The sequence below is a fragment of the Pseudomonas sp. NY15181 genome (genome assembly GCF_048068055.1).
GTDB lineage: Bacteria > Pseudomonadota > Gammaproteobacteria > Pseudomonadales > Pseudomonadaceae > Pseudomonas.
The window spans coordinates 55,405-110,663 of sequence record NZ_JBLUPT010000007.1 but is presented as its reverse complement, the minus strand read 5'-3'; the positions used below and the strand labels follow the sequence as shown (position 1 = coordinate 110,663).

Here is a 55,259-nt window from a genome sequence, read left to right as displayed (position 1 = left end):
TGGCGCCGCTGCAATCGCTGCTGGCGCAGCACCCGGAATACTGGCGCGACTTCGCCCTGCTGATGAGCCACAAGCTGCGCATCACCTTCGCCGTGCTGGAGGAGCTGTCGCTGCTGCCGGCCGCGCCACGCCTGGCCCGGCGCCTGCTGATGATCGCCGAGGGCTACGGCGAGTCGGCCACCGCCAAGCGTGAACTGCACCTGCCGCAGGAACAGCTGGCGGCCATGCTTTCGCTGTCGCGGCAGACCACCAACCAGATCCTCAAGGACCTGGAGGCCCAGGGCATCCTGCGCCTGAGCTATGGCGGCATCGAGATCCTCGACCGCGAGCGCCTGCGCCACGCCGCACATGCCTAAGCCTGCAACCTGACGAATCCTCCTTTTGGATGGTTGCAGCGGCGGCGTTCGGCGCTAGCCTTGAAGGTGCTGCGACTCTGGCGCCAAAAAAACCGCACCCGGCGCCTGGCGCGGCACACAATAACAACAAGGAAACGCCCGCCATGCTCCGAAAGCTCGATGTGCTTCGCGGTATTCTGCTGTGCTGTTTCGGACTCCTCGCCCTCTCCGCCCAAGCCAACCTGCCCAGTGACGAACTGCAGTTGCAGACCTTGCAGGTCTACACCTGTCGCTCGATCAACAGCCTGCTGTTGCTGCGCGGCGAAGGCTTCCAGGAGGACCACGCCGCCCAACTGGAGAAAGACCTGGCCACCCTGGACCAGGCCATCAGGACCTACCCCAGATCCGATGAGGCGCTGAAGAAGGCCCACGCCGATTTCGTTACGCAAATACGCAACGGCGTGTCCTACGGCCCCAAGGAAGAAAACCTGCCCTGGCGCTACAACCAGGACCTCAGCCGCGCCCTGCGCGACCTGCTGGGCCAGATCGAACGCTTCGTCCCGGCCAGCACCGACGCCAGCCAGATTCCGCTGTGGCAGTTGCCGGTACGGGTCGAGTTCCTCGCCACCCAGTACCTGGGCCGCGCCTACCTCAGCGGGCTGGAACTGGCACGCGAACAACCCCAGGTCTACCTGGGGCAGGACGAAGGCGTGCTGGTGCCGTTACTGTCGCAGCGCATCGCACAACTGCCGGACACTGACGCGACCAAGAAGCTGAACACCCGCTGGGAGTACCTGAGCAAGGCGCTGCAGGACATGAACAGCAAGAGCAGCACCGTGGTCAGCACCTCGGGCCGGCCCTGGGCACCGATCATCGTTGAACGCAACGCCCGGGCGGTGTCCGGCCAGTTGATGCAACTCAGCCAGCAGTAGCGGCTCAGGCCGGAACCGGCTCCGCCTGCGGGGCCGGTACCAGGCGTTCCAGTTCGTCACGGTCCAGCTCGGCGGCCCGGCCGACCAGCAGCTCGTCCGGGGCGCGGGCGATCCTCGGGTCCTTGCCGGGGTAGTCCAGCACGTGCAGGAAGTGCCGCAGGCAGTTCAGCCGCGCGCGCTTCTTGTCGTCGGACTTGATCACCACCCAGGGCGCATCGGCGGTGTCAGTGTGGAAGAACATCGCCTCCTTGGCCTGGGTGTACTCATCCCAGCGGTCCAGCGACTGGATGTCGATGGGCGACAGCTTCCAGTGCTTGAGCGGATCGTCACGGCGCGAGACGAAGCGGCGCAGCTGCTCCTCGCGGCTCACCGAGAACCAGAACTTGAACAACTGGATGCCGTTGCGCACCAGCATGCGTTCCAGCTCCGGCGTCTGCTGCATGAACTCCAGGTACTGGCGTGGCGAGCAGAAGCCCATGACCCGTTCGACGCCGGCGCGGTTGTACCAGGAGCGGTCGAAGAAGACGATCTCGCCGGCGGTGGGCAGGTGCTGGATGTAGCGCTGGAAGTACCACTGCCCGCGCTCGGCGTCGCTGGGCTTCTCCAGTGCCACGACGCGGGCGCCGCGCGGGTTGAGGTGCTCCATGAAGCGCTTGATGGTGCCGCCCTTGCCGGCGGCGTCGCGGCCCTCGAAGAGCACGACGATGCGCTGGCCGGTGTCCTTCACCCAGCTCTGCACCTTCAGCAGCTCGACCTGCAGCTGCGCCTTCTGCTTCTCGTACTCCTTGCGCTGCAGGCGGCCACGGTAGGGATAGCCGGCGGGCAGCCCGGCGGAGGTGGAGTCCTCGTTGCTGCCACGCGGGGCCATGGCGACGGTCAGGGCCACCGGGCCATGGCTCTGCGCGCGAATTTCCTCGCCGCCTGCAGTGGGCGTTGCTGGAGCGCTGACGGGGACGGACTTGTTGGCTTCGGACTGCGGCATGGTCTCCTCCTGTGAGACGTGGGGACGGCCCTCCACTGTGCAACCCGCGCGGCGGGCCTTTGTTGACCCGCATCAACCCCGTCTAGAGCCAGCCTTTGTACTTGAACCAGTAGTAGGGAATGATCGCCGAGATCACCATCGCCACCAGCGCCATCGGGTAGCCAGCCATCCAGGCCAGCTCCGGCATGTGCTGGAAGTTCATGCCGTAAACGGTGCCCACCAGGGTCGGCGGCAGGAACAGCACGGCGGCGATGGAGAACACCTTGATGATGCTGTTCTGCTCGATGTTGATCAGGCCCAGGGTGGCGTCGAGCAGGAAGGTGATCTCTCCGGACATCTTCGACTGGTACTCGCTCAGCGAACGCACGTCGCGCTCCACCGACTTCATGCCCAGCTTGATCTCCTCGCTGATCCAGCCGTTGCTGCCCTGGCGGAAGTAGGCCAGCGGCCGGCTGATGCTCAGCAGGCTCTCGTTGAGTTTGGAAAGCAGCGAGTTGCCCCGCCCCAGTTGCTTGACGATGCCCTGCAGGTCGGCCTTGCCGCCGCTGGCCTGGCCCTCGTGGAAGATGCCGTTGGACAGCGAATCGAGCTGCTGCTGCACCGTCTCCAGCACGTCGGCGATGCGGTCCACCACGCTGTCTATCAGCGTCACGAACAACTGGTCGCTCTTGCCATCGCAGCCACCGCGCTGGGTGCGTGCCTCGAAAGTACGGAAGGCCAGCAGGTCGGTGTAGCGCACCGTCACCAGCCAGTGCGGTGTCAGCACGCAGGTGACTTCCGAGGTGCTCGGCTTGTGCTCGCGGATGCCGCCGACCACCGTGGTGGTCATGTACAGCGCGCCATTGCTCTCGTAGAAGCGCGAAGAGTCCTCGATCTCGGCCATTTCCTCACGGGTCGGCACGTCCACCGCGATGATCGACTCCAGCAACTGCTCCTCCTCCAGCGTGGGCTGGAACAGGTCGATCCACAGGGTGTCCTTGGGCATGCCGTGGCACTCGTTGCCGTTGTGACGCACCAGGCGGTCGCCGACGAGGGTGTAATAGGTGATCATGTCGCCCGACAATCCTTCCAAGCCTGAAGTTGCCCGCAGGTTGGCCAACTTCCCGCCGCTTCACAAGCCCATCGGAGAGCAACGTGATGACCGACCAAGACGATGGCGAAGAGTCCTTCGCCGAAGACACCCTGATCCAGGCCATCGAGAACCAGATCGAGAGCGAAAGCCCGCCGGCCGCCCGCGCGGTGTTCAACAAGCTCACCCTGGTCGGCTACGAGCGCGAGGATGCGCTGCACCTGATGGCCCTGGTGCTCGCCCACGAAATCGAGGCCATGCTGGCCGAAGACCGCGCCTTCGACGGCGAGTGGTACGAGCAGGCCCTGCGCGCGCTGCCGACCCTGCCCGACGGAACTGAGGCGTAACGACGCTTGCCGAACCGGGCGGACTTGAGACTACACTGGGGTCTCATTGACCATTGGGAGTTGCGCGTATGGCTTTCACCAAAGATATGGTTGCGGAACTGGACCTGCTGGCGCTCTACGATCTGGAGAACAGCCAGGCGGGCCTGAAAGTCCACCATGACGCCTCGCGGGACACCGTCGCGGCGGCCGAACGCCTCCATGCCAAGGGGCTGATCGACAAACCCGACGGAGGTTACCTGACCAGCCTGGGTCTCGACGCCGCCGAGCACGCCCAGGTTCTCTTGGGCATCCTGCGCAGCTGACCTCAAGTTTCGCCTCGAGCGGGCGATAACCTGGCAAACTTCCGGGCGCCGCACCCCCTGATGCGGCGCCGTTGGCCAGGCCGCAGTACGCCATGACGCTCACCCCCGAGATTCGCCCGGACATCGACGAAGGCATCGACCGCAAGGTGTTGGCGCAGTTGCGCCAGCGCTTCCTGAAGGTCAATGCTGGCCGCCTGCGACGCGCCAGCGAGGCGCTGTCCACGCGCCAGCAACTGGTGTTGAAGCTGCTGCCGCTGCTGCTGGACGTGAACCATCCGCTGCTGCCCGGCTACGTGTCGGCGGCAACGCCGGCGGGCCTGTCGAACTTCGTCCCGGACGACGAACTGCTCGCCGAAGCCCAGCGCCTGACCCGCTCCTTCAGCTACAAGCCACGTCGCGGCGACCCGCCGCTGCCGATCCACGGCCTGTTCCTGATGGGCAGTCTGGGCACCGTCGCCCAGGCCGAGCAGAGCGACCTGGACCTGTGGGTCTGCCACGCCTCCGATCTTTCCGCGCAGGAACTGGGCGAACTGCGGCGCAAGTGCGACCTGCTGGAGCAGTGGGCCGCGACCCAGGGCGCCGAGGTGCACTGTTTCTTCATCGAGCCGCAACGCTTCACCCAGGGCGCGCGCGACGCCCGCCTGACCTCCGACGACTGCGGCACCAGCCAGCACTACCTGCTGCTCGACGAGTTCTACCGTACCGCCATCTGGCTCGGCGGGCGCACACCGCTGTGGTGGCTGGTGCCGGTCTACGAAGAAGGCCGCTACGCGCAGTACTGCGAGACGCTGCTGAGCAAGCGCTTCATCCGTGCCGACGACGTCCTCGACCTCGGCCACCTGGCGCGCATCCCGCCCGGCGAGTTCATCGGCGCCGGCATGTGGCAACTGTTCAAGGGCATCGAGTCGCCCTACAAGTCGGTGCTCAAGCTGCTACTCACCGAGGTCTACGCCAGCGAGCACCCGAACGTCGCCTGCCTGAGCCTGCGCTACAAGCAAGCGATCTACGCCGGGCGGCTGGACGAGGACGAGCTCGACCCCTACGTGATGCTCTACCGCCGCCTGGAGGAATACCTGGCGGCGCGCGGCGAACGGGAACGCCTGGAGCTGATCCGCCGTTGCCTGTACCTGAAGATCGGCAAGAAACTCAGCCGCCCGCCGCGCCAGGGCCGCAAGAGCTGGCAACGCAAGCTGATGGAGCGCCTGTCCGCCGAGTGGAACTGGGACAGCCGCACCTACGGGCTGCTCGACAGCCGCAGCCAATGGAAGGTCCGCCAGGTGCTGCTGGAGCGCCGCGCGCTGGTCAACGAACTGACCCACAGCTACCGCTTTCTCTCCCAGTTCGCCCGCCTGCAACGGGCCGCCAGCGGCATCGACCCGCGCGACCTGAGCGTGCTCGGCCGGCGCCTGTACGCCGCCTTCGAGCGCAAGGCCGGCAAGGTCGAGTTCATCAACCCGGGCATCGCCCCGGATGTCGCCGAAGACATCCTCACCCTCGCCCAGCTGCCCGCCGAGGCCGGCAAGCCGCCGTCCTGGGCGCTGTTCAGCGGCAGCCTGGCGCTGCAGGAAATGGCCGACTTCGCGCCGCTGCGCCGCGCCCGCGACCTGATGGAGCTGCTGGCCTGGAGCCACCGCAACGGCGTGATCGACGCCACCACGCGCCTGTCCCTGCAGCCGGGCACCAGCGACCTGAGCGAATTCGAACTGCAGAACCTGCTGGGCTCCCTGCAGCAGGCCTTCCCGCTGCCGCTCCCCGACGTGCCGGAAAGCGCCCTGCTGCGCAGCAGCGTACCGGCGCAGACGCTAATCCTGGTGAACGTCGGTCTCGACCCGCTGCGCCAGCACAGCCAGATGAACGTGCACATGACTACCGAGCGCACCGACTCCCTCGGCTACTCCGGCGTGCGCGACAACCTGGTGTTGACCCTCGACCAGATCACCCTGAACAGCTGGAACGAGCTGGTGGTCAACCGCTTCGCCGGGCCCCACGCACTGCTCGACTGCCTGCGCGACTTCCTCAACGGACTGCCCACCGACGCCCCGCCGCCGCGCCTGCTGGTGCGCTGCTTCTGCCGCAACCGCGCCGTCGCCATCGCCCAGCGCGTGGAAGACCTGATCCGCGATGCCCATGGACAGCTCGCCAGCGGGCGCGGCGGGCGCTTCCTGCTGCAGGTGCGGCAACACTTCCACCTGCTGCAACTGACCCCGGGCGATGTCAGCCACCGCGTGGTGGAAGGCTTGCCGGCGCTGATCGAGCACCTGGGCGACACCCAGCAGGACAACGGCTTCCTGCAACTGGACCGGCATGCACTGGAAGGCGAAGACCTGGCGCTGATCCTGCCGCTGGGCCGCGCCAACTGCGTGCAGGTGTTCTATCGACTGGACGAGGGAAACGCCGAGATCAGCGTCCTCGACGAACGCAACGCGCTCTGGCGCCGCCAGCAGGCCTACGACAGCGAAGAAAGCCTACTGCTGCCACTGCAACGCTTCCTGCAATCGGTGCAGTACCGGCGCAATGCGCAGCTACCGCTACTTGAAGACGAGGCCTCGGTGGGCGCGGAAATCCTCTTCTACGAGGTCCTGCCCAACGGCCACCAGCGCGCGCAGCGGATCGAGCGCCGCAACGCGCCGCAGGCGCTGGAAGTGCTGCCGTACTACAACGTGCAGGCGATCATCGAACCGGGCAACCGGCAACGCGCCCGCACCACGCTGTACTGCAACCACCGCGAGTTCTCCGAACTGGAGTACGGGGACGTGCTGTTCCAGGCGGTGGCGCGGCACATCCTCGGCCAGCGCAGCGGCCAGGAGCGCTATCCCTGCTACATCACCGACCTCGACCTGTCGGCGATGCAGGAAGGCGGCGAGCTGCAGACGGTGCATTTCCTGCGTTACAAGCAGAGCCTGGAGCAGGCTCTGAACCGGGCGTTGGCCGAGGCCTGAACGGCCGCGGCGCGAAGCGCCCGGAGGCGGGGTCTTCGCAGACCGCGGATCAGCGATCGAAGTCGCCGGCAGCCTCGGGCTGGTATTCCACTTCCAGCAGGGTCAGCTTCAGCGTCTTGCCGCTGGGCGCCGGCCAATCAATGCTCTGACCGGTGGTCAGGCCCAACAGCGCGGTGCCCACCGGGGCGAGGATCGACACTTTGCCTTCACCGCCGACGTCGGCCGGGTAGACCAGCGTCAGGTGGTATTCCTTGCCGCTGCCTTCCTCGCGGCAGCGCACGGTGGAATTCATCGTGACCACGCCCGGCGGTACCTCATCATGGCCAACGACCGTGGCACGGGCCAGTTCGGCCTCCAGCGCCTCGGCAGCGGGGCCGTACTCATCCAGGCTGTCGAGCATGCGCTCCAGACGTTGCAGATCGAGTCGGGTAACGGTGATGGCCGGTGAAGTGGTCATGATGGTTGGCAGTCTCCTTACAGGAGAGCCCCGGACGCTCGCGCGTTCGGGGCCCTGGGTGTTCTGGCAGTAAAGACGTTCGACAATCGAACGCACAATGAAATCCAAAAAAAGAAAAACCCCGCCCAAGGCGGGGTTTTCCCGGACACTAACACAGCACAGAAAATAAGCAACACCGACCAGTCACCACTTCGGCGCGTGGTTGTTTCGGCGCTTTTCGCAGTCCGCCAGGATCGCCCGGCGCCGCTCGTTGTCCGCTGCGCCCCACTCAAGGATCTCGCTGAGGGTACGAGCGCAGCCGAGGCAGACGTCCGCCTCGTCCAGGCAACAGTGCCGGCGGCAGGGTGAGGCTACCCTCGCCTGCGGCTCAGATTCCGGGGAAGTCGACATCCTCGCCCGCCTGTTCCAGCGTGGCGCGGTTGAGCAGCGCGCCCAGCGGCTCGCGGGTGCTGTCGCAGACCCACAGCGAGCCGGATTCGTCGTAGTCGAAGTGGAAACCGCCGGAGCGCGCTGCCACCCACAACTGGCGCAGGGCCGGCTGGCGGCTGAGGATCAACTGGGTGCCGTTCTCGAAGCGCACGGTCAGTACGCCGCTGGAGTTCTCCAGGTCCACGTCCAGGTCGCTGTCGTCGAAGGCGTCCTCCACCGTTACCTGTACGGCGTCCACCAGGTCATGGAAGCGGGCCTCGCTCAAAGTGCTCATGCATCGTCCTCGGGATCGGTCAAAGGCACCAGTTTACGCCGGTATTGGCCCAGACTCTGCCCCGTCCAGCGCCGGAATGCACGGGCGAGCGAGCCGGCCTCGCTGAAACCCAGCAGGTAGGCGATGTCGGCGCTGTCCAGCGCCGCATCGCGCAAGTAGTGCAGCACCAGCTGCTGGCGGGTTTCGTCCACCAATTGGCTGAAGGACAGGCCGGTGTCGCGCAGGCGGCGCTGCAGGGTGCGCGGGCTCAGGGCGAGGGTCTGCGACAGGCGCTCGAGGTCCGCACCCAGCTCCGGCAACTGGCGCGCCAGCTCCAGGCGGGCGCGGTCGAGCACGCTGTCGCCCTTGTTGATTTCCGCCAGCAGGCGCTCGGCGTAGGCGTCCAGGGTGCGCCGCACCTGGGCGTCGGCCTGGCCCAGCGGCAGCGCCAGCAGGCGCCTGGGAAAGACCAGGGCATTGTCCGGCTGATCGAACAGCACCGGGCAGCGGAAGATGCGTTCGTGTTCGCTGACATCCGCCGGCGCGCTGTGGCTGAAGCGCACCTCGCAGGGCGCCTCGTCCACGCCGCTGACCCAGTGGCCGAAGCTCACCCAGCCGGCCAGGGTCTCTTCGCTCATCTGCCGCTGCTGTTGCGGCAGCAGCGGCACCCAGCTGTGCTTCACCAGCGCCTCGCAACCCTCCCGCGGCGGCTCGTCGGCCAGCTCGACGCGACCGAGGTTGCCCACCAGCGCGGCATAGCGGGCCTGGCGGTGCAGCGCATCGGCGAGGGTCGCGCAGCTCATGATCAGGTAGCCCAGCACCCCGTAGTAGCCGGGGCGCACCGCCTCTCCCAGGTGCAGGCCGAGGTTGTCGTCGCCGCTCAGGCGCACGCCGACGCCCACCAGCTCCAGGTACGCACTGGCGGCGATGCGCTGGTCGCGCTGGGTGAGGATCGACGGTTCCAGTTGCACCGTCGCCAGCAACCGCGACGGATCGACGCCCTGGCGCTGCAGATGCTCCACGAGGCCCTGCAGGTAGGCCACCGACACCGAACTGGGCAGGGGATCGCGATAGTCCATCGGGCTTTCCGTTTTTTTGCCCGCAATCATAGGGCCAGTTGCCCGCCCCGCGCGAGCCGCAAGCCCCGCCGGGCGGGAGTCCGCTCGAATAGGCAAGCCGGCGGGGGGTCGGTATACTCCGGTCCAATTGACGCTTTATTACAAGGATTCCGCCATGAAGCGACTGCTGCTTCCCTTCGTCGCGCTGGCCGTGCTGACCGCCGCGCTGGCCGGCTGTGGCCAGAAAGGCCCGCTGTACCTGCCGGACGACCAGAAGGCCAAGAGCGAACACAGCAAGGACCGCTACGGTCTCTGAGGGCGTTCCCATGGACGCCTTCGACGTCCGCGACGGGCAACTGTTCGCGTCAGACGTGCCGTCACCGGCAATCGCCGGGCGTTTCGGCATGCCGCAAAGCGGTAACGGCGACCTCCTCGCCCGGCTCCGCAACCCCGTCCGCGAAGAAGGTGACCGGCTGGCCGTACGTTCGGTCGGCGCCTATGGTTTCGTCATGAATTCCAACTACAACACCCGGGGCCGCGCCGCCGAGGTGCTGGTGGATAGCTCGGCCGCGCACTGGGTGCGTCGCCACGGAACACGACAAGAGCTGTTCGCCGGCGAAAGCCTGCTGCCGGACTGAGGCCGAGACGACGATGCTTCTGCGCTTTACCAAGATGCATGGGCTGGGCAATGACTTCATGGTCCTGGACCTGGTCAGCCAGCACGCCCATGTGCAACCGCGCCACGTGAAACAGTGGGGCGACCGCAATTTCGGGGTCGGATTCGATCAACTGCTGATCGTCGAGCCGCCGAGCACGCCTGAAGCGGACTTCCGCTACCGCATCTTCAATTGCGACGGCACCGAGGTCGAACAGTGCGGCAACGGCGCGCGCTGCTTCGCCCGCTTCGTGGTCGACAAACGCCTGACCGTGAAAAAGACCATCCGCGTGGAAACCAAGGGCGGGATGATCGAGCTGACCATCGCCAACGATGGCCAGGTCACGGTGGACATGGGCGCGCCGCGCCTGGCGCCCGAGCAGGTGCCGTTCCAGGCCGACGCCGAGGCGTTGAGCTACAGCGTCGAGGTGGACGGCCAGAGCGTCGAGCTCGCCGCCATCTCCATGGGCAACCCGCACGGTGTGCTGCGCGTGGATGACGTGGACAGCGCCCCGGTGCGCACCCTCGGGCCGAAACTGGAAGTGCACCCGCGCTTCCCGCAGAAGGCCAACATCGGCTTCCTGCAGATCGTTAACCCGCACCTGGCGCGCCTGCGCGTCTGGGAACGTGGCGCTGGCGAGACCCTCGCCTGCGGCACCGGCGCCTGCGCGGCAGCGGTCGCCGGCATTCGCCAGGGCTGGCTGCAATCGCCGGTACAGATCGAGCTTCCCGGCGGACGGTTGTCCATCGAGTGGGCAGGACCGGGTCAGCCCGTTATGATGACCGGGCCCGCGGTGCGGGTGTTCGAAGGCCAGGTACGTCTATAAGGCCTGTTTCCAACGCCGCATGAGCAGGCGCAGGCAATAAACCGGGACGCTTATGACCGATACTCCGCAGGACCCCACCGTTACGCTCGAAGCCGAACAGGTCGCCGATTATCTTCGCCGGCACCCTGAATTCTTCGTCGATCATGACGAGCTGATCCCGGAGATGCGCATTCCGCACCAGCCGGGCGATGCCGTGTCGCTGGTGGAGCGCCAGGTACGCCTGCTGCGCGAGCGCAACATCGAGATGCGGCATCGGCTGTCGCAGCTGATGGACGTGGCCCGCGACAACGACCGGCTGTTCGACAAGACCCGCCGCCTGGTGCTCGACCTGCTCGACGCCACCAGCCTGGAGGAGATCGTCAGCACGGTGGAAGACAGCCTGCGCCACGAATTCCTCGTGCCCTATGTCAGCCTGATCCTGTTCAGCGACAACAACCTGCCGGTGGGCCGCTCGGTGAGCAGCGCCGAGGCGCACCAGGCCATCGGCGGCCTGCTGTCGGGCGGCAAGACCGTCTGCGGCGTGCTGCGCCCCCACGAGCTGGCCTTCCTGTTCTGCGAAAGCGAACGCGAGCAGGTCGGCTCCGCCGCCGTGGTGCCGCTGACCTTCCAGGGCCTGCATGGCGTGCTGGCGATCGGCAGCCCCGATCCGCAGCATTACAAGAGCTCGCTGGGCACCCTCTTCCTCGGCTACGTCGCCGAAGTCCTCGCGCGCACCCTGCCGCGCTTTTCCACGCCGCTGCGGTCGGTCCGATAACAGCAGCGGCACGCCTCACGCTGTATGAGCCTGTTCACGATCTCGCGAGCTAGAGCAGAACAAGGCAAAAACAGGCGAGGACGCGGAGTTTACGAGCTGTAAATGAGCAGTCCGAGCCTGTTTTTAACGCAGTTATGCCGACGCGCAGCAGATCGTGAACAGGCTCTAAGCTGCAAGAGCACGCATGCCTGTACTTGGAGCTGACGCTTGAAGCTTGAAGCCGACATCGACGCCTACATGGAACACCTGCGCAGCGAGCGCCAGGTGTCCACCCACACGCTCGACGGCTACCGCCGCGACCTGACGCGCCTGACCTCCCTCTGCGAGAAAGCCTCGATCGGCGACTGGCCGGCGCTGCAGGTGCGCGACCTGCGCCTGTTCGTCGCCCGCCTGCACCAGCAGGGCCTCGCCAGCCGCAGCCTGGCGCGCTTGTTGTCGGCCACCCGCGGGCTGTTCCAGTATCTGATCCGCGAAGGCCGCTGCCGGCACAATCCCGCCGACGGCCTGTCCGCGCCCAAGGGCGCACGCAAGCTGCCGCGCACCCTCGACACCGACCGCACCGCGCAATTGCTCGACGGCGGCGTCGAGGACGACTTCATCGCCCGCCGTGACCAGGCCGTGCTGGAGCTGTTCTATTCCTCCGGCCTGCGCCTCTCCGAACTGGTCGGCCTCGACCTGGAATGGCTCGACCTCAAGGAGGGTCTGGTGCGCGTACACGGCAAAGGCAACAAGGTGCGCGAGCTGCCCGTGGGCCGCGCGGCGCGGCAGGCCATCGAAGCCTGGCTGCCCTTGCGCGCACTGGCCTCGCCGCAGGACAACGCGGTGTTCATCGGCCGCAGCGGCAAACGCCTGACGCCCCGCGCCATCCAGTTGCGGGTGCGCGAAGCCGGCGTGCGCGAGCTGGGCCAGCACCTGCATCCGCACATGCTGCGACACTCCTTCGCCAGCCATATGCTGGAGTCGTCCCAGGACCTGCGTGCCGTCCAGGAGCTGCTCGGCCACGCCGACATCGCCACCACGCAGATCTACACCCACCTGGATTTCCAACACCTCGCCACGGTCTACGACCAGGCGCATCCACGGGCTCGGCGCAAGCACGATGGCGAGCCGGGAGCTGAAGAATGAGTATCCGTCTGGTCACCTTCGACCTCGATGACACGCTGTGGGACGTTGCCCCGGTGATGAACAGCGCGGAAGCCACCCTGCGCGAATGGCTGGCGGTGAACGCCGCGCGGCTCGGCCCGGTGCCCATCGAGCACCTGTGGGCGATCCGCTCGCGCCTGTTGGGTGAAGATCCGATGCTGCGCCACCGCCTGAGCGAACTGCGCCGGCGCATCCTGTTCCACGCGCTGCTCAACGCCGGTTATCCACAGGCTGAGGCCGGCGACCTGGCCGAGGCCGGTTTCCAGGCCTTCCTCCACGCGCGGCACCAGGTGGCGCTGTTCCCCGAAGTGCATCCGACGCTGGAACGCCTGGCCAACCAGTTCATCCTCGGCGTGCTCACCAACGGCAACGCCGACGTGCGTCGCCTGGGCCTGGCCGACTACTTCCAGTTCGCCCTGTGCGCGGAGGAGCTGGGCGTCGGCAAGCCGGACCCGCGTCCCTTCCAGGAAGCGCTCAAGCGCGGTGGCGTGGCGGCGGAGCAGGCGGTACACATCGGCGACCATCCCAGCGACGACATCGCCGGGGCGCGGTGGGCGGGAATGAAGGCGATCTGGTTCAACCCGGGGCACAAGGACTGGGACGGCGAGGAAGCGCCCAGCGCGATCATCCACAACCTGGCGGAACTGCCGGGGGTGCTGGCCCGCCTGTAGGAGCGAGCTTGCTCGCGAACCGCCTGAATCCCGCAGTTGCCGGGAACCCCGTTCGCGAGCAAGCTCGCTCCTACAACCCTGAATCCACGCAACAAGCAGACAATAAAAAAGCCCCGCCACTCCCTCTCGGGAATGGCGGGGCTTTTTCATGTCGCGTCAGATATCAGATAGGGCGGCTGCCGTATTTGCTATCCGGTTTCTTGGGCGGATCGGCAACCACGTTGGGTTCGATCTCCTGCACCTTGCCGCCGCGATTGAGGAAATCCTCCATCGCCTTGGCCAGGGCATCGCGCTCCTTCTGCTTGGCTTCGACCGAGGGCAGTTCCTCTTCCTCTACCGCGGCCTTGGCTTTCTTGCCACCGCCGGAAGAAGAAGGGGCTTCATCCCCATCGCTGCCTTCGGCTTCGCCATCGTCAGCCGCGGCGAGCTCCTCGCCATCGTCCTCGTCGGCGCCGTCCAGCTCGTCCTGTTCCAGTTCTTCGTCGCTCATTATTCAACCTCTGTGGTGCTGCAAAGCACGTTAGTTATAGCCCAGCTGCGCGCTTTGACGAACGCAGCTGGAAAAAATTCATACAAGCTCGCCCTGCCAGGTCGCCAGTATCCGGCGCGGGCCACCATGGTCACGGTGCTCGCCGAGATAGATACCTTGCCAGGTGCCCATTGCCAAGTGGCCATCCTGTATCGGCAGGGTCAGCTGGCAGCCCAGCAGGCTGGCCTTGAAGTGCGCCGGCAGATCGTCCGGGCCTTCGTAATCATGTTCATAGCCGCCCTCGCCCTGCGGCACCAGGCGATTGAAGAATCGCTCGAAGTCGCGGCGCACGGAGGGGTCGGCATTTTCGTTCACCGTCAGCGACGCCGAGGTGTGCTGCAACAGCAGGTGCAGCAGACCGACGCGGCACTGCGCGAGTTCCGGCAACGCGGCCAGGACCTCGTCGGTGACCAGGTGGAAGCCTCGCGAACGCGGGCGCAGGGTGATGGATTTCTGCTGCCACATGGCGGGCTCTCCTCCGTCGGGAACGGTGATGCGCGCGCATTCTAGCGTGATGCTCAAAAAAACAAAGGGCGCCCGTAGGCGCCCTTCGTCGAACTTGCGCGAAGCCTTACAGGTTGTAGCCGCGCTCGTTGTGCAGGGAGAGGTCCAGACCCATGGTTTCCTCTTCCTCGGTGACGCGCAGGCCGATGACCAGATCCAGCACCTTGAGGATCACGAAGCTGACGATCGCGGTGTAGGCGATGGTGAAGGCCACCCCCTTGAACTGGGTGAACAGCTGCGCGCCGATGTCGGTCACGGTGCCGAAGCCGCCCAGGGCAGGGGCTGCGAACACGCCGGTGAGCAGGGCGCCGACGATGCCGCCGACCGCGTGCACGCCGAAGGCGTCCAGGGAGTCGTCGTAGCCGATGGCGCGCTTGAGGCTGGTGGCGGCGAAGAAGCAGATCACGCCGGCGGCCAGGCCGATCACGATGGCGCCCATCGGGCCGCAGGTACCGGCGGCCGGGGTGACGGCGACCAGGCCGGCAACCACGCCCGAAGCGATGCCCAGGGCGCTCGGCTTACCGTGGGTGATCCACTCGGCGAACATCCAGCCCAGAGCGGCGGCTGCGGTGGCGATCTGGGTGACCAGCATGGCCATGCCGGCGGTGCCGTTGGCGGCAGCGGCGGAACCGGCGTTGAAGCCGAACCAGCCCACCCACAGCAGGGCCGCGCCGATCAGGGTGTAGCCCAGGTTGTGCGGCGCCATGGCGGCGTTCGGGTAGCCCTTGCGCTTGCCCATCACCAGAGCGGCGACCAGGCCCGCGACACCGGCGTTGATGTGCACCACGGTGCCGCCGGCGAAGTCCAGCACGCCCCAGTCCCACAGCAGGCCGCCGTCGCCGCTCCACACCATGTGGGCGATCGGTGCGTAGACCAGGGTGAACCACAGCGCAGTGAAGATCAGCAGGGCGGAGAACTTCATGCGCTCGGCGAAGGCACCGACGATCAGCGCCGGGGTGATGATCGCGAAGGTCATCTGGAACATCACGAATACGCTTTCGGGGAACAGCGCGGTGGCGGAGGTCAGGCCGGTGCTGGTCAGTCCGGCGAGGAACGCCTTGTCCAGGCCGCCGACGAAGGAGGCGAAGTTGACCACGCCCTTTTCCATGCCCACGGTGTCGAAGGCCAGGCTGTAGCCGTAGACGACCCAGAGGATGCTCACCAGCGCGGTGATCGCGAAGCACTGCATCATGATCGACAGCACGTTCTTGGCGCGCACCATGCCGCCGTAGAACAGCGCAAGGCCGGGGATGGTCATCAGCAGCACCAGCGCGCTGGAAATCAGCATCCAGGCGGTGTCACCGCTGTTCAGGACGGGGGCCGCGGCTTCGTCAGCCAAGGCCAGACCGGGCATTGCGAGAGGCAATAGGGCGCCTAGCCCTGCGTATCTGCGCAGAGTCATTGTTGTTTCTCCTGGGGCGTGGGGTTCGGTGTGGGCTTGGCTTAGATCGCGTCGGTGCCGGTTTCGCCGGTACGGATACGAATGGCCTGTTCCAGGTTTACGACGAAGATCTTGCCGTCACCGATCTTCCCGGTGTTGGCGGCCTTGGTGATGGCTTCGATAACACGATCCAGTTGGTCATCGGCGATGGCGACGTCGATCTTCACCTTAGGCAGGAAATCGACGACGTATTCCGCGCCACGGTACAGCTCGGTGTGGCCCTTCTGCCGGCCGAAGCCCTTGACTTCGGTCACAGTGATGCCCTGCACGCCGATCTCGGACAGCGACTCACGAACGTCGTCCAGCTTGAACGGCTTGATGATGGCTGTGACTAGCTTCATGTAACTCTCTCCCGTGTTTTGGTGGACCCGCCCCAGGAAGAACGAACCCGGGGACAAGTCTAAGCGCAGTGTCTGGCTTTTGTAATGCGCCGGCCGCCCTACCTCAGCACTCCGACTCTTATCCGGCCGCTTGATGCGTCGCGATCCCCCGCTTCGCCTGCCGCACCGGAACTGCATCGGTGCACGCCATACATGCCCCAAAGCATGAACCTTGCCAGCTCGGCGAAATGCCCGTGCTTTCAGCCACTTGCTGGAAATACTGGCGTTCTGGCCAATCGCCAGTCGCCATCGGGCGCACCGAAAGCGCGCACGCGCAGCGGGCATACTGCTCAAAAAGCGTGCAATCCCCCGCTCCGCTGCCAGCGCCGGCTGCGTGATAGACTGCGCTCTGATTCAATCCGGAACCCATGAACCATGCTGCCGCCCAAAGCCTTCCTCGATGCCATCAGCCAACAAGCCGGACGCCTGTTCGGTGGCGAATCGCCCCTGCCGAAGGCCGAGCTGGAAGCCCAGTTCAAGGTTCTGATGCAGAGCGCCTTCAGCAAGCTCGATCTGGTCAGCCGTGACGAGTTCGACAGCCAGATGGTGGTGCTCGCCCGCACCCGCGCCCGCCTCGAGGCACTGGAAGCCAAGGTCGCGGAAATGGAAGCCAAGCTCTCGCCGCCCGCCGACGCCCCGGCCGAACAAGCCGAATAAGCCCCTCCGGCGGGGCGGCATGTGATCAAGGAGTGATCCATGTCCCTCGCCATCGTCCACAGCCGCGCCCAGGTCGGCGTAGAAGCGCCCGGCGTCACCGTCGAGGCGCACCTGGCCAACGGCCTGCCGTCGCTGACCCTGGTCGGCCTGCCCGAAGGCGCGGTGAAGGAGAGCAAGGACCGCGTGCGCAGCGCCCTGCTCAACGCAGGCTTCGACTTCCCCGCCCGCCGCATCACCCTCAATCTCGCCCCGGCTGATCTGCCGAAGGATGGCGGGCGCTTCGACCTGGCCATCGCCCTGGGCATCCTCGCCGCCAGCGGGCAGCTCGCCGATGCCAGCGGCCTGGATGACCTGGAATGCCTCGGTGAACTGGCGCTCTCCGGCACCCTGCGCCCGGTGCCGGGCGTATTGCCCGCCGCATTGGCCGCTCGCGCCGCCGGTCGGGCGCTGGTGGTGCCGAAGGAGAATGCCGAGGAAGCCAGCCTCGCCAGCGGGCTGACAGTCTATGCGGTCGGCCACCTGCTGGAGCTGGCCGCGCACTTCAGCGGCCAGGAGCGCCTGCGGCCCTATGAGGCGAACGGCCTGTTGCGCAGCACCCCGCCCTATCCCGACCTCGCCGACGTGCAAGGCCAGACCGCTGCCAAGCGCGCCCTGCTGGTGGCCGCCGCCGGGGCGCACAACCTCCTGCTCAGCGGCCCGCCCGGCACCGGCAAGACGCTGCTGGCCAGCCGCCTGCCCGGCCTGATGCCGCCGCTGGATGAAGACGAAGCCTTGCAGGTGGCGGCGATCCATTCCGTCGCCGGGCGCGGGCCGCTGACCCACTGGCCGCAGCGGCCCTTCCGCCAACCGCACCATACGGCGTCCGCGCCAGCGCTGGTCGGTGGTGGCTGTCGGACCTCGAAATAAGTGCGAAAAATTCGAAATAGATGCGACAAAACCGCGTCAGCGGAACATGCTCTCTCTGCAATAACAAGAGTCGCTAAAGCTCGAGAGGGGCTGGCTTGAAGAGCCGCAGTTTAACGAGGGATGTCAAAAGAGCTCCTGCACTGATTTGGGGCCAGAGCACTTTCGTATCACGTAGGAAGAGAAGCGAGCATCGCCACCAGAGCCGGCAGCTGCTCGGCGGCAATGTTTCCGCCAGCGCCTTCCAGGATAGATCTGACTGACTGCAGGCACTCTCGGAGAATACTCGGACGAGGAGATGGAGCAGCTATTTGCGCTTCGATTGTTTGCAGGTCTGAGCTGAACTGGGCTCGCGCCTTGGGATCCGGAATTTGAGTTGTCACGAGGACCAACTGTTCGATCAGAGTCGACAAGGCCTCCAGATCCACGGCAGAGTTGATGACCTGATTGGAATTACTGGTTCCCTGCTGCACCTGCGAACCGTGCATATTTTCGATGTTGACGTTGTATGAGATGTGGCTTGCGGCCTGTTTCTCATCCTTTGAAAAGGTCATACCGTCTCCAATGATGCCTTGCTGTTCTAGGTCCAGAGCGAAATTTAGGATTTTATCTTTTACTGACGACACGATTCGTCGGAGCTGACCGACAGGTACGAGCAAGGAGGGCTCAAAAGGCTCCTCCATTCCGGCCATAATGTCGTGCGCAAGTTGATGAGAAAACGAGAGTCGAACCGAATTTTGTTGATTCTGGGCAATATCCGCTATCTCAGACAGTGGAAATCGAAGGGTCATCCGCGAAAGGTGGTGATCCATCGTCGGATCGTTGCTGCCAAGGGGAATGTAGCCGAGATAAGGATTAAAGCATTCCAGCTTGCCCCTCACTCGTCGGTAGTCGGGCGCCGCATCCGAACTGGGATAACCATCCATTTCGTTCTTCAGCCACTCATTAATCGACCCCATACCTAGCTTTACTGAAACCACCCGCGCCATCCTTAAAAGCTCAACGACCGAAACCGAGTCGGAATAACAGGCAGCTTGCAGTTCCAGTACCAGCCCAGTCATAGACGCCCCCTAGATGATATGCATCGTGCAAGCGTGCCACATAAATGCGGGGCGCCACACCCGCTTTCCAGCCCCTGGTTTGCTTGTCATGAGGAGTGCAGAGCCCAAGCATCCACCACCTTTTTTAAGACGACCAGCCTCCAATGACTTCACCCAGCAACTGGCCCACACTGCACCCGGGTCAACCTAGTGCCCACGATAGACCTCACGCGGGCAGGGCCATGTGCAGGCACACGTTGAAATAGCCTCACTACGGCGCATATAGTGGAACCGCACTACACACTGCCCTACCACAGGTAGACACAACCATGAACCGCCCAGAACCCACTGTGACAGCCATCGAGGAGGACACGACTAGTGTTGCTTCGGCTGAGTCCTGGGGCGAGAAGGAGGTAGCCCGTGAGATTGCGCTTCTCGAAGCGCACGTTCGCCAGGACACAATTACTAAAGCAGTTGATGCACTAGCCGCTCTGGATTTCGTAGCAGGAGACCATAAACAGAGCACAGTTGTAGTACCCAAAAGCATTCTTGATGAGCTGAACCAGAGTTACCTCGATTACGCGATGTCCGTAATCGTTGGTCGCGAGCTGCCCGTAGCCAAGGCTGCCAGAACCCTCCGCAGACTGTCCCAGCGCGCTGGAATGATTCTCGCCGCTCGGACAAACCTTGCATCGCTTCTCAAATTTGAGCTGAAGGCAGCCCTAGCTCTCCATCGCTTTGATGTAGCTTCTCGCGCTCTGTCTGCACAGGTGCTGAAACTCAAAAAGTCAGCTGAATCCGCCTGCTTCAGCAATCCTCTTTTCGCATACGGCCCCGAGCTGAGCGAGTTCCGACACCGATTCCGGTAAACCCCTCCTGCACCAAAAAAGACTTCAAACGCCATCTTTTTTGAGGAAGGGTCAACTATGACTATCCGAATTATTTCGGCTGAACACGAATCTGCCGGCACCATTCGCTGTGCCCACTGCTGGGACCTTCGAGCCACCCATATCGAGGTTTCGCATACGCACGACCATACCCCGGATGAGCATCTCATCGTCTGCGCTGAATGTGCCCGCCTTGCGGGGCTACTGACGTGTAGTGGCTGTGTTGATGAGAAGCTTTGGGTTCACTCCGGAGCCGCCTTCGGCGAGTTGACGCCGGTCTATGCGCCTAGCGAACTCATCGACAACTGCTGCGCCAAACACGCCAGGCTGTGTCTTCAGCCTGCGATGACTAAAGGCGTGTCCTCGCCGGAAATTCGTGCGAGCTGACATCGAAGATGAGGAGGGGCGGCTAGCCGCCCCTTCATTGGTCGGTACCGCGAGTATCCAAGGGCACAGTTGTCGAGCGGTCAGTGGGAGCAACCAGCTTGAGCACAGTCGGTGCAGCCGACTCGTTGGATGAGCTGATGATTGCTGCAGCAACGGAAGCACCACCCAAGCCGACCAGACCCTGCGCGACGAGTTGAATGCCTGAAACACGGTTGGCATTGCTGCGCCCGAAATTTGGCAATCCCCACGCTAATTCCGCTCACTCCCCCTCCCACTTCGCCCTTTTTCTTCACAAAACGCTCTCATTTCCTTCGCTGCCTCCACTCCCGCGCGCCAGGCCGGCGCGCGGGAGTTTTTATTAGCGATTTAAGTGTCGGGAAGAGATTCGGTAAGTGTCGGCCATTAACCAGCTGGTCAAAAAGAATCAGAAGAGGGTGAAGCTTTGCTCCACCAGTTATGCCTCTGCGAGGAGCTTATCCCTTAGTGCTGCCGCTTCGCGTCAGCGAATATGCCCCTTCGGGGGACTCTCTACCTTGAGCGCGCCAGTGAGATCTGAGCGGCAGCCCGTCTAAGCGGCGCGGCTACGCCGCCCTCTCCGGCGCTTCGCGCCTTCGCCCCTTTGGGCGCTAAGAAACCGGATAAATCACCCCCGCCCGACAAGGAGCCATCGGCCGAGTGCTCAACCGGGCGCGTGTGCGCGCTGGGCTGGACGCTACCCAGCGCCGGTTAGACCCCAAAAGCGTGCCGACCAGCTGGTGGAGCATAAGTCGTGCCACCAGTGACGTGACGCAGCTGCCTGCGTTTATTACGATTGCCAGCTTTCAGATCATGGGTTCGCCGCAACGAGTCCAATCGATTATTCACGCGTCAGCTTTGGTACTCAGGGAATGGATGCAGACGAATTACTGGCCTACAAGGTCTCTGCTCGGGACAGCGCTCAATCCGAAATGCTGGAAAGGTTCCCTCATTTCCTCGATCACCCCATTGTGGTGACGGAGATTAATGAGGCCGCCATCGACTCCTACGAGACCTGGCTCAATGATGAGTTCGACTTTGGCTTTGAGCGTGTTATTGGGTGGAAGCGCAGGCCGGCGCATGCCAAAGCGATCGACATTGCTGTCTGGTGTGGCGATCTCCTGGCCGGACTGTGCTGGGCATCTCCCCAAGACAGTCCCAACAAGATTTTGGTCCTGTATCTACAGCGCAACCCCGACGACACCCTTCCGACTCGGGGTTACATAGCCCCAATCTGTCTAACCGCCGTGAGGAACTACGCGCTTCTCCTGGACCTCAAATGGGTAGTGATTCAAGATCCCAACCCTGATGCTCGCGAAGCTTACTTCCGAGAGCAGTTCCACCAGGTGCCAGGCATCGGTCTTGCTTACGATTTGACCAATGATTATGCTGCCTTAGACGAAGAGGTGGACGACCATGAGCGCTAAAGCCGCCAATCAAGACAAATTTTCCGCTGCTAAAGCGAAGTCAGATGCGAAGCTCTCGCGTTTGCGGAAGTCCAGCAGCTACAAGAGCTTCTGTAGTCAAGATGCTGTTGAGGCTTTCGCTGAGGTATCCGGCTCCGGCTATGCGGGGAAATCGCAGCGCAAACCTAAGCCTTCCCGCGACAACTCGCCAAGCTGCTAAGAAAAACCGGGTATAGCCCGGTTTTTTGCGCCTCTGGTCTGTCCCGGGCTGATCCAGCATTTCTTCCGGCCCCCTTTTCCCGGCACCTAAAGAGGCTCGGCTTGCACGTACCACGGTGGATTCGATTACCTAGGTTCAGCATTTCCTGATTCATCCGCACATGCAGACGCTCAAGAAACTGATCGAAGGTGCCGTCGCCTCGCCAATCACGAAAGCGCTGTTTCATCGGTTACTTAGGACCGAAGCGTTCCGGCAGGTCGCGCCAGGCTGCCCCTACATGCGCAATTGCACTGACTTGACCACTCGATTGCATTCCACCTGACCAACTGTTTGCATTCGTGTTGACCACCTATTGCATGCCACTCGACCAGTCGTACCGAGTATCGTCCGGCTGCAATCGACCCAAAGCGGCCTCTTGTTCAATGTGCGCTACTTACCTTTCGCTTGGCACGGCGGTACATGAGCCAGAGAATAGTGGAGAGAGCTGCAAATAGGCCGACGGCGATCCACAGAAGATGAGAACGCGTGTGCTGTATGCGAGCCAATGTCTGGTTTCGGCTGATGACCTCTGTATCGGCATGCTTCAGAATGACCAGCCTGTTAGTTCCGACCAGGGGCGCAAGCCATATCCGAGTCCAGGAAGCAACGACTTTCTGGCCGGCATAGTGCAATGCCTCTTCATTGGTGAGGCATCCTGAGTAGCCGCCAAGATGATCAATGCAGGTCAGGAGCAGGGGCTCGCTGTCGTGAGTGATTACGGTGTAATAGTTCTTTCCGATCCGTTCAACGGAAAGAAGCCCCGTAGTTTCGTTCAAGGCTGTTGGAATCTGGATGGCGTAGGCGAATAGCAGCAAGGTTGCCATGGCCAGAATATAGACCAACTGGGCCCAAGCCATATTCCGGCGCAGTTTCTTAAGGGCGGCAGCATCGGAGTGTTCCGGACGAGGCGGACTTCCAGGTGCGGATGGGATGGGGGCCGGCGAACTCATGGCCACGGCGAATCCTCCATTGACTCGACTGACTCGAGCATAGATCAGTAGTTACCCTGGAGAGCGAATACCTCAGAAGGTGGGGCCTACGGCGCTCTCGTCGACAGTTCTGTCGGCTTAATGTGGCCGATATTCCGTATCAGCGCTCGGTCAGGTCTTGGGAATACGATGACACTGGCTCTGAGCATGTGGACGATATCTGTCCAACGTCCGCTCCTGGCCGTTTTCTGCCGGTCGCCTCTTCGGCGTTACTGGTCAAGTCGGATGCAAACGGTGGTCAGCGGCAATGCAATTGGGCGGTCAAGTGCGATGCAATTACGCACTACACATAGAATCCAGAAGGTGCCATTGAGTACCAGTCGATCATCACAGCGCGGATTCCCCATCTTCTGCTCTGGTGAAACCAGATCCTTGATCTTAATCGCCGTTTACTGTTAGCAAACCTTCCAGAGTTGGTCGATTCGAGTTGTAAAGCTTTGACTCATTAAATCTCGTCTCATGCCCCAATCAGGCTCCGCAGGTACGACTCCTGGTCGAACTGTTCCCCTGCCCCGACGTGCGTTAATCGCATCCATCACGGCCATGGCCTTGGTGGCGCGTTCTGGTTGGATGGGGGCGAATAGGTCGCCGGTGAACTCTCCGGGCTGGCGTAGATCCAGCAGCAACACCTCCGCCTTGCTGAAGGCAAAGCCTTCCCGGTAGACCAGTTCCAGGCCGTCGGTGGCGGCCTTGGTGATCAGGCGGGTGTCGTCGGTGGGGTATGGCAGTTCGACGCTGACGCCCTTGGCGAACTTGGGTTCGTCGGGGTTGAACATGCCGGTGCGGATGCTGACCTGCACGCGCTTGCAGTAAGAACCCTGCGCGCGCAGCTTCTCGCAGGGGCGGGCGGCATAGGTGGCCACCGCCTCGCGGATCGGCGGAAGTTCGTGCAGACGCTTGCCGAACATCCTGGAGCAGCAGATCTCCTGCTTGGGTGGCGCGGCCTCCTCCAGCTCCAGGCAGGCGATGCCACTCAGCTCCCGGGCGGTCTTCTCGATGACCACGTTGAACTGCTTGCGTAGCGTCCAGGCGTCGGCCTGGGCGAGATCCCAGGCGGTGCGGATACCCTGAGTGTTGAGATGCTCAGTCATGCGCCGACCGACGCCCCAGACGTCACTGACGTCGCAGGCTTTCAGTAGGCGATCGCGGCGAGCGGGATCACGCACGTCGAGCACGCCACCGGTCTGTGCCTGCCGCTTCTTGGCGCCGTGGTTGGCGAGCTTCGCCAACGTCTTGGAGGTACCGATACCGACGCCGACGGGGATACCAGTACATCGCAGCACCCGGGCACGCATCTCGCGGCCGACGCGCACCAGGTCGCCGGGAATGCCAGTAAGGTGACCGGCTCGGGATGCAAGCTGAGCCAGTTGAACCGCGATACGCCCCCCTCATCATGGTCATCCCTCTCCGAATCGTCCCTCCAGCATCAGTGCTCACTCTGTGAAATAGGCACACCCACTCAGCTCGTCAGAGCCGTTAGGATGGCAGTGCCGCGCTTGTGCTATAATCTAGCCCACTCAGTATTAAACATTAAATCCTTATTATTCAGTGACTTAGAATGACATCGGACGAAAAAGAAATCGTTGCAACCGATTTAGCCCAGGTTGCTCGCCTCGCATTAGGCGAGAAAACCGATGACGCACGCCTATTCATCGCTCGACTAGTGAGGAAATACCGCAGCACAGAGCCCAAACTCTCCGAGCAGCTCGATGAATACCTGCGAGCAAACGCCCCCAAGTCATCCTCCAACTTGATGCGCAGAGATCAGCCTCCCATCTCGAAGGGGCACGACACATCAGTCCCTGTAGACGATGAATCACGCCTGTCACTGCTGAAAGTGTTCCGGGACGAGCCATCCAGAGCGTCTCCTCTCTTAGCCGAGACGACAAAAGATGGACTTGAGCAGCTTATTCACGAGCGCCGGCAGATCAAAAAGCTGGTCGGACTGGGTCTCCAGCCAACTAAGTCAGCCATATTCGTGGGCCCTCCAGGCGTCGGAAAGACCATCACTGCTCGCTGGATAGCCTCTCAGCTAGGGGTTCCCCTCTACGTCCTTGATTTAACTGCAGTCATGAGCAGTCTGCTGGGGCGCAGCGGGACCAACCTCAGAGCGGCCCTCGACTTCGCGAAGCGGACACCATGCGTGCTGCTGCTGGATGAAATTGACGCTATCGCGAAGCGACGCAGCGACGACAGCGACATTGGCGAATTGAAACGCTTGGTCACCGTAATTCTGCAAGAAGTGGACGAATGGCCCGCAACAGGACTTCTATTAGCTGCCACCAATCACCCAGAACTCATTGACCCAGCCCTCTGGCGTAGATTCGATCTGGTCGTCGAGTTCAAAGCCCCCAATCCAGAAGCAGTGAAGGCCGCTATTCACCGCTTCCTTGATCGGGACGCAGCTGAGTTTAAGGACTGGATAGACATACTTTCGTACGCCTTCCAGGGCCTATCTTTTAGTGATATTGAAAGAGAGATTCATCGATTCAGGCGGGCTCTCGCTCTCGGCAGTGCGACCTCTCAAAGCCTTATCGAAGATGCAGTGCGCACCAGGTCTGCATCTCTAGATCGACAGTCCCAGATAGAGTTTGCGCTGCTGCTGGATAGCCAAACAGACTTATCCCAGCGAAGCATCCACGAAATAACCGGCGTGAGCCGTGACACAATTCGAAAACACAGGACTGCAGACAAACCTGCACCACGAACCTCAAGGAAGAGAAATAGCGTATGAGCCAAACGAACTTTCTCATTGGTCGCGGCGAGCTTTTGACGAGCGACATCAAGGGGCCGAGAAGGAATCCTGATAAGTCAGAGGTCTACACCCTCCACCAAGCACTACATCGCCTTGAGCCTGAAGCCACTGAAACTGCAGCGGCGCTAGACAAGCTTCCAGAAGCGGCTTGCCCACATGACTTCGGGGTAGCTCGGCTCATCATGAATCCGAGCTATATCGCACGCTCCTACTTCCCCGCGAATCTGCTTCGAGCAGCAGGTCTCGAGTCGCTGGGCAGCCGGCAAATCAACATCAAGCCTGAAGGCTGGAAGCGAAAAGGCGAGCCTCGAGAATGCGCAACCACGGAGATTTTCGTGGCGGGTAAACGCCAAGCCTTCCGCTCGCTAGGTGAGTGGATGCTGGAGGTAGAAGACGAATCCGATGAAGCGTTGGACTTGCGCCGCATTGAACACATTTCAGTGTTCGCGCGCGAGCAGCGCATCGCCAATCCCGGCAGCCAGAAAGACACTTTCTTCGAGTTCGGAATCCACCTTCTGCCTGATGAAGGCAGCAGCTTCATCCAACGTGCCTTTGCACAGATGGCTGAATCTTTAGGCCTTACCGTGCATAGCGACTATAGCTTCGAAGCGGGCAGCCTTTGGTTCGTTCCCGTTGAGGGCCCTCAGCAAGCTGCACTCCAGCTAGCCGAATTCGTATTTGTTCGTGTGGTTCGCCCCGTGGCAAAAATGCGCAGTCTGCTGCCAAAGCTTGGCCGGGGAGGCCCCAAAATCGAGTGCATGCTTCCGACTCAAGACCCCCTCTCGTCAGAACCTCGCGTTGCAATCTTGGACGCCGGTCTGCCAGAGCAGCACGCCATCTCAAAATGGCTGAAGAATTATCGAGTCCTGGATCCCGCGGCGGCCAACGCCCCCAATGGACCGGAGCACGGCCTAGCCGCAACGTCTGCCTTTCTGTTTGGTCCGCTACAGCCAGACGACGTCGCCGCTCGCCCCTATGCCTACGTTGATCATTTAAGGGTTCTTGATGACGAGTCCCATAACGAGAATCCGCTCGAGCTCTATCGAACCCTGGGGCATATCGAGGAGGTTCTGCTATCCAGGCAGTACGAGTTCATCAACCTCAGCGTAGGGCCTGAAATTCCGGTCGAGGACACGGAGGTTCATCCTTGGACGGCTGTCATTGATGAGCTACTCAGTGATGGCAGCACGTTCATGACGGTTGCCGTCGGCAACAACGGCGCCATGGATGCCACCCTCCGCAACGACCGCATTCAGGTTCCGTCAGACTGCGTCAATGCAATTGCAATTGGCGCCGCCGGTGGCACTGGAGATACCTGGAGTAGGGCTCCATACAGCGCCACAGGCCCCGGGAGAAGCCCCGGCATCATCAAACCAGATCTCGTAGCCTTTGGTGGCAGTACCAAGGAGTATTTCCATGCACTGCTGCCAGGAAAAGTGCCCCAATTGGCGCCTTACCGGGGTACTAGCTTTGCCTCTCCATACACACTGCGTAGTGCCGTTGGTGTACGCGCGATTCTAGGCCAGGATCTCTCCCCACTAGCCATCAAGGCACTTCTTATCCATGCCGCCGACCAGAACGGCCATGACACGAAAGAAGTGGGCTGGGGAAAAATTCCCGACGACCTCATGGAGATCATTACCTGCCCTTCGGGCGTGGCAAGGATCGTCTATCAAGGAGAGCTCAAGCCCGGCAAGTACATCAAAGCTCCGATTCCGCTCCCCGATGAAGGGCTGTCCGGCATGGTCACCCTGAAGGCAACCTTCACCTTTGCCAGCGCCACGGATCCACAAGACTCCTCTTCCTATACTCGTGCCGGCCTCGAAGTCACCTTCAGACCAAACGGGGACCGGATCAAGGAAGGGAAAAGCACCGCGGACACAACATCCTTCTTCAAGAAGAAGAAATTTGCCACGGAGGCGGAATTACGCGCTGACTCTGGCAAGTGGGAAACCGTGCTGCATGACCAGAAGCGCATGCGAGGCAGCAGCCTCAATAATGCCGCGTTCGACATTCACTACATCGCCCGCGAGGGCGGCGGCACTGCCGACCGAGCCAAGAAGATCAAATACTCATTGATCATCACTGTAGAGGCCCCAAAGCACCCTCAACTCTACGCTGACATCTTGCGGGCCTACGCCACACTGATCCCAATTCAGCCTCAGGTCTCGCTGCCGGTACGCCTATAGGTCAGCACAACTGCATCACAAGGAGGTGGTTATGGATACGTACATCATTCTGCGCAAGCCCGAAGAGCCCCGCCCGCGCACCCGGGAGTTCACAACTCGGACATTTGGCTTGACGAGAGGCATAAGCGCTAGCCCGCAACTTACAGTCGAGCGCGTCCCGTCTCACGCCATCGTTGGCCTGAAGAAGGACCCTCAAGTTTTAGCTGTAACCCGCACCATGCCCACCAAGCTCATTCACCCGTTCGCGAGCACTCAGGCCTCCACCAGTGAGGCCTGGGGCATCCCGGCCGTAAATGCCGACACCTCCCCCTACACAGGCGACGGCGTCACTGTGGCGGTACTCGATACTGGCATTGACGCCACCCACCCTGCGTTTACGGGAGTGACCCTTGAGCAAAAGGACTTCACCGGTGAAGGGCTAAATGACACCGATGGCCACGGCACACACTGCGCAGGAACCATTTTCGGCCGAGATGTGAACGGCACCCGAATAGGAGTGGCACGCGGAGTCCAGAAGGCACTGATTGGGAAAGTCATTGGAGACAGCGGCGGCAGCTCCGAAATGATCTTTAAAGCACTCCAATGGGCAATGAACTCTGGCGCAAACATAATCTCCATGTCGCTCGGCTTCGACTTCCCAGGCCTAGTAAATCGCCTTGTTAAAGCTGGATACCCAGTCGAGCTGGCCACCTCCAATGCACTTGAGTCTTACCGCGGAAACCTGCGTATGCTTGACGCAATCATGCACACGTTCAGCGCCCAGTCCGCCTTCGGAGACAGCCCCGTCGTCATTGCGGCTGCAGGCAATGAGAGCCGGCGCGATGTCAGTGATGATTTCAAAATTGCAGCCTCGCTACCCGCTGCCGCAGATAACGTCATTTCTGTAGCTGCGGCTGGAAAGCAAGGAAGCGGGTACGGCATCGCCGCATTTTCCAACATTTACCCAAGGGTCAGCGCCCCTGGAGTAGATGTCCTTTCCGCATGGCCAGGGGGCACGCTCAAATCCCTAGATGGCACAAGCATGGCCTGCCCACATGTTGCAGGTGTTGCAGCGCTTTGGTGGGACTACGCGCTGAAAACCAATGCAGTCTCAGCATCTGCCCTCACTACAGCGCAACTCACCGCCACGGCAAGTGCACAAGACTTTTCTAACGAGTTCGACAGCACAGACTATGGCTTCGGCCTTGTGACGTCACCGAGGTAGCCTGCCCGATGACCACGACAGAGCTCTTAGAGAAACAGCCCCTCGAGCCACACCTCAGCCAACACAGGGAAATCCATGAGCGCTGAGTATTATCGCCGCCAAGTAGCTCAGCTCAGGGACAAGATTTCCCGGCTATCGGTAGATAAGAGCAAAGCCGCCGCTAAAGCTGCGCAGGCCCGAAAGAAAGCCCTCGAAGCGGCAAGCGCGGCGGCTCGCTCTCAGTCCGCCTCCACTAAAACGTCCAAGACCCGCGAAGCACAGCGCCATCAAGCCGATGAAAGTCGAGCACAGGACACCCTGCGGCAAGTGGAAAACAAGATTCAGACGGAACAAAAGAAGCTACTCGCAGCCGAGAAAAACCTTAGCACTGCCGAAGCTAACGACGCGAGAAAGCAGCAGACAGCTCAGCGCCGCGCAGACCTTGAACACGACCGCGAGATGGGGCGCATCCAGCAAAGCCTCAGCCACCACGCGCATTTACATGAAGAAACAGCCAAGGAGCTTGATCGGCTCAAGGCACTTCCTGAGGAGATCGTGGTTGCGTTCTTCGCCTCGGACCCTGGCAGTACCAATGAGAACAAGCTGGCCCTAGACGAAGAGGCTCGGCTTATTGGCATCCAGATTCGCGCCTCCAAGCACCGGGACGCAGTAAAGCTTGAATCCCGCTGGGCAGTCAGACCGATGGATCTTCTACAGGCAGTAAATGAGCTGCAGCCCACCGTTGTGCACTTCAGCGGCCACGGCTCGGCACTTGAGGAACTGATCCTCCAAGACGATTTCGGCCAGCCCAAGCTCATTGCCAAGCAAATCATTGTGCAGACGCTTTCTCTGACGTCCGACAGCGTTCATTTGGTCTTTTTCAACACCTGCTTCTCCCGAAATCAGGCTCAGGAGTGCGTGCAGCACATCAATGCTGCGATTGGCATGAACCGAGCGATCCAGGATGTCGCAGCAAGGGTCTTCGCAGCCCAGTTCTATTCGTCCATCGGTTTTGGACTTTCCATCCCCAAGGCCTTCGAGCAAGCGCGCGCACTGCTGCTTATGGAGCACCCTAGCCAGGCAGACATACCGGCTCTATACCTCAAAGAGGGAGTAGCCGAGGAGGATCTGGTCCTAGTCACTCCGCAGCCTAGCAAAATCTAGTTTTACACTGGATCCACAACCCCTACAGATCAGTAGGCTTTTGGCCACCTAAGTAGTTTCAGGCCTAAGAAAATGCTACCCAGCAAATGGTTAGCCCGCCCCTGAGGAGTCATCTGTTTGCCACCGCCCTGATAGCTTTCCTCGCAGAAAACTCATCCTCAGCTCCACTCTCGAACTTTACGACGAAACCTTGCGACGTCCCCCCGCTAGATCCGGCACCCCGGGCGATGTCGCGAGCATAAAAGGCGACCGGGACGGAAGGCAGAGGCCAATCGGTGTACTCGCAGTATTTGATATAGAGCTCGCGGAGCAGGTCGAAATCGATGCCCTCAGCGATATCCTCCCCTCCACTAGCTAAATTCTCGTCTCGGAGACCGTAGAAAAACGCTTCGGCCTCCTTTTGAGATGCAAAGCTCCGATCAAGAATATTCAGCGGTTTCGGCATTGCGTTTCCTCCCTGGGGTCCTGTGAGATTCCACCAGTCAAAAAGTAGTCCTCCTTACGAATTTGCTCAGCCATGTCGGGGCTACCTAAATAGCCCACCAAATTAAACATGGTGTCCTCTGCAAGAGCGCTTGGCGAATACCTGGACGAACCCACCGTCCCCACCCCATCCAATCGGCTCTTCAGTTTCCACGATTAACTAACGCGGCCGAAGTGCCCCCCGAAGATCATCAATGCGGCCCGCCTGAGCCAGGCCGAGTTGACCATCGCAACAGACCAAATGGCCCTGAGCATCTGTAGGCCACCCCTCCGAGTCATCGTCGATCGAGACCCAGTTCAGGAGGTGAGCCCGGTTCGTGTAACGGCAAATCTGTTCGTACCGCGAGGCTGTATCCCACCAATCCTGGTCAACCCACCCTTTTCCCATCCCGCTATGCCACGTTGCGCCGATCACGCGCTCCTTAATGGGGTCAGGTAGGTAGCTTCGTGCACGAGAGAAGCCCAAGTGGCGCACCCAGCTTGTACTCAGCACTACCCTGACCTGAGGAAAGTCGTACAGCACATCCGCCAGCAATCCCGCCCACATGAAGAGCGTCCCTTGAGCCCGTAAAATTGGCCCTTTCCGGGTCATAAACACTGCGTCTGGGTGCAATACACCATCGAAGTCGAGAAAGAGGATCTTGGGCTGAGTAGGAGGATGGGGCATTTGAGGGAAGGTCCAAATTTATGGTCAATCCCAGCTCGCTGATAGGTAGCGAAGAGCGATGCGGGGAACAGCGACTCGCAGTAGTTTGGCTAGGACGGCCACATCTGCGGGCTCAGAAGACGAAGCCCTCGAACCCTTGCAGCAAAAGATGCTCCACCTGTCGTGCACCGTCCAGGGTGGCCAATTGTTGCAGCGGGCTCTTACCTCCCAGTTGCCGTTGCGGCTTTGCTAGCCAGTGCGCGGCCTTATTGGTATCGGCAAACAACAACTCGGCTAGCGCCCAGACGCGCGCCGTTCGCTCCAACTCAGCGCAATCTAGGATTTGCCCCTCGCCAATCAGTCGCTGCTTGTGAGCGGTGTAGCACTTGGTATAGCCAGGTAGATTCTCTTCGTACATGTCGCCTCCGTTTTGAGGCAATCGGGGGTGTAACGCCCCCTCCGTCAGCGGGCTGACATCTAGCAACCAAGACTAGCATCGCATCTCGACTCTTGAGCTTCCAGGGTGGCGCACCAAGCTACCAGATAAAAATCGCCAAGTTCTCCGTACATCGTTATCTGGCTTCGACTTCAGCGTCTCCAGTCCAACGCTTACAGCCGGACATACGGAGCAGCCGCCCTGGCTCTCAATCAACGAAAAACAGACGCCATGATTTCGTCGCCTTCAGCGAAGCGAATCGATACTCTCTCAGTGTTGAAATCCGATGCTAAGGGAGTTGCATTTTGGACGTGCCAGTCCACCGTACCGCATTTTCGCGTCCACGACCCGATTTGAGACACCCTGATAGCGGCGTCCAACGACTCAAGGGAGACTATCTGGTTTGGTGGTACGGCCCCATTCAGAAAAGCTCTCGTGCGAAATCCATCCCATTGGTGACAGTGAATTTTCGGCGGCTGCACGACGATGTCCCTGGGGCAGACTTTTATGTAGACGTACCTTTAAGCAGCCTACCCCAGTACCGTAAGGGCACCATCTGGCGTGAAGGCCAGTGCGTTTCTGACACCGAGTTAAAAGAGGAAAAATTTCAAGTTAATTTTTCTCCTGATGGCTGGTCCCTAACATCCAGGGCCCTACTCCATGACGAAGGCACACCTCACATTTTCCCTGATGAAGACTATCCACTGCGCAGAGGTAAGCGGGACCAATGTAAATTAATCAATTTCAGGCTTGCTGGCGGCAAGAATCTGCTCGTTCCCTGCACTGAATACTTAGTCCGCGCCTATGCCAGAAATATGGATGTCTGTCGTGCGATGGCAACACTGAAGTGGTCGGACGTGATGGCAGTTTTGTTCGAAATTCCTATGCGCAGTGAACATAGCTGGCTGGTCAGGCCTGCCCCCAGGATGCGCAACTATGATGCAGTCTTCCTGGCTCACGTTCTGTATGATGACTACACTGCAAAGCGCGTCAAACACATCAATGCGCAATTCATATCTAGATCCCCAAAAGACAAGATTTTATTAGAGGTAGAGCCATGGTTTACTGGGCTAGGCCAAATTCTGTGCCGTGGTAAGTGGCTTAACCAAGGCAACACCTTTCTTTGCCTAGACCTGATGGGGTCAAGCCAACCCGAAGGGCAGGAAATCGAGTGGCAGCGATTGAAGTTTGACAGTTCTGAAGGTGTAGATGGGGCAGGTAGACTAATACTCCCGAGGCCAGTGAGAACTGCTGCTGCGGAGGAATTCTTAGCCGAAGCATCCCACACCGAACCCGATCACCATGCTGAGATAACGGTGGTGCATGCTACGCCCTTCAGAATCCTCGGCAAAGAGCGCACAGTCAAAAAGATTGAACACATCATTCAAGCAGATCGCAGCCGATTGGGCCCCAAACCACCGAGTGCCGAAAGCCATTCCAACGGAGATGGCACGGGGGCCGGAAAAAATACCGGTAAGCTTGAACACGTCTCAGAAGCCGAGCTCGAGTCGCATGGCTTTCTACGCGACATTTGGAATGCTTTCAGATCAATACAGGCGGCCAACCCAGAGAGAGTATCTGACGTAAACTGGTACACACCGAATCACGGATTTAAGGTTCAAGGCGGTCCAAAATTAATTTTACTCACCCCTGTAGAAGACACATCTATTGAGAACAAAGATCGGGCATGGATTTATATTGACCGCGAAACCTTCCAACAACGTGGATTGATGGTAATACGAATCAAAATAGACGGAGAAAACTACTTCTGCTTTGAGGTACAGCGCGAAGATCCAGATGAGGGTAAAGAAGTCCCGCGTTACGCCGGCGCACTTATGAAATCCGACATATCAACCCCAGAAGAACTTGAAGAATTCGTAAAGAAGATTTGTTCGAGGGTTCGCTATGTAACGGGCCGATTTAAGAATATGCGCTCAGATTTTCCAACGAAAACCGTAATATTCAAGCACACCCAGAAAGATCAAAATGTTCTTTACCGAAAAAGGCTGATCAACGTATTCAAAGAGTTGAAGGTTGACCTCAAGTAGAGTTACGCCCCCTTGTAGCTGTCACGTTTGTAGCTGGCCGCATCGGGGACCCAAAGCGTTTTTCCGCCATACTCAATGCTGAAGCCTGAAATGCCCTGATAGCTCTCTGGTCTGTAGGTCAGAGTTTTTCGGTTAGCCCTTCGGAGGCTGTGGAAGTAGGCAAGCCCTTTCACTATCCACCGAACCTCGAAATCCTCCGCTTGCTGGCCCTCTCCCAGGAGCGCTACCAACTCTCGCTCCGCCTTGTCCCTCTTTGCTGTCATCAACCAGCGGTCGTTGGGACGCCACTCCAGTTGAAGCTTGTAGCTATTGTTCAGGTAGCCAACGAACCCCGCTAGTGCCGCGACCTGGCCAGGCGAACTGCGCCAGAACGACTCAAGAGCTTTCTGCGTGGGCAATGCACCCACCGCGAGATGGACAGTTTTCAGCATATTGGTAGCCGCACGGCCCGCTAGACGGATGGAACGAAGATTCGTTTCCCCCTTTTCCATCCGAGTGGCCAGCATGGCGAGGTACCCCTTGAGCAATTGCTGCGACCAGGGATCGCCGACCTCAGTCAGAATCGCTTGAAGCCGGCGCTCCTCAGAATGTTGCTCTCGAAGCTCTGCATTGACACTGATTGCCTGCACCTCCGAAAGCCACCGCATTGGGGTTTCAGCACGTCGCAAGCCAACTGCAGTGAATTGATCAAGCAACTCACCATACGACGGTATGCCTCCCCAGCGGACCTCCATGGACCGAAAGAACGAGTAATAGCGGTTGATGCTCATCGCAGACTTCTGAGGCCCGTTCCTTTCTAACAGCCATTGGCCGAATCGGCCGAAGAGCTCTTCGAACTGAGAGGAACTGAATCCTTTGAGGTTGATTGCTAGGCGCTTCTCGAAGGTCCTGCCCCAGTAACAACTCTCGCACTCACGTCCACGTCCTGCAGGCATCGCTACCCCACATCGTTCACACGACCGCTGCCCCTCATCCGTGCAGGCACGACAACGCTGGATGCCGTCCTGCCCGGCAACCAGCACCCTATGCCGTCGGCAGCTCGGACAGGTGGAGGCAGAAGGACTAATGCACTTGGGGCACGTGCGCAGCCCGGTCGTTGTGTTGCGAACCAGGCGCTGGGAAAGCTCTCCACACACGTCACAGGGTGCAGGCTCACGGAAGTGAGGGGCGCATGACTTGCACACGGGGCCATAGGCCGACTGCCTTCCTATCTTGAACTCTGTTCGTCCGCACCGAACACAAGGGCCACTGCGCTCGCATGCACCACATTGCGCAGCAAGGTCGAAAGTGGGCAGCCTGGCAAAGTTACCGCAGCCAGCGCACATACGCCTTTTGAACAGCCGCGGGTAGCAAGTCGCGCAGTATCGCTTGCCCTTGTGGATTTTCTTGGCCTTGTCCATTGCCCGCCCACAGGACTGACAGCCCATATCGTCCATGGAGTCATTCGACGCCATTTCTATGCATCCTTCTTTGCAAGCGCAGCCACATCCGCAGTACCTGTCGTTGGTTACGGGGATGCTCGTAGCTGTGTCGATCGAGCGCCGTTCTTGGGTGTGCCTTCAGTACTGACTTCATGCTGAGAAGAACCTTAGGAGCCCCTCTCGCAGGGATCGGCAGCAAGGAAGCTGGGAGCGATGCACTGGCCGCGAGATCCATGAACCGCTCAGGCCCAGCGCACATTATCGTCCAAACATTCCCGAGTAACCCAGCACGCTCGGCGGGCTCCAGATATTCGAAGGGCAATCCCATTGGAGTAGAACGAAACGTAGAGGCATCAATGTCCATCGATCGGAAGAAGCGGGTTGCTTCAGCAGAGCAATACTTAGCCGCCATTTGCAGAAACCCGATCATGACGCGAGCCACGAGCATCCACTCGGGAAAGCTCAACTCAGTCCGACCGAATGCAGCGGACCGGTCACGCGACTTGTCGGCAAACAATTGAAACGCAAGAGCTGGAGACGAAAACGGTGTCCGAGGACATGAGCCAAGCAGCTTCGCGCAGCGGTGGCACCGAGACAGAGTGCCACCGGGAAGTAGCAATTCTGGCTGGAGCGGCGCAAGGCAATGGGGACAATGGTCGATCAACTGCACGCCGTGCAACGGGCAAGCGGTATGCCACGCCAGTCGGCCCTGGATCAAGTAATGGGGTACTGGCTGGCTAATGCAATCAGGGCAGCACTGAAGTCCGCCCACATGTGCTCGGTTGCGATAGCCGAGCACCAGGATCCACGGCCAAACCCCAACTGGGGGTACCTCCGCAGCAAAGAGCAATGACCGTGCGGCAGGCGTCAGTGTGCATGCCAACAACTCTTGAGCCGATAGACCGGTAGCTTCAGCCAATGCCACTAAGCGGCATTGATTCGGCCCTCGATCAAGATCGCGGCTCCAGGCACGAAAGCCCGGCCATACGGCGGAGGTCAGAGATAACGGAGGGCACCCGTGTGCCAGAGCAGTCCTCACTAACCAAGAGGAGAACAATTCGTCAGCCAGTAGAGCAGGAGTGAGTGGCCATCGTGGCGTTAGACCACGCGCTCCCGAATGCCACGAGTAGGACGCACCCACGATTTACTCTCGATGAGTTGCCGGTCAATGCACTCCTTACCCGAGATGATTGCTTCCTTCGCACATTCGACTAGCAAGCCATGAAGGTCGCCAGTATTACCCCCGCAAATCGAATGAATGAGTTGTGCGAGCTCCGGTTTGAACAACCCGGAGGGACGCTTCAGCGGCAGCACCGCCTCGAATGCCTTCAACAGCCGCTGAAAGTCGGCATCGAGTTTCCAAGTGGCCAGCTTAACGACATCGAAGCGACTGGCATGCTGAGGATCGAGATGGAGGATCTGGACCGCATCCGGTGTACCGACACCAACGATGGGAATCACCAGCTCGTTGCAGAGCTTCTTGAGTGCATTCATGACCTCCCGCTGCTTGATCGCAGACCCCGTCAGCATTGAGTGGATCTCGTCGATGATCAGCATGTGAACCTTGAGCTCGCGCAACGAATGAATGACCTGGTATCGCAACGTCAATTTTGAGTCTGTTGTTCGATAGGGCATCCAGAGGGTTTCGAGAATCGCCACGTAGAGGTCCTTCTCGTCAGCGGAAGGAGGGGCCTCCGCCAAGATCACTGGCCTGTTAGGCTCTGAATCTTCATCAATGTAACCCTCGCCGTGACTCTTCATGAACTGCCGAACGATGGTGGTTTTCCCGTTATTGGGATCACCAACAATCAGCAGGTTAGGCATACGCGGCCGCTTGGGCGCGTCAAACAGGCATTCAAGCGTATCGAGAATGTTGTGCGCAGCCTGATAGCCAATCCAACGCGGCTCACCCATGAAGCGAATCCGCTCACGATCAGATAGCAGCAATACAGGCCTGAAATCAGTGTGAAGATGCGAGTACTCACTCATTTGATATCACCGATCAGGTCAACGTCATCAAGCAGCAGCCCATCGATGGAAGGCATTTCCACGAGCGGCTTGGAGATGGTTTTTTTGGGCACGGCAGGGGTTACATTCTTGCTGTGGACACGATGGCGTTGAGCGTCACGTCGAGCCTTCTTGGTCTTCTCGGAAGCGATTTGCACCAGCTCTCGATTTTCCATGATCAACTTGGCAATCAAGGCGTCGTCGATGTGTTTACGCCCCTCCTCAACCGCCTTCCGCTTGGCTGCCTTGAACTCCCACACAGTGGCGGCCGGGAATGCCTGGTTGGCGACGGGGACACGGAAATACTGCTTCAGTACAGGGTCATAGAACCATACAACGCTGATGTCTCTCGGGTCCCGTCGGAAGATGAATTTCCTCGCCAATCCAGTGTCTGGATCCTTGGTATTGATCCAATGCCGAAGCGCCTCAGAGTAGTAGTACACGTCGATCTGCACGCCATAGGGCTGGATTGTTCGGGCGAACGAAGGCATGAAATCAAGCTGCACCGTCAGCGGGTCTGCCGGCCTGGGAGGAATGCTGACCAAAGGATCCAGCTCTCGGTTGCCGAAGAATCCGAGCTGCCATTTTCGTGCGGGGCTCATGTAGAGGGCAGAGTGAGGCTCTTGGTGATATCGAAGAATCGTCCTGACCAGCCATTTCTCGAATTCACCCATGGTCAGCGCGGCATTCTTCTCAGAGTCGTATCCGTCTCGGGCGAACGTGTTGCTGAAGGTCGTGCCAGGAAGCTCATGGACCATACGCATAAAGGAGCCAAGCATCCGCTCGATGTGACCGCCGTACTTAGGCACCTTCACGGGCCTGAAGACGTTCTCGATGTTGTAGTTCGAGCATGACCGCCGGATGTTCTCAGCTCGGAAGTCGGGCCCGTTATCGGAGTGAATGACTCGGGGAAACCCCCAGACCGGCCAATCGCCATCAACATGGTGAATATGCAGCCAGGCCTCCTTCGGAAGAGCCGAGTGCGCTATGCACATGGCAACGGAAATCTCAGAAGGCTCTTCTAGCGACAGGTAGTAGCCGACAATCATCCGAGAATGAACATCGATAGCTAAGGTCAACCAGAGTCGTCCGATCGGTTTGCGATGCTGGTCATCAACGATGATCAGGTCGATTGGCGTGTGGTCGATCTGCACGACTGCGAGGGGGTAGTCAGCCCCGGGAAACTTGCCAACGGAAGGGGTGTAACGATTCTTCGCCTTCTCGGCAAATCCTCGTCGACGCAGGGAGTGTTTTTCGGGAATTCGCTGGATGCGTGCTCGGATGGCCGACGCTCCCGGGGGCTTGATACCCAGAGCCTTTGCACGTCGTTCAGTCTCCGCGATCGCGGACTGGATAGTAGGTCGTTGCAGGCTCAGGTAATGCTGATCGATGACCTCCTGGATGAGCTTCTCAGCTTCAATCGTCAGACGACTGCTTCCCGTCTTCCAACCCCGCTTTCGCGGCACCAGCGCGAGCACTTCGTTCCAATTGCGATATCGCTCCAACCAGCGATAGAGAGTGGCGGTATCAACACCAATCTCCTTTGCCCGCTTCTCAACGCTGTCCTTAGGCGTCACCGAATTATTGATAAACGGCTTGATTGCGGAAAACCGTTGCTGAGCGATTGCCCATTCATCTGAGCTAATGGTCGAAATGTCGTAGTTCACATAGAGACCATCGACACGCTCTTGCTCAACAGCACTCAGCTCGGAGACACGAAGCGAGGCACTTTGTCCTGACTCAACCTCTACCCCGATGACGTTCTGGAAGTCCAAGAGCTGAACGATCCGGAAAATTTGCTTATCCCGACGCACCATGGCACCGACCTCGATGACGACTCGGGCTCGGGTTGGCTCGAATGGTATCAGGTGTTCGTCAGTGTCGGTTTCGTAGAGGTTCATGGTGCAGCTACCCACAGCTCGAGGTACTGGTCCAGGGGTTCGGTGATGTCGCATTCAACACGGCGAGTTGCAATGAGGTGCCAGAGCAATGCAACACCTCGATCGCGATAGATGCCTTTGAAGTGCCTGGCGAGCAGGTAGTGCACAGGAGCAACCTCCATGTCCGTCAGGGTCTTTAACACCATATCGATGTCTTCCTGATCAAACGCTAGGCGCTCGAACCGCTCCAGGAATACGATGTTCTCCAGGGGCAAGCCACGAATGCGCGACTCATCGTAGATACTGAAACGCCATCCCTCCTCACGGGCATAGCGACGTGCGGCCTTCCATTTCCCCATCCAGTCCCGCCAGTGCTCACGCCACTCGTAAGCCGGCTTTACCTCGACCAACATCGGCTTGATGTAGTCAGAATAGTTAGCTTCGCCCTGGTGGTAGTAAACCAAGAAGTCAGGGGTGTAAGTCTGAGCACGCCCTAGAGAGTCGAGGAAGCCAATTGAAACAGGCTGGGCGACCACTGACTCAACTAGATGAGAAAACCTCATCCTTTTGAGGAAATCACGCTCCAGCAGCGACTCGAAAGGTATGCCTCCAGCACCTCGGAATGGCAGAAACCCCGAAACACTACGGCGGGTTGGCTTGATACGCCGCACCTGTCTAGGCTGGTCGCAACTATTACCATTCATACGAAATCCTGTCGCATCTATTTTGGAAGTTTTTCGCATCAATTTTCGGAGCTTTAGACAGCATCTATAGGCCTCTAGACTAGTGCTTTTGCAGCTATTTAGAAAGCCGACAGTGGCAGTCGCCCGCAGCCGGGCGAAATCACCCTCGCCCACGAGGGCGTGCTGTTCCTCGATGAGCTGCCGGAATTTGATCGGAAAGTGCTGGAAGTCCTGCGCGAACCGCTCGAAGGCGGCGAAATCGTCATCGCCCGCGCCAACGGCCGCGTGCGTTTCCCGGCGCGTTTCCAGCTGGTTGCAGCGATGAACCCCTGCCCCTGCGGCTATCTGGGCGACCCCAGCGGCCGCTGCCGCTGCACGCCGGAGCAGATCCAGCGCTACCGCGCCAAGCTTTCCGGCCCCCTACTGGACCGCATCGACTTGCACCTGACCGTCAGCCGCGAAAGCACCAGCCTCGCGCCCAGCGGCCCCAGCACCAGCAGCGCCGAACTGGCCGTGCAGGTCGCCGCCGCGCGGCAGCGCCAGCTGGACCGGCAGGGCTGCGCGAACGCCTTCCTCGACCTGAAGCAGATGCACCAGTTCTGTGCATTGAGCGCCGAGGACCAGGCCTGGCTGGAGAAGGCCGGCGAGCGCCTGAACCTGTCTCTGCGCGCCCTGCACAGGATTCTCAAGGTGGCCCGCACCCTGGCCGACCTGCAGCAGGCGCAGGCCATCGGCCGGGCGCACCTGGCCGAAGCGCTGCAATACCGTGCGGGACACTAGCCCTCTGCAACAGCGACGAGATTCAGCTCGACCGTCGCATTCTTCGGCAACTGATAGACACCGACGGAGGTGCGCGTGTGCACGCCAGCCTCGCCCAGCACTTCGTACAGCACAGCAGATGCCGCATCGGCCACCTCGCTCTGTTGCGTGAAGTGCTCGACCGACTGCACGAACACATTGAGTTGCAGCACCTTGCGGACGCATTCGAGATCGCCCAGCGCCTGCCGCAGCAACGCCAGCGCCCGCATCGCGCAGACCTTGGCGGCAAGCTGAGCGTCCGCCAGCGAAACGGCACTCCCCGCCCTGCCGGTGACGACGATCTCATCACCTACCCGCGGAATCTGCCCGCTGACATGCACCTGGTTTCCTTCGACCAGGAATGGCACGTAGTTGCCGCCGATCCTGATCTCACCACCGAAGTCGTAGCCAAGTTCGGCGGCGACTCGCTCGAACGCCGCGGCGCGCGATTCACTCATGAAGGCTTCCTCATTTCACTGGACCTCTATCAGCAGCGCCAGAACGGCCGCATCGCTTCGAGCTTTGCCTGCTCTCGGCTGATGCCGATGTCGCGCAGTTGCTCGTCGGAGAGTTCCAGCAGCTGCTTGCGGGTACGCAGCCGGCGCCAGAACTGCTGCCAGCGGCTTTCCTGCGGGCCGCTCGGCATCACGCGGGCCTCGGGAAGGCCCAGCAGTTCCTGTTGATACAGGGTCAGGCGTACATCGCTCATGCCGGTCATGTCGTCGCTCCTCCACGTTCAGGTTCACCGGATGTGGGACTAGCCTGACGAATCGGCGAAAAGCATTACAGATTCAACGCGGCAGAGTTTTTTCCATACAGAGGCGGGCGAATTCCTTCTGAATGGCGTATTTTTTCCCGATCTGTACTGCATCACGCTGAATCAGCCCGGAACGGGAGATCTGTCATGAAACGCTACGCGCAGCTGGCCACCACCCTTGGCGAACGCATCGAGCAGGGCCTGTACCGTCCCGGCGACCGTCTGCCCTCGGTGCGCGCCCTCAGCGAGGAGCACGGCGTCAGCATCAGCACGGTGCAGCAGGCCTACCGCGTACTGGAGGACGCCGGACTGGTAGAGCCACGGCCCAAGTCCGGCTACTTCGTGCCGGAGCGCCGCCACCTGCCGCCGCTGCCGGCGATGACCCGGCCGGCGCAACGACCGGTGGACGTCTCGCAGTGGGACCAGGTGCTGGAACAGGTGCGCTACGCGCCAGGCAGCGACTTCGTCCAGCTCGGACGCGGCACGCCGGACGTCACCAGCCCCTCGCTCAAGCCGCTGCAGCGTGCCATGGTCCACGCCGCCCGGCGCACCGACGCGCACAGCCTGGGCTACGAAGGCATCCAGGGCTCCCTGGCGCTGCGCGAGCAGATCGCCCGGCTGATGCTCGACTCCGGCTGCCAGGTGCCGCCCAGCGAGATCGTCGTCACCACCGGCTGCCAGGAGGCGCTGGCCATTACCCTGCGTGCCATCTGCCAGCCGGGGGACATCGTCGCCATCGACTCGCCGAGCTTCCACGGCGCCATGCAGGCGCTCAAGGCCTACGGGCTCAAGGCGCTGGAAATCCCCACCGACCCGGTCAACGGCGTCAGCCTGGAGGCGCTGGAGCTGGCCATGGAGCAGTGGCCGGTGAAGCTGATCCTGCTCACCCCCAACTGCAACAACCCGCTGGGCTACATCATGCCCGACACGCGCAAACGCGCCCTGCTGTGCCTGGCGGCGCGCTATGACGTGCCGATCCTGGAAGACGACGTCTACGGCGAGTTGGCCTATGCCTTCCCGCGCCCGCGCAGCATCAAGTCCTTCGACGCCGACGACCGCGTGCTGCTGGCCAGCTCCTTCTCCAAGACCGTGGCGCCGGGCTTGCGTACCGGCTGGGTGGTGCCGGGTCGCTACCTGGACCGCATCCTGCACTTCAAGTACATCGCCAGCGGCACCTGCGCGCCGCAGCCGCAGATGGCCCTGGCCGAGTTCGTCGGCGGCGGCCACTACGAGCCGCACATCCGCCGCATGCGCACGCAGTACCAGCGCCACCGCGACCTGATGACCGAATGGATCAGCCGCTACTTTCCCGAAGGCACCCTGGCGAGCCGGCCGCGCGGCGGCTTCATGCTCTGGGTGGAGATGGACGAGCAGTTCGACAGCGTGCGGCTCAACCACGAGCTGCGCCGCGACAACGTACAGGTGGCGGCGGGCAACATCTTTTCCGCCTCGGGCAAGTACCGCAATTGCATCCGGATGAACTACTCCAGCCGTGACCTGGCGCGGATCGAGGACGCCGTGCGCAAGGTCGGCGCCTGCGCCACGCGGCTGACCGCCGAGCGCCGCGCGCAGGACGAGGAGCTGCTGCCGGCCTGACGGGAAACATTTATCCACAGCCCGGCGCTGCCGTGCGGCGCCGGGCTGCTGTACCTTCCCTTCCTTCTGCAAGGCACTTCGAATCAAGGCGCTCGCGTTGACCAGTCTCACCCTCGGCTCCCTGGCCATTCCCCTGCCCCACGTGCTGCTCTACCTCGGCTTCTTCGCCGCACTCTTCGCCGGCTGGCTGGCCGGACGCAAACGCGGCGCCAACCCCGAAGGCGCACTGTTCAGCATGTTCCTTGGCGGCCTGCTGGTGGCGCGGCTGGCCTTCGTCGCGCGCTACGCCGAGCAGTACGCCGCCACACCGCTGGGCATCGTGGATATCCGCGACGGCGGCTTCCTCGCCCTGCCGGGCATCCTCGCGGCGGCGCTGATCGGTGGCCTGCTGGCCTGGCGCAAGGCAGCGCTGCGCCGGCCGCTGGCAGTGGCCGCGCTGGTAGGCGCCTGCGTCTGGGGTGGCGGCAATGCCGTGGTCTCGGCGCTGGATCGCAGCCAGCAGATTCCCGCGCTGACGGTACTGGACCTGCGCGGCCAACCGGTCGACCTGCGTGTCCTGGATGGCCGGCCGCTGGTGGTCAATCTCTGGGCTAGCTGGTGCCCGCCCTGCCGGCGCGAAATGCCAGTGCTGGAGGCCGCGCAGCAGCAACGCAGCGACGTGCGCTTCCTGCTGGTCAACCAGGGGGAATCTGCCGAAGCCGTGCAGCGCTTTCTCCATGACCAGGGTCTGAGCGATGCGGCGGTGCTGCTCGACAGCGGCAACCGGCTAGGTCAGGCCACCGGCGCCTACGGCATGCCCACCACGCTGTTCTACGACGCCCAGGGGCGCCTGAAGCACAGCCAGATGGGCGAACTCTCCGCCGCCAGCCTGGAATATGGACTGGGGCGGCTCAAGGACTGATCCACCGCAGCCGTAGGGCGGCGTGCAGCGTAACGGCGTACAACCGCGAACGATTGTACGCCCTACGGATGCAATGGCAGTTGCTCCTGCAAAAGCAGGACCGGCGTTACTGGATCTCTTCAGGCTTCACGATCACCCAGTTCTTGTCGGCGGTGACCGTCTGGCCCAGCTTGGCCTGGGTCTCGGCGTTCTTCTTGATCATGCCGTTGAGCTGGTCCATGTACTTGGGCTTGCGGTTGACCCACAGGTGGATGCCGTTGTCGGCGGTGCCGTTGAACAGCATGTAGCCATCGCTGCTGGGGGTGTCGCCGCCGACCAGGATCGGGCGCTTCCACTGGTCGATGTAGGTGAGGATCGCGGCCTGCTTGCCAGCCATCCAGGTCGCCGGGGTCCACAGGTAAGGGGTGACTTCCAGGTCCAGGTTGGCCTTGGGATCGTACTTGCCGGCGGTGATCTGCTTGCGTGCGGTGGTCAGCTCGCCGCTCTTGCGGTCCTTGAGCAGGGTGGTGACGCCGATGACGTTCTCCGGCTTCACGTTGTAGCCGTACTTCGGATCGGAGGCGACCATGCGCACCAGCTCTTCATGGGCGGCGGTCATCACGTAGACCTCGATGCCGTTCTCCATCAGCTTGTTGTACAGCTCGGTCTGGCCGGTGAAGACCTTGGGCGCGTTGATCTCGATGCTCTTGACCGCATCACCTTCGTAGTAGGTGCTGGGGATCGGCTTGCCGTAGGCCATCAGCTCGTCGACGTAGCCCTTGAGCTCCTTGAGGGTGAAGCCGGAGAACACCTGGGCGACCCAGGGGTAGCAGACCATGTCGTCGATTTCGCAGAGCCGGTAGTAGTAGCTGTTGAGGCTCTCCTTGTGGCCGTTCACGTCCTTGAACGGGATCAGCTTGAGCGAGGGGTCGAGCTTCTCGCGGGTCAGCACGCCCTTCATTTCCAGGAAGGGCAGCAGCGACTCTTCCAGGTCGTAGCGGTAGCTGGTGTTGTCCATGTCGAAGACCGCGAAGGCGCCCTTGTTGGCGTTGGCAGCGATCAGGGCGTCGAGCTGTTTCGCGGCCGGCGCCGGCCAGTGCTTGAGCTCCGTGGCGGCGTGAGCGGTGGCTGCAACGGCGGTGCCGGCGAGGATCAGGCCGGCGAGCAGAGTACGCATGGGCTTCATGGGGTTCCCCCGAGGTGGTCTTTTTGGGTTGGGGAAAAACCCGCTGCGGGCCCTTCCCTGGACTAGTCCAAATCAGACCCTAGCAAAGCCTTGTTTCAACTCGACTACCGAAGCCGACACGGAACATCGTGTCCGCGCCAGGACTTGTCTGTTCGCGGCAGCGCTAGTCGAGTCGCTCGACCGGCGGCAGCTGCATGGCCTGGACCTCGGCCTGGAGGAAGTCGCGCAGCCGGCGCAGTCGCTCCTGCTGCCGGCGCGCCCGGGGCCAGACCAGGTAGTAGCTCTCGCCGCTGGCCACCGCGCTCGGCCAGGGCAGCGCCAGCCGGCCCTGGTTGGCGTCTTCGGCAACCATCACCAGGTCGCCGATGGACACGCCATAGCCCCGCGTCGCGGCGACGATGCCCAGCTCCAGGGTGTCGAAGACCTGCCCGCCCTTGAGCGATACCTGCTCGCTCAGGCCCATGCGCTGCAGCCAGCGGCGCCAGTCACGGCGGTCCGGCGTGGGGTGCAGCAGCTCGGCGCCGGCCAGGCGCTCGGCGTCCCACGGGCCGTCGTCGAGCAGCGCCGGCGAACCCACAGGAATCAGCCATTCGGGGAACAGCAGGGTGCCTTCCCAGTCCGGCGGGAAGTGCCCGGCGCTGAGCAGCACTGCGCAGTCGAAGGGCTCGTTGACGAAGTCCACCTGGTCCACGTCCATCCAGGCACTGGTCAGCTGCACCTCGATGTCGGCGTTGCGCATGCGGAAGTTGCTGAGCCGCGACAGCAGCCAGCGCATGGTCAGGGTCGAGGGCGCCTTAAGGCGCAGCACGCCCTCCTCTGCCCGCAGGCTGGAACAGGCGCGCTCCAGCGCATCGAAGCCGTCGCGCAGGCCGGGCAGCAGCAGGCGCGCCGGCTCGGTCAGCTCCAGCTTCCGGCCACGGCGCTGGAACAGGCGGCAGGCGAAGTGCTCTTCCAGGGTCTTGATGTGCCGGCTCACCGCGCTCTGGGTGATCGCCAGCTCTTCGGCGGCGCGGGTGAAGGACGCATGCCGGGCGGCGGCCTCGAAGGCGCGCAGGGCATAAAGGGGCGGCAACTGGCGGTTCATGGCGGACTCCGAAGGCGCTCAGGCATGAGTATGACTCATGAATGGCATCGCTTTTTTCCTTTTGTGCCAACCCGCAGGGGCGCCAGAGAATGAGGCACTTTCCATTCGGAAGGCCCCGCTGCGGGCCGCCGCTGACTGAGCCTGACTCATGAAACGCCTGTACCGTGACGAACTCGCCGCCATCCTGCGCCTGGCCGGCCCGCTGATCGCCGCCCAGTTGGCCTACGTGGCCATGGTGTTCACCGACACCGTGATGATGGGCAAGCTCGGCCGCGAGGCGCTGGCCAGCGGCGGCCTGGGCGCGTCCAGCTATGCGCTGATCTCGACCTTCTGCGTCGGCGTGGTGGCGGCCACCGGCAATCTGGTCGCCATTCGCCATGGGGCGCGGGACCACGCTGGAGTAGTCCAGGCGACCCAGGCCGGCCTGTGGATCGGCCTTGCGCTGTCCGTGCTGGCGGGGCTGCTGCTGTGGAACCTGGGACCGATCCTGCTGACCTTCGGCCAGGCGCCGGAAACGGTCGCCGGGACGATGAGCTTTCTGCGCAGCATCGTCTTCGCCCTGCCCGGCTACATGGTCTTCATGGTGCTGCGCGGCTTCACCAGCGCCATCGAGCGCACCGGCCCGGTGATGGCGATCAGCGTGCTCGGCGCGCTGGCCAACTTCGCCCTGAACTATGCCTTCATCGAGGGTCTGTTCGGCTTGCCGCGCCTGGGGCTGGCGGGGATCGGCCTGGTCACCGCGGTGGTGATGAACGCCCTGCCGGTGATCCTCGCGCTGTACCTGCGCTGGCACCCGGCCTACGGCGCCTACCCGCTGCTGCGCGGGCTGTCGCGGCCGGACTTCAAGGTGATCGGCGAATCCCTGCGCCTGGGCCTGTCCATCGGCGGCACCTACGCGGTGGAGTCGGGGATGTTCACCGTGGCCACGCTGTGCATGGGCGCCATCGGCAGCACGGCGCTGGCCGCGCACCAGATCGCCATCCAGTCGGTGTACGTGGCCTTCATGGTGCCGGTGGGGATTTCCTATGCGGTGACCTTCCGCATCGGCCAGCACTACGGTGCCGGCCGGCTGGTCGAGGCGCGCCGCGCCGGACGGCTGGGGATCGGCTTCGGCGCCGCCTGCATGTTCGCCTTCGCTGCGCTGTTCTGGCTGGCGCCGGACCTCGTCATCGGCCTGTTCCTCGACCGTAACGACCCGGCCAACCAGGAGGTGGTGCAACTGGCCGTCAGCCTGCTGGCGATCGCCGCCTGGTTCGAGCTGTTCGACGGCACCCAGAGCATCGCCATGGGCGCGATCCGCGGGTTGAAGGATGCCCGCACCACCTTCCTGGTCGGGCTGGCCGGGTACTGGCTGGTCGGTGTGCCGATGGCCTTGCTGCTGGCCTTCCCGCTCGGCTGGGGGCCCAGCGGCGTGTGGTGGGGACTGGCATCGGGACTGGCCTGCGCGGCGATCGGCCTGTACCTGGCGTTCGAAGCCAAGACCGCCCGGCTGCTGCGGCCGCAGGCAACGGGCACCGCCCTCGGCGTCTGCTAGCCGTTGATCGAGTCCTGCAGGCGCAAAGCACGGCTGCCGCCGAACACCAGGAAGCGCGCCAGCTCCGCCAGCGGCAGCGGCCGACTGATCCAGTAGCCCTGGGCCTGGTCGCAGCCGAACTGGTTCAGCTGGTCCTGCTGCTCGACGGTCTCGACCCCTTCGGCCACCACCTCCAGGTTGAGGTTGTGCGCCAGGTTGATCATCGCCCGCACCAGTTGCATGTTCTCGGGGCGCTCGTGCATGCCGCCGACGAAGCTCTTGTCGATCTTCAGCAAGGTGATCGGCAGGCTGTTCAAGTGCACGAAGGACGAGAAGCCGGTGCCGAAGTCATCCAGCGAGAAGCGCACACCCAGCCGGCCGAGGACCTGCATGGTCTGCAGTACCTGGTCGCTGCGGCGCATCACGGCGGTTTCGGTGAGCTCGAACTCCAGCCACTGGGCGTCCACGCCGCGCTCGCGGATCAGACGCTCCAGGGTGGGCAGCAGCTGGCTGTCCTGGAACTGGCGGAACGACAGGTTGATCGCCATGTGCAGCGGCGGCAGGCCGCGTCCGCGCAGCCACTGCATGTCGCGCAGGGCGCGGGAGATCACCCAGTAGCCGAGCGGCACGATCAGCCCGCTCTCTTCCGCCAGCGGCACGAAGTCCCCCGGCGTGAGCAGGCCACGCTGCGGATGGCGCCAGCGCACCAGCGCTTCCAGGCCGACGATGCGGCCATTGTGCAGGTCCAGGCGCGGCTGGTAGTGCAGCTCCAGCTCGTCGCGGCGCAGGGCGCGGCGCAGTTCGCTTTCCAGGTCGGCCAGGCTGCGCGCGCCACGGTTGATGCGCTCGTCGAACACATGGAAGGTGCAGCCCTGGCGGGCCTTGGCCTGCTGCATGGCGATGTGCGCGTGCCACATCAGCGGGTCGGCGCTGTCACCGGGACGGGCATTGGCCATGCCCAGGCTGCAGCCCAGCAACAGGCTTTCACCTTCGACCCAGTAGGGCTCGCCGAGGATTTCGACGATACGTTCGGCGATCTTCTCGACCCGCTGCGGATCGCGGCGGGTATCCAGCAGCAGGGCGAATTCGTCGCTGCCCAGGCGGGCGATGTGGTCGCCGTTTTCCAGCTGCAGCTTGAGGCGGCCGACCACCTGCAGGATCAGCCGGTCGCCGGACTGGTGACCAAGGGCGTCGTTGACGTGGCGGAAGTTGTCCAGATCCAGGTGCCCCAGCGCCAGGCCGTGGCCCCCGCATTCGCTCAAACGGGCGGCGAGCAGGGTCTGGAAGCCCTGGCGGTTGGCGATGCCGGTGAGCGGGTCCTGTTCGGCCAGGCTCTGCAGGGTTTGCTGCAGCGAGGCGCGCTCGCGCACGTAGCGCAGGCAGCGGCGCAGCACCTCGGCGTTGAGGCTTTCGGCGGCCAGCCAGTCGGCAACGCCCACCGGCTCCTGCGCGGGCTCGCGTTCGAGCAGCAGGATCATCGGCAGGTGGCACTGTTGGGAGGACGGCAGCTTGCCGGGCGTGGCCAGGACCAGGCCGACCTGGTCTTCATCGAACAGACTGCAGGCAGCCTGCCAGGACGGCGCGGTGATCAGGGAATAGCCCTGCCCCAACGCGGCCAGATATCCGCGAAGTAGCTGGGCCCACTGCGGCGCTTCCGCCAGCAGGAGCAGGCGCGCTGGTTCAACAGACGCTGCCACGCGACCCCCGTGTCCATGCGATGGGAAGAAACCTGGCGCCGTCCCTGTGCCCGTTCTTCCGGTTTTGAAGCCTCCGCCGCCTCCGGCTCCCCGGACACAAACGAAACTTCAGAGAAACTCTTAAGAGTTTTCTTCAAGTATTGCTCACACAAGCCTAATACATGTACGGATTTATCCAAAACAAGGAAGTACGATCCCGTCACAGATCGCTGCTTTTCCAAGCGGCACCCCGACGCCAGGCACGGCCTGCTAGAATACGCGCCCGCTCCACTACAGACCCCGCCCTTCATGTCCCGACTCAATCCCCGGCAGCAAGAGGCCGTGAACTACGTCGGCGGCCCGCTCCTGGTGCTGGCCGGCGCCGGCTCCGGCAAGACCAGCGTGATCACCCGCAAGATCGCGTACCTCGTGCAGCAGTGCGGCATCCGCGCCCAGTACATCGTCGCCGTGACCTTCACCAACAAGGCCGCCCGCGAGATGAAGGAGCGCGTCAGCACCCTGCTGCGCCCGGGCGAAGGCAAGGGCCTGACCGTCTCCACCTTCCACAACCTGGGCCTGAACATCATCCGCAAGGAACACGCGGCCCTGGGCTACAAGCCCGGCTTCTCGATCTTCGACGAGAGCGATGTGAAGGCGCTGATGACCGACATCATGCAGAAGGAATATTCCGGCGATGACGGTCTGGACGAGATCAAGAACCTGATCGGCGGCTGGAAAAACGACCTGATCCTTCCGGAAGAGGCGCTGGAAAAGGCGCGCAACCCCAAGGAACAGACCGCCGCGATGGTCTACCTGCATTACCAGCGGACGCTCAAGGCCTACAACGCGGTGGATTTCGACGACCTGATCCTGCAGCCGGTGAAGCTGTTCCAGGAGCACCCGGAAATCCTCGAAAAGTGGCGCAACCGCGTGCGCTACATGCTGGTGGACGAATACCAGGACACCAACGCCAGCCAGTACCTGCTGGTGAAGATGCTGGTGCAGCAGCGCGCGCACTTCACCGTGGTGGGCGACGACGACCAGTCGATCTACGCCTGGCGCGGCGCGCGCCCGGAAAACCTGATGCAGCTGAAGGAAGACTTCCCCTCGCTGAAGGTGGTGATGCTGGAGCAGAACTACCGCTCCACCAGCCGCATCCTCAAATGCGCCAACATCCTCATCGCCAACAACCCCCACGTGTTCGAGAAGCAGCTGTGGAGCGAGATGGGCGAAGGCGACCCGATCCGGGTGATCCGTTGCCGAAACGAGGAATCCGAGGCCGAGCGGGTGGCGATGGAAATCCTCACCATCCACCTGAAGACGCAGCGGCCCTACAGCGAATTCGCCATCCTTTACCGCGGCAACTATCAGGCGAAGCTGATCGAGCTGAAACTTCAGCACCACCAGATTCCCTATCACCTGTCAGGCGGCACCAGCTTCTTCGGACGCCAGGAAGTGAAGGACCTGATGTCCTATTTCCGCCTGCTGGTGAACCCGGACGATGACAACGCCTTCCTCCGCGTGATCAACGTGCCGCGTCGGGAAATCGGTTCCACCACCCTGGAGAAGCTCGGCAACTACGCCACCGAGCGCGGCTGCTCGATGTTCAACGCCTCCGGCGAGCTTGGCCTGTCCGAACACCTCGACGCCCGCTACATCGAGCGCCTGCAGCGCTTCAAGCGCTTCATCGACAAGGTCCGCGAACAGTGCGCCGGCAACGATCCGATCGGTGCGCTGCGCAGCATGGTGATGGACATCGACTACGAGAACTGGCTGCGGCAGAACGCGTCCAGCGACAAGGTCGCCGATTTCCGCATGGGCAACGTCTGGTTCCTCATCGACGCGCTGAAGAACACCCTGGAGCGCGACGAAGAAGGCGACATGACCATCGAGCAGGCCATCGCCAAGCTGGTGCTGCGCGACATGCTGGAGCGCCAGCAGGAAGAGGAAGAAGGCGCCGACGGCGTGCAGATGATGACGCTGCATGCGTCCAAGGGCCTGGAATTCCCCTACGTGTTCATTCTCGGCGTGGAGGAGGAAATCCTTCCGCACCGCTCCAGCATCGAGGCCGACACCATCGAGGAAGAGCGGCGCCTGGCCTACGTGGGCATTACCCGGGCGAAGAAGAATCTGGCCATGACCTTCGCCGCCAAGCGCAAGCAGTACGGAGAGATCATCGACTGCTCGCCCAGCCGCTTCCTCGACGAGCTGCCGCCCGAGGACCTGGTCTGGGAAGGCCAGGAAGACGCACCGGTCGAGGTCAAGGTGGCCAAGGGCAACTCCGCGCTGGCGGATATCCGGGCGATGCTCAAGCGCTGAGCTCTTTACCTGTAGGAGCGAGCTTGCTCGCGAACAGGATTTTCCGCCGGCCTCGGTGCCGGCCGGGTTCGCGAGCAAGCTCGCTCCTACAAAAAAGGACGTCGCCGCGACCCTGCGCGGCCACCCATCGAAAAACTGTCCATTCGATCAGCAATTGCACTGGTCGGAACGTCGCGCAGAACCCCGCTGGCATTGTAGAATTACGCGCTTCATCAGCGACAGCCGCTCCGGAAGCCCCCCCGTGAACACTCTCAAAGACAAAATTCGCAGCGAAGGCATCGTTCTTTCCGAACAGGTCCTCAAGGTCGACGCCTTCCTCAACCACCAGATCGACCCGGCGCTGATGAAGCAGATCGGCCACGAATTCGCCGAACGCTTCAAGAACCAGGGCATCACCAAGATCGTCACCATCGAGGCCTCGGGCATCGCCCCGGCGGTCATGGCCGGCCTTGAGCTGGGCATCCCGGTGATCTTCGCCCGCAAGTTCCAGTCGCTGACACTGAAGAACGACCTGCTGATCTCCAAGGTCTTCTCCTTCACCAAGCAGACCGAAAGCACCATCGCGATCTCCGCCAAGCACCTGACCGCAGCCGACCACGTGCTGGTGGTGGACGACTTCCTCGCCAACGGCCACGCCGCCAAGGCGCTGATCGACCTGATCCAGCAGGCGGGCGCCAGCGTCGCCGGCTTAGGGATAGTCATCGAGAAGTCCTTCCAGGATGGCCGCGCCCTGCTGGAGAGCGAAGGCTATCGCGTGGAATCCCTGGCCCGGGTGAAATCCCTGGCGAGCGGCCAGGTCGAGTTCCTCGACGACTGATCCACCGCTCAACGAAAAAGGCGGGCGCCGACAGGGCCCGCCTTTTTTCATGCCTGCGATCGGGGTGCTCCCCGCAGGAGAGGCGGGGGCGCCCGGCCCTTGTTCGCGAATCCTTCAGGCCGCACGACCGCCTGCCAGCGGATCGCGGGGAAGCTCCGCTCCTACGAAAGCGGCAAGCCGGCAAATCGCAGGCATGAAAAAGCCGCCCGGAGGCGGCTCTTTCGGCACAGGTCGGCGATTACAGGCCGGACATGTGGCGAATCGCGGCTTTCAGCTCGTCATCCGAGCAGTCGGCGCAAGTGCCCTTCGGCGGCATGGCGTTGATGCCGGAGATGGCCTTGGCCAACAGGCCATCGAGCCCGCCCTGCTCCTTCGCACGCTTGCCCCAGTCAGCCTTGTCGCCCACTTTCGGCGAGCCCAGCAGGCCGGTACCGTGGCAGTTGGTGCAGACCTTGCCGACGATCTCTTCGCCCGAACGCGGAGCACCGCCGCCGCCGGCCGAAGCCACGGCGCCAACGCCTGCGCATTCCTGGCCCTGGACGCAGACCTTGCCTACCGGTTCCAGACGCTTGGCAATGGCGTCATCGTTGGTCGCGGCCTGAACGCTTACTGCCCACAGGGCCAGTACGGCAGCTTGGGCTGCCAGGATTTTTTTAATCAGGTTCACCCTTTCACCCTCATCGTGGCTTATCACGCCCGGTCGCGGTGCAGTCACAGTCTCGGGCCGCGCGAGCGGGCGCAAGTATAACGGCAAAGCCGGCAAGCTCGAAACAATTGCTCTGCCTTGCCGGGCCTTGCGGCATTAGGTCGCAGCTGGTCTGGCCGGTCCTACCGGCTGTTCAAAAATTTGCCGGTGTGGTGGCGCTGATCAGCCGCGCCGGGGCATCGAACGGATTGCGGAAGCGGTGGGGCTTGGTGCTGTCGAAATAGTAGCTGTCGCCACGTTCGAGCACGAAGGTCTCGTCGCCGACGGTCAGCTCCAGGCGGCCTTCGACCAGTACACCGGTCTCTTCACCTTCGTGGGCGTACATGTCGTCACCGGTGTCGGAGCCCGGCGGATAGGTCTCGTCGAGCAGGGTGATGGCGCGGCTGGGATAGTCCTTGCCGACCAGCTTCATGATGATCGAGCCGCTGGACAGGTCGCTGAGTTCGTCTGCCTTGTAGACCACCGGGGTGTTGCTGTTCTGCTCCAGATCCAGAGAGAAGAACTCGACCAGGGACATCGGAATACCACCCAGCACTTTCTTCAGCGAGCTGATGGAGGGGCTGACGCTGTTCTTCTCGATCATCGAGATCGTGCTGTTGGTCACACCCGCCCGTTTGGCGAGTTCGCGCTGGGACAAACCTTTGAGCTTACGGATGGCTTGCAGACGAGCACCGACGTCCAAGGGTGGGGTCCTCCTTATTCTTGTGTTCAGGCAGGCTCTGAAAGGCAGAACCCGCAAACGGCTTGAGCCGAGCGGGTTCCAAGTGCCACGTATCATGGCAACACCGTTCAGTATTTACAACAGATCGGCTGTCGATCCTGCGCAAACTTTACGGACGGTATCCGTCACTCGCCGCTATAGACCCTCGGCACGCGCTTGAGGTTGCAGAACAACTGGTAGGGAATGCTGCCGCAGAGCGCGGCGAGCTGGCTGGCGGGGACGTTCGGCCCCCAGAGTTCGACGCGGCTGCCCAGGCCGGCTTGCGGCAGGTCGGTCAGGTCCACGGTGAGCATGTCCATGGACACCCGGCCGATGATGCGGCTCGGCTTGCCATCGATGAATACCGGCGTGCCGTCCGGCGCATGGCGCGGGTAGCCGTCGGCATAACCCATGGCGACCACTCCGACACGCACCGGCCGGTCGGCGATGAAGCGCGCGCCGTAGCCCACTGGCTCGCCGGCCGGCAGTTCACGGATGCTGATGACCTTGGACTCCAGGGTCATCACCGGGCGCAGTTGGTCGGCCAGCGGGTGCGCCTGTTCGAAGGGGGTGGCGCCGTAGAGCATGATGCCGGGGCGCACCCAGTCGCTGGGCACGTCGGCCCAGCCGAGGATGCCGGGGGAGTTGCGCAGGCTGACTTCATGGCCCTGGCCCGCGGCTTCGCGCACGGCCTGGAAGGCGGCGACCTGCTCCTCGGTACGCGGGCAGTCCAGCTCATCGGCACGGGCGAAGTGGCTCATCAGTACGACCTTGGCCACATGGGGCAGCGCCTTCAGGCGCGCCAGGGCGGCGGCGTAGTCCTGCGGGAAGAAGCCGACGCGGTGCATGCCCGAGTCCATCTTCAGCCATACGGTCAGGGGCTTGCTCGGGCGGGCGCGCTCGATGGCGTCCAGCTGCCAGGCCGAGTGCACCACGCACCAGAAGTCGTGGGCGTCGATCAGTTCCAGTTCGCTGGCTTCGAAGAAGCCTTCCAGCAGCAGGATCGGCGCGCGGATGCCGGCTTCGCGCAGCTCCAGCGCTTCCTCGATGCAGGCCACGGCGAAACCGTCGGCCTCGGCTTCCAATGCCTGAGCGCAGATGACGGCGCCATGGCCGTAGGCATCGGCCTTGACCACCGCCAGCGCTCGGGCGCCGCTGACTTCACGGGCCAGGCGGTAGTTGTGGCGCAGGGCGGCAAGATCGATCAGGGCACGGGCGGGACGCATGGCGAGATTCTCTTTTAGGTTGAAACGAGACGCGGGTAAAACGGGCGAAAAAAACCCGGCGCTACGGCCGGGCCACGCAAAAAACAATCAGGGCAGTGCGGCGACGATGGAGATCTCGACGAGGATCTCCGGGTAGCACAGCGCCGCCTGGACGGTGGCGCGGGCCGGGGCGCAGCCCTGCGGGACCCACTGGTCCCAGACGCCGTTCATGCCGGCGAAGTCGGCGGCGACGTCCTTCAGGTAGATGGTTGCCGAGAGAACCCGCGACTTGTCGGTGCCGGCCTCGTCGAGCAGGCGCTCGATGCTGGCCAGGACTTCGCGGGTCTGCTGTTCGACGCCAGCGGAGAGATCGTCCGCCACCTGGCCGGCGAGGTACACCGTGCCGTTGTGGGTGACGACCTGGCTCATCCGCTGATTAGTGTGCAGGCGCAGGATGGCCATTCTGGGCCTCCGAGGCATCGCCGTAGCGGGAAATGTCCAGACCTTCGGTGCTGATCTGCGGGCGCTTCTTGGCCATCAGGTCGGCGAGGTAACGGCCCGAGCCGCACGCCATGGT

At 62.0% G+C, this 55,259-nt stretch carries 54 protein-coding genes and 7 pseudogenes (2 of these 61 only partly in view); 28 read left to right on the top strand and 33 right to left on the bottom strand.

The features are described from left to right. Nucleotides 1-356, top strand: partial view of a Crp/Fnr family transcriptional regulator gene (locus tag ACNFBT_RS17400; RefSeq protein ID WP_416751388.1) — the 3' portion only. 334 nt of this gene lie to the left of the window's left edge; 356 of the gene's 690 nt are visible here — the last part of the coding sequence; its start codon lies off the left edge, out of view; it ends in the stop codon at nt 354-356. A gap of 143 nt (nt 357-499) precedes the next feature. After that, entirely contained in the window at nt 500-1,267 is a 768-nt protein-coding gene (locus ACNFBT_RS17395; RefSeq protein ID WP_416751387.1) for a hypothetical protein, read from the top strand. A gap of 4 nt (nt 1,268-1,271) precedes the next feature. Here ACNFBT_RS17395 and ppk2 read toward each other — a convergent pair whose 3' ends face one another. Both ppk2 and ACNFBT_RS17385 read right to left on the bottom strand, forming a co-directional pair. Further along, nucleotides 1,272-2,153: a polyphosphate kinase 2 gene (gene ppk2, locus ACNFBT_RS17390; protein WP_416751722.1), complete on the bottom strand. Its 882-nt coding sequence runs from the start codon at nt 2,151-2,153 to the stop codon at nt 1,272-1,274. Nucleotides 2,154-2,331: 178 nt separating this feature from the next. Next, nucleotides 2,332-3,300 (bottom strand): magnesium transporter CorA family protein, encoded by a 969-nt coding sequence (locus tag ACNFBT_RS17385; RefSeq protein WP_416751385.1) that lies wholly within the window; start codon nt 3,298-3,300, stop codon nt 2,332-2,334. An 86-nt stretch (nt 3,301-3,386) separates the two neighbouring features. On the opposite strand from ACNFBT_RS17385, the gene ACNFBT_RS17380 reads away from it, so the two are divergent. The 3 genes from ACNFBT_RS17380 to ACNFBT_RS17370 all read left to right on the top strand — a co-directional run bounded on the left by ACNFBT_RS17380 (nt 3,387) and on the right by ACNFBT_RS17370 (nt 6,906). Continuing rightward, nucleotides 3,387-3,665: a hypothetical protein gene (locus tag ACNFBT_RS17380; protein ID WP_416751383.1), complete on the top strand. Its 279-nt coding sequence runs from the start codon at nt 3,387-3,389 to the stop codon at nt 3,663-3,665. 68 nt (nt 3,666-3,733) lie between these two features. Continuing rightward, complete coding sequence (locus tag ACNFBT_RS17375) at nt 3,734-3,967, top strand: TIGR02647 family protein (RefSeq protein WP_371231716.1); 234 nt, start codon at nt 3,734-3,736, stop codon at nt 3,965-3,967. Between the two features lie 92 nt (nt 3,968-4,059). Beyond that, nucleotides 4,060-6,906, top strand: coding sequence for a class I adenylate cyclase (locus ACNFBT_RS17370; RefSeq protein ID WP_416751381.1), 2,847 nt, complete (start codon nt 4,060-4,062; stop codon nt 6,904-6,906). A 49-nt stretch (nt 6,907-6,955) separates the two neighbouring features. Here ACNFBT_RS17370 and rnk read toward each other — a convergent pair whose 3' ends face one another. The 4 genes from rnk to ACNFBT_RS17350 all read right to left on the bottom strand — a co-directional run bounded on the left by rnk (nt 6,956) and on the right by ACNFBT_RS17350 (nt 9,124). Next, complete coding sequence (rnk, locus tag ACNFBT_RS17365; protein WP_416751379.1) at nt 6,956-7,363, bottom strand: nucleoside diphosphate kinase regulator; 408 nt, start codon at nt 7,361-7,363, stop codon at nt 6,956-6,958. Nucleotides 7,364-7,546: 183 nt separating this feature from the next. Further along, on the bottom strand, nt 7,547-7,753 hold the full coding sequence (locus tag ACNFBT_RS17360; protein ID WP_416751377.1) for a DUF1289 domain-containing protein: 207 nt from the start codon (nt 7,751-7,753) through the stop codon (nt 7,547-7,549). Then, a complete protein-coding gene (gene cyaY, locus ACNFBT_RS17355; protein ID WP_416751375.1) occupies nt 7,731-8,066 on the bottom strand; it encodes an iron donor protein CyaY in 336 nt (111 codons plus the stop codon). The genes ACNFBT_RS17360 and cyaY overlap by 23 nt, the downstream gene beginning before the upstream one ends. Then, entirely contained in the window at nt 8,063-9,124 is a 1,062-nt protein-coding gene (locus tag ACNFBT_RS17350; protein WP_416751373.1) for an AraC family transcriptional regulator, read from the bottom strand. The genes cyaY and ACNFBT_RS17350 overlap by 4 nt, the downstream gene beginning before the upstream one ends. Nucleotides 9,125-9,278: 154 nt before the next feature. Here ACNFBT_RS17350 and lptM point away from each other — a divergent pair, with 154 nt between their 5' ends. The 6 genes and pseudogenes from lptM (at nt 9,279) to ACNFBT_RS17320 (ending at nt 13,153) form a co-directional block, all read left to right on the top strand. After that, complete coding sequence (gene lptM, locus ACNFBT_RS17345; protein ID WP_416751372.1) at nt 9,279-9,419, top strand: LPS translocon maturation chaperone LptM; 141 nt, start codon at nt 9,279-9,281, stop codon at nt 9,417-9,419. Nucleotides 9,420-9,477: 58 nt separating this feature from the next. Beyond that, nucleotides 9,478-9,741, top strand: a pseudogene (locus tag ACNFBT_RS17340) (diaminopimelate decarboxylase); the annotation flags it as partial. Nucleotides 9,742-9,754: 13 nt separating this feature from the next. Beyond that, the gene (gene dapF, locus ACNFBT_RS17335) at nt 9,755-10,585 is read left to right on the top strand and encodes a diaminopimelate epimerase (RefSeq protein ID WP_416751370.1); all 831 of its coding nucleotides are present in this window, start codon (nt 9,755-9,757) and stop codon (nt 10,583-10,585) included. 52 nt (nt 10,586-10,637) lie between these two features. Further along, nucleotides 10,638-11,339 carry a DUF484 family protein gene (locus ACNFBT_RS17330; RefSeq protein ID WP_045215418.1) on the top strand — a complete coding sequence of 234 codons (702 nt, stop codon included), beginning with the start codon at nt 10,638-10,640 and terminating at the stop codon, nt 11,337-11,339. 207 nt (nt 11,340-11,546) lie between these two features. Next, nucleotides 11,547-12,464, top strand: a complete 918-nt coding sequence (xerC, locus tag ACNFBT_RS17325; protein WP_416751368.1) for a tyrosine recombinase XerC — start codon at nt 11,547-11,549, stop codon at nt 12,462-12,464. Further along, a complete protein-coding gene (locus ACNFBT_RS17320) occupies nt 12,461-13,153 on the top strand; it encodes an HAD family hydrolase (protein ID WP_416751366.1) in 693 nt (230 codons plus the stop codon). Before xerC ends, ACNFBT_RS17320 begins: the two co-directional genes overlap by 4 nt. Before the next feature lie 163 nt (nt 13,154-13,316). Here ACNFBT_RS17320 and sutA read toward each other — a convergent pair whose 3' ends face one another. The 4 genes from sutA to glnK form a co-directional block, all read right to left on the bottom strand. Next, entirely contained in the window at nt 13,317-13,643 is a 327-nt protein-coding gene (sutA, locus tag ACNFBT_RS17315) for a transcriptional regulator SutA (protein WP_416751364.1), read from the bottom strand. 78 nt (nt 13,644-13,721) lie between these two features. After that, a complete protein-coding gene (locus tag ACNFBT_RS17310) occupies nt 13,722-14,147 on the bottom strand; it encodes a secondary thiamine-phosphate synthase enzyme YjbQ (RefSeq protein WP_416751362.1) in 426 nt (141 codons plus the stop codon). Nucleotides 14,148-14,253: 106 nt separating this feature from the next. After that, a complete protein-coding gene (locus ACNFBT_RS17305) occupies nt 14,254-15,588 on the bottom strand; it encodes an ammonium transporter (protein WP_416751360.1) in 1,335 nt (444 codons plus the stop codon). A gap of 41 nt (nt 15,589-15,629) precedes the next feature. Continuing rightward, nucleotides 15,630-15,968 carry a P-II family nitrogen regulator gene (gene glnK / locus ACNFBT_RS17300; RefSeq protein ID WP_003457590.1) on the bottom strand — a complete coding sequence of 113 codons (339 nt, stop codon included), beginning with the start codon at nt 15,966-15,968 and terminating at the stop codon, nt 15,630-15,632. 414 nt (nt 15,969-16,382) lie between these two features. Here glnK and ACNFBT_RS17295 point away from each other — a divergent pair, with 414 nt between their 5' ends. Continuing rightward, nucleotides 16,383-16,664: an accessory factor UbiK family protein gene (locus ACNFBT_RS17295; protein WP_416751358.1), complete on the top strand. Its 282-nt coding sequence runs from the start codon at nt 16,383-16,385 to the stop codon at nt 16,662-16,664. Nucleotides 16,665-16,703: 39 nt separating this feature from the next. Then, nucleotides 16,704-17,558 (top strand): annotated as a pseudogene (locus ACNFBT_RS17290) (YifB family Mg chelatase-like AAA ATPase); the annotation flags it as partial. Between the two features lie 179 nt (nt 17,559-17,737). Here ACNFBT_RS17290 and ACNFBT_RS17285 read toward each other — a convergent pair. Next, entirely contained in the window at nt 17,738-18,628 is an 891-nt protein-coding gene (locus tag ACNFBT_RS17285) for a hypothetical protein (RefSeq protein ID WP_416751356.1), read from the bottom strand. A 470-nt stretch (nt 18,629-19,098) separates the two neighbouring features. On the opposite strand from ACNFBT_RS17285, the pseudogene ACNFBT_RS17280 reads away from it, so the two are divergent. From ACNFBT_RS17280 to ACNFBT_RS17265, 4 genes and pseudogenes are all read left to right on the top strand, one after another. Continuing rightward, nucleotides 19,099-19,230, top strand: a pseudogene (locus tag ACNFBT_RS17280) (hypothetical protein); the annotation flags it as partial. 303 nt (nt 19,231-19,533) lie between these two features. After that, complete coding sequence (locus ACNFBT_RS17275; protein WP_416751353.1) at nt 19,534-19,881, top strand: hypothetical protein; 348 nt, start codon at nt 19,534-19,536, stop codon at nt 19,879-19,881. Between the two features lie 887 nt (nt 19,882-20,768). Beyond that, nucleotides 20,769-21,323: a hypothetical protein gene (locus ACNFBT_RS17270; protein ID WP_416751351.1), complete on the top strand. Its 555-nt coding sequence runs from the start codon at nt 20,769-20,771 to the stop codon at nt 21,321-21,323. Continuing rightward, complete coding sequence (locus tag ACNFBT_RS17265; protein WP_416751740.1) at nt 21,313-21,522, top strand: hypothetical protein; 210 nt, start codon at nt 21,313-21,315, stop codon at nt 21,520-21,522. The genes ACNFBT_RS17270 and ACNFBT_RS17265 overlap by 11 nt, the downstream gene beginning before the upstream one ends. A gap of 51 nt (nt 21,523-21,573) precedes the next feature. Here ACNFBT_RS17265 and ACNFBT_RS17260 read toward each other — a convergent pair. The 4 genes and pseudogenes from ACNFBT_RS17260 to ACNFBT_RS17245 form a co-directional block, all read right to left on the bottom strand. After that, nucleotides 21,574-21,796, bottom strand: a pseudogene (locus ACNFBT_RS17260) (transposase); the annotation flags it as partial. A gap of 145 nt (nt 21,797-21,941) precedes the next feature. Beyond that, a complete protein-coding gene (locus tag ACNFBT_RS17255; protein ID WP_416751349.1) occupies nt 21,942-22,517 on the bottom strand; it encodes a hypothetical protein in 576 nt (191 codons plus the stop codon). A 320-nt stretch (nt 22,518-22,837) separates the two neighbouring features. Continuing rightward, nucleotides 22,838-22,933, bottom strand: a pseudogene (locus ACNFBT_RS17250) (IS5/IS1182 family transposase); the annotation flags it as partial. 12 nt (nt 22,934-22,945) lie between these two features. Further along, nucleotides 22,946-23,890: pseudogene (locus ACNFBT_RS17245) on the bottom strand (DUF4113 domain-containing protein); the annotation flags it as partial. 218 nt (nt 23,891-24,108) lie between these two features. Between ACNFBT_RS17245 and ACNFBT_RS17240 the strand changes: the two are divergent. The 4 genes from ACNFBT_RS17240 (at nt 24,109) to ACNFBT_RS17225 (ending at nt 29,841) form a co-directional block, all read left to right on the top strand. Further along, nucleotides 24,109-25,284, top strand: a complete 1,176-nt coding sequence (locus ACNFBT_RS17240; RefSeq protein WP_416751347.1) for an AAA family ATPase — start codon at nt 24,109-24,111, stop codon at nt 25,282-25,284. Continuing rightward, a complete protein-coding gene (locus ACNFBT_RS17235) occupies nt 25,281-27,494 on the top strand; it encodes a S8 family peptidase (protein ID WP_416751346.1) in 2,214 nt (737 codons plus the stop codon). Before ACNFBT_RS17240 ends, ACNFBT_RS17235 begins: the two co-directional genes overlap by 4 nt. A gap of 31 nt (nt 27,495-27,525) precedes the next feature. Further along, nucleotides 27,526-28,698 (top strand): S8 family peptidase, encoded by a 1,173-nt coding sequence (locus ACNFBT_RS17230; protein WP_416751344.1) that lies wholly within the window; start codon nt 27,526-27,528, stop codon nt 28,696-28,698. Nucleotides 28,699-28,773: 75 nt separating this feature from the next. After that, the gene (locus ACNFBT_RS17225) at nt 28,774-29,841 is read left to right on the top strand and encodes a hypothetical protein (RefSeq protein ID WP_416751342.1); all 1,068 of its coding nucleotides are present in this window, start codon (nt 28,774-28,776) and stop codon (nt 29,839-29,841) included. Between the two features lie 109 nt (nt 29,842-29,950). Here the strand turns inward: ACNFBT_RS17225 and ACNFBT_RS17220 are convergent, their stop codons facing one another. From ACNFBT_RS17220 to ACNFBT_RS17210, 3 genes are all read right to left on the bottom strand, one after another. Next, entirely contained in the window at nt 29,951-30,286 is a 336-nt protein-coding gene (locus ACNFBT_RS17220; RefSeq protein WP_416751340.1) for a hypothetical protein, read from the bottom strand. 198 nt (nt 30,287-30,484) lie between these two features. Beyond that, a complete protein-coding gene (locus ACNFBT_RS17215) occupies nt 30,485-30,991 on the bottom strand; it encodes an HAD domain-containing protein (protein WP_416751338.1) in 507 nt (168 codons plus the stop codon). A gap of 112 nt (nt 30,992-31,103) precedes the next feature. Next, entirely contained in the window at nt 31,104-31,388 is a 285-nt protein-coding gene (locus tag ACNFBT_RS17210) for an antitoxin Xre/MbcA/ParS toxin-binding domain-containing protein (protein WP_416751336.1), read from the bottom strand. Between the two features lie 329 nt (nt 31,389-31,717). Between ACNFBT_RS17210 and ACNFBT_RS17205 the strand changes: the two genes are divergently transcribed. Further along, a complete protein-coding gene (locus ACNFBT_RS17205; RefSeq protein WP_416751720.1) occupies nt 31,718-33,454 on the top strand; it encodes a hypothetical protein in 1,737 nt (578 codons plus the stop codon). Nucleotides 33,455-33,456: 2 nt separating this feature from the next. On the opposite strand, the gene ACNFBT_RS17200 is transcribed toward ACNFBT_RS17205, so the two are convergent. The 5 genes from ACNFBT_RS17200 to ACNFBT_RS17180 form a co-directional block, all read right to left on the bottom strand. Beyond that, entirely contained in the window at nt 33,457-34,224 is a 768-nt protein-coding gene (locus ACNFBT_RS17200; RefSeq protein ID WP_416751334.1) for a hypothetical protein, read from the bottom strand. Between the two features lie 670 nt (nt 34,225-34,894). Further along, complete coding sequence (locus ACNFBT_RS17195) at nt 34,895-36,016, bottom strand: TniQ family protein (RefSeq protein ID WP_416751332.1); 1,122 nt, start codon at nt 36,014-36,016, stop codon at nt 34,895-34,897. Further along, nucleotides 35,974-36,864: a TniB family NTP-binding protein gene (locus ACNFBT_RS17190; RefSeq protein WP_416751330.1), complete on the bottom strand. Its 891-nt coding sequence runs from the start codon at nt 36,862-36,864 to the stop codon at nt 35,974-35,976. The genes ACNFBT_RS17195 and ACNFBT_RS17190 overlap by 43 nt, the downstream gene beginning before the upstream one ends. Beyond that, nucleotides 36,861-38,783 (bottom strand): Mu transposase C-terminal domain-containing protein, encoded by a 1,923-nt coding sequence (locus ACNFBT_RS17185; protein ID WP_416751328.1) that lies wholly within the window; start codon nt 38,781-38,783, stop codon nt 36,861-36,863. The genes ACNFBT_RS17190 and ACNFBT_RS17185 overlap by 4 nt, the downstream gene beginning before the upstream one ends. Beyond that, entirely contained in the window at nt 38,780-39,325 is a 546-nt protein-coding gene (locus ACNFBT_RS17180) for a TnsA endonuclease N-terminal domain-containing protein (RefSeq protein WP_416751718.1), read from the bottom strand. Before ACNFBT_RS17180 ends, ACNFBT_RS17185 begins: the two co-directional genes overlap by 4 nt. A 255-nt stretch (nt 39,326-39,580) precedes the next feature. Between ACNFBT_RS17180 and ACNFBT_RS17175 the strand changes: the two are divergent. Beyond that, a pseudogene (locus ACNFBT_RS17175) lies at nt 39,581-40,225 on the top strand (ATP-binding protein); the annotation flags it as partial. On the opposite strand, the gene ACNFBT_RS17170 reads toward ACNFBT_RS17175, so the two are convergent. Together ACNFBT_RS17170 and ACNFBT_RS17165 are read right to left on the bottom strand one after the other, a co-directional pair. Continuing rightward, a complete protein-coding gene (locus tag ACNFBT_RS17170; RefSeq protein ID WP_416751326.1) occupies nt 40,222-40,701 on the bottom strand; it encodes a RidA family protein in 480 nt (159 codons plus the stop codon). The pseudogene ACNFBT_RS17175 and the gene ACNFBT_RS17170 overlap by 4 nt on opposite strands. 29 nt (nt 40,702-40,730) lie before the next feature. After that, nucleotides 40,731-40,961 carry a DUF1127 domain-containing protein gene (locus ACNFBT_RS17165; protein WP_416751324.1) on the bottom strand — a complete coding sequence of 77 codons (231 nt, stop codon included), beginning with the start codon at nt 40,959-40,961 and terminating at the stop codon, nt 40,731-40,733. 186 nt (nt 40,962-41,147) lie between these two features. Between ACNFBT_RS17165 and ACNFBT_RS17160 the strand changes: the two genes are divergently transcribed. Both ACNFBT_RS17160 and ACNFBT_RS17155 read left to right on the top strand, forming a co-directional pair. Further along, entirely contained in the window at nt 41,148-42,596 is a 1,449-nt protein-coding gene (locus ACNFBT_RS17160; RefSeq protein WP_416751322.1) for a PLP-dependent aminotransferase family protein, read from the top strand. A 97-nt stretch (nt 42,597-42,693) separates the two neighbouring features. Next, on the top strand, nt 42,694-43,497 hold the full coding sequence (locus ACNFBT_RS17155; RefSeq protein ID WP_416751320.1) for a redoxin family protein: 804 nt from the start codon (nt 42,694-42,696) through the stop codon (nt 43,495-43,497). 106 nt (nt 43,498-43,603) lie between these two features. On the opposite strand, the gene ACNFBT_RS17150 is transcribed toward ACNFBT_RS17155, so the two are convergent. Together ACNFBT_RS17150 and ACNFBT_RS17145 are read right to left on the bottom strand one after the other, a co-directional pair. Further along, complete coding sequence (locus ACNFBT_RS17150; RefSeq protein ID WP_416751318.1) at nt 43,604-44,662, bottom strand: haloacid dehalogenase-like hydrolase; 1,059 nt, start codon at nt 44,660-44,662, stop codon at nt 43,604-43,606. A gap of 163 nt (nt 44,663-44,825) precedes the next feature. Then, nucleotides 44,826-45,746 (bottom strand): LysR substrate-binding domain-containing protein, encoded by a 921-nt coding sequence (locus ACNFBT_RS17145; protein ID WP_416751317.1) that lies wholly within the window; start codon nt 45,744-45,746, stop codon nt 44,826-44,828. A gap of 148 nt (nt 45,747-45,894) precedes the next feature. Between ACNFBT_RS17145 and ACNFBT_RS17140 the strand changes: the two genes are divergently transcribed. Then, entirely contained in the window at nt 45,895-47,280 is a 1,386-nt protein-coding gene (locus ACNFBT_RS17140) for a NorM family multidrug efflux MATE transporter (RefSeq protein WP_416751315.1), read from the top strand. Here ACNFBT_RS17140 and ACNFBT_RS17135 read toward each other — a convergent pair. Further along, on the bottom strand, nt 47,277-48,956 hold the full coding sequence (locus ACNFBT_RS17135) for a putative bifunctional diguanylate cyclase/phosphodiesterase (protein WP_416751313.1): 1,680 nt from the start codon (nt 48,954-48,956) through the stop codon (nt 47,277-47,279). The two genes, ACNFBT_RS17140 and ACNFBT_RS17135, sit on opposite strands and share 4 nt — an antisense overlap. Nucleotides 48,957-49,244: 288 nt before the next feature. Between ACNFBT_RS17135 and rep the strand changes: the two genes are divergently transcribed. Together rep and ACNFBT_RS17125 are read left to right on the top strand one after the other, a co-directional pair. After that, nucleotides 49,245-51,254 carry a DNA helicase Rep gene (gene rep / locus ACNFBT_RS17130; protein ID WP_416751311.1) on the top strand — a complete coding sequence of 670 codons (2,010 nt, stop codon included), beginning with the start codon at nt 49,245-49,247 and terminating at the stop codon, nt 51,252-51,254. Between the two features lie 241 nt (nt 51,255-51,495). Next, a complete protein-coding gene (locus ACNFBT_RS17125) occupies nt 51,496-52,071 on the top strand; it encodes a xanthine phosphoribosyltransferase (RefSeq protein ID WP_416751309.1) in 576 nt (191 codons plus the stop codon). A gap of 238 nt (nt 52,072-52,309) precedes the next feature. On the opposite strand, the gene ACNFBT_RS17120 is transcribed toward ACNFBT_RS17125, so the two are convergent. The 5 genes from ACNFBT_RS17120 to dadA all read right to left on the bottom strand — a co-directional run. Continuing rightward, nucleotides 52,310-52,738 carry a c-type cytochrome gene (locus ACNFBT_RS17120; protein WP_416751307.1) on the bottom strand — a complete coding sequence of 143 codons (429 nt, stop codon included), beginning with the start codon at nt 52,736-52,738 and terminating at the stop codon, nt 52,310-52,312. A 172-nt stretch (nt 52,739-52,910) separates the two neighbouring features. Continuing rightward, a complete protein-coding gene (locus ACNFBT_RS17115; RefSeq protein WP_207886750.1) occupies nt 52,911-53,459 on the bottom strand; it encodes a cupin domain-containing protein in 549 nt (182 codons plus the stop codon). 164 nt (nt 53,460-53,623) lie between these two features. Beyond that, nucleotides 53,624-54,703: an alanine racemase gene (gene alr, locus ACNFBT_RS17110; protein ID WP_416751305.1), complete on the bottom strand. Its 1,080-nt coding sequence runs from the start codon at nt 54,701-54,703 to the stop codon at nt 53,624-53,626. Nucleotides 54,704-54,790: 87 nt separating this feature from the next. After that, the gene (locus ACNFBT_RS17105; protein ID WP_416751303.1) at nt 54,791-55,144 is read right to left on the bottom strand and encodes a RidA family protein; all 354 of its coding nucleotides are present in this window, start codon (nt 55,142-55,144) and stop codon (nt 54,791-54,793) included. Then, on the bottom strand, nt 55,119-55,259 hold the 3' end of the coding sequence (dadA, locus tag ACNFBT_RS17100) for a D-amino acid dehydrogenase (RefSeq protein WP_416751300.1). Its footprint extends 1,155 nt past the window's final position; only the last 141 of its 1,296 coding nucleotides appear in the window; the start codon falls outside the window, past its right edge; it ends in the stop codon at nt 55,119-55,121. Before dadA ends, ACNFBT_RS17105 begins: the two co-directional genes overlap by 26 nt.

Bases quoted from the DNA above. Each gene is read 5' to 3' on its own strand.
- ACNFBT_RS17395 (WP_416751387.1), top strand. From the start codon at position 500: ATGCTCCGAAAGCTCGATGTGCTTCGCGGTATTCTGCTGTGCTGTTTC.
- ACNFBT_RS17385 (WP_416751385.1), bottom strand. From the start codon at position 3,300: ATGATCACCTATTACACCCTCGTCGGCGACCGCCTGGTGCGTCACAAC.
- ACNFBT_RS17380 (WP_416751383.1), top strand. From the start codon at position 3,387: ATGACCGACCAAGACGATGGCGAAGAGTCCTTCGCCGAAGACACCCTG.
- ACNFBT_RS17375 (WP_371231716.1), top strand. From the start codon at position 3,734: ATGGCTTTCACCAAAGATATGGTTGCGGAACTGGACCTGCTGGCGCTC.
- ACNFBT_RS17370 (WP_416751381.1), top strand. From the start codon at position 4,060: ATGACGCTCACCCCCGAGATTCGCCCGGACATCGACGAAGGCATCGAC.
- rnk (WP_416751379.1), bottom strand. From the start codon at position 7,363: ATGACCACTTCACCGGCCATCACCGTTACCCGACTCGATCTGCAACGT.
- ACNFBT_RS17360 (WP_416751377.1), bottom strand. From the start codon at position 7,753: ATGTCGACTTCCCCGGAATCTGAGCCGCAGGCGAGGGTAGCCTCACCC.
- cyaY (WP_416751375.1), bottom strand. From the start codon at position 8,066: ATGAGCACTTTGAGCGAGGCCCGCTTCCATGACCTGGTGGACGCCGTA.
- ACNFBT_RS17350 (WP_416751373.1), bottom strand. From the start codon at position 9,124: ATGGACTATCGCGATCCCCTGCCCAGTTCGGTGTCGGTGGCCTACCTG.
- lptM (WP_416751372.1), top strand. From the start codon at position 9,279: ATGAAGCGACTGCTGCTTCCCTTCGTCGCGCTGGCCGTGCTGACCGCC.
- dapF (WP_416751370.1), top strand. From the start codon at position 9,755: ATGCTTCTGCGCTTTACCAAGATGCATGGGCTGGGCAATGACTTCATG.
- ACNFBT_RS17330 (WP_045215418.1), top strand. From the start codon at position 10,638: ATGACCGATACTCCGCAGGACCCCACCGTTACGCTCGAAGCCGAACAG.
- ACNFBT_RS17320 (WP_416751366.1), top strand. From the start codon at position 12,461: ATGAGTATCCGTCTGGTCACCTTCGACCTCGATGACACGCTGTGGGAC.
- sutA (WP_416751364.1), bottom strand. From the start codon at position 13,643: ATGAGCGACGAAGAACTGGAACAGGACGAGCTGGACGGCGCCGACGAG.
- ACNFBT_RS17310 (WP_416751362.1), bottom strand. From the start codon at position 14,147: ATGTGGCAGCAGAAATCCATCACCCTGCGCCCGCGTTCGCGAGGCTTC.
- ACNFBT_RS17305 (WP_416751360.1), bottom strand. From the start codon at position 15,588: ATGACTCTGCGCAGATACGCAGGGCTAGGCGCCCTATTGCCTCTCGCA.
- glnK (WP_003457590.1), bottom strand. From the start codon at position 15,968: ATGAAGCTAGTCACAGCCATCATCAAGCCGTTCAAGCTGGACGACGTT.
- ACNFBT_RS17295 (WP_416751358.1), top strand. From the start codon at position 16,383: ATGCTGCCGCCCAAAGCCTTCCTCGATGCCATCAGCCAACAAGCCGGA.
- ACNFBT_RS17285 (WP_416751356.1), bottom strand. From the start codon at position 18,628: ATGACTGGGCTGGTACTGGAACTGCAAGCTGCCTGTTATTCCGACTCG.
- ACNFBT_RS17275 (WP_416751353.1), top strand. From the start codon at position 19,534: ATGACTATCCGAATTATTTCGGCTGAACACGAATCTGCCGGCACCATT.
- ACNFBT_RS17270 (WP_416751351.1), top strand. From the start codon at position 20,769: ATGGATGCAGACGAATTACTGGCCTACAAGGTCTCTGCTCGGGACAGC.
- ACNFBT_RS17265 (WP_416751740.1), top strand. From the start codon at position 21,313: ATGAGCGCTAAAGCCGCCAATCAAGACAAATTTTCCGCTGCTAAAGCG.
- ACNFBT_RS17240 (WP_416751347.1), top strand. From the start codon at position 24,109: ATGACATCGGACGAAAAAGAAATCGTTGCAACCGATTTAGCCCAGGTT.
- ACNFBT_RS17235 (WP_416751346.1), top strand. From the start codon at position 25,281: ATGAGCCAAACGAACTTTCTCATTGGTCGCGGCGAGCTTTTGACGAGC.
- ACNFBT_RS17230 (WP_416751344.1), top strand. From the start codon at position 27,526: ATGGATACGTACATCATTCTGCGCAAGCCCGAAGAGCCCCGCCCGCGC.
- ACNFBT_RS17225 (WP_416751342.1), top strand. From the start codon at position 28,774: ATGAGCGCTGAGTATTATCGCCGCCAAGTAGCTCAGCTCAGGGACAAG.
- ACNFBT_RS17220 (WP_416751340.1), bottom strand. From the start codon at position 30,286: ATGCCGAAACCGCTGAATATTCTTGATCGGAGCTTTGCATCTCAAAAG.
- ACNFBT_RS17215 (WP_416751338.1), bottom strand. From the start codon at position 30,991: ATGCCCCATCCTCCTACTCAGCCCAAGATCCTCTTTCTCGACTTCGAT.
- ACNFBT_RS17210 (WP_416751336.1), bottom strand. From the start codon at position 31,388: ATGTACGAAGAGAATCTACCTGGCTATACCAAGTGCTACACCGCTCAC.
- ACNFBT_RS17200 (WP_416751334.1), bottom strand. From the start codon at position 34,224: ATGAGCATCAACCGCTATTACTCGTTCTTTCGGTCCATGGAGGTCCGC.
- ACNFBT_RS17190 (WP_416751330.1), bottom strand. From the start codon at position 36,864: ATGAGTGAGTACTCGCATCTTCACACTGATTTCAGGCCTGTATTGCTG.
- ACNFBT_RS17185 (WP_416751328.1), bottom strand. From the start codon at position 38,783: ATGAACCTCTACGAAACCGACACTGACGAACACCTGATACCATTCGAG.
- ACNFBT_RS17180 (WP_416751718.1), bottom strand. From the start codon at position 39,325: ATGAGGTTTTCTCATCTAGTTGAGTCAGTGGTCGCCCAGCCTGTTTCA.
- ACNFBT_RS17170 (WP_416751326.1), bottom strand. From the start codon at position 40,701: ATGAGTGAATCGCGCGCCGCGGCGTTCGAGCGAGTCGCCGCCGAACTT.
- ACNFBT_RS17165 (WP_416751324.1), bottom strand. From the start codon at position 40,961: ATGACCGGCATGAGCGATGTACGCCTGACCCTGTATCAACAGGAACTG.
- ACNFBT_RS17160 (WP_416751322.1), top strand. From the start codon at position 41,148: ATGAAACGCTACGCGCAGCTGGCCACCACCCTTGGCGAACGCATCGAG.
- ACNFBT_RS17150 (WP_416751318.1), bottom strand. From the start codon at position 44,662: ATGAAGCCCATGCGTACTCTGCTCGCCGGCCTGATCCTCGCCGGCACC.
- ACNFBT_RS17145 (WP_416751317.1), bottom strand. From the start codon at position 45,746: ATGAACCGCCAGTTGCCGCCCCTTTATGCCCTGCGCGCCTTCGAGGCC.
- ACNFBT_RS17140 (WP_416751315.1), top strand. From the start codon at position 45,895: ATGAAACGCCTGTACCGTGACGAACTCGCCGCCATCCTGCGCCTGGCC.
- rep (WP_416751311.1), top strand. From the start codon at position 49,245: ATGTCCCGACTCAATCCCCGGCAGCAAGAGGCCGTGAACTACGTCGGC.
- alr (WP_416751305.1), bottom strand. From the start codon at position 54,703: ATGCGTCCCGCCCGTGCCCTGATCGATCTTGCCGCCCTGCGCCACAAC.
- ACNFBT_RS17105 (WP_416751303.1), bottom strand. From the start codon at position 55,144: ATGGCCATCCTGCGCCTGCACACTAATCAGCGGATGAGCCAGGTCGTC.